This is a genomic window from Flavobacterium seoulense (assembly GCF_000695795.1).
Lineage (GTDB): Bacteria > Bacteroidota > Bacteroidia > Flavobacteriales > Flavobacteriaceae > Flavobacterium > Flavobacterium seoulense.
This window is the reverse complement of the sequence record NZ_JNCA01000016.1, coordinates 173,015-230,685: the sequence shown is the minus strand read 5'-3', so window position 1 is coordinate 230,685 and position 57,671 is coordinate 173,015. Positions and strand designations below refer to the sequence as shown.

Sequence of the window (57,671 nt, the reverse complement as noted above, 5' to 3'; positions counted from 1 at the left end):
TTACAAATGTATTTAATTTCTTCCTTTTTCGTCGAAATATAAATTATTTAATGGTTCACTTTGCCAAAATTCTTTAGTATCAATGTCCATAATCGTTAAAGGTCCTTTAAAGGCGGCTCCAGTGTCAACGTTCCAGATACAGGCTTTTTTTATAGGAACGGTTTCTCCAATACGGGTAACGGGAGTGTGTCCAATGTATATTTCGTTATACAAAGTGAATCTTTTTGGATATAATAAATCAGTAGGAAGCATGTTTGGGTCTAGGGCTAATGCCGTTTCCCAAAGTGTTCTGTCCCAGTAAAATAATCTTGGAAAATATTCGAAATTAATTCCGTTCATATTGGTAAAACCGGCATGAATGAACAATCGCTGTTGATCATCTAAATAATAATCTTTTAAAGATTGCAAAAACAAGATATGACTTTGCTTAGTTGCATCGCTCACTTTTTCATAAGCAATTACGGTTGCTTCGCCACCATGGTTGTACCATAAAAGATTATCGGTGTTGTCTTTTAACCAATGCAATAATAATTCGTCATGATTTCCTCTTATAAAGACACAATCATTCGTGATATTTAATTGTATCAAATAATCGATTACCTCCGGCGACTGACTCCAGCCATCTACATAGTCGCCTAAGAAAATTAGTTTGTCCTTTGAGGTAACTTTGGCTCTTTCTATGATTTGGTGTAAGGCGCGTAAACCTCCATGAATATCACCTATAACTAATGTTCTCATTTTTTGAAATCTGCTTAATATTGATAAAAATAGCTAAAAGAGATTGAAAAAAACAGCAGCTTTCTTTATTTTTTGTTTTTATAATGCGAAAATAGAATTTTTAATAGCAAAGATTATTGCACATCGTATTTCATTTTTCGTAAAACACGCATAGCTTCTTTAAACGATAAATAAACTGATGGAAAAGGTTTTAGATAGTTTTTGGCATCAACTAATTTTTGTTTGGCATCTTCAAAACCATTCAAATAACAAATCATAAAAGTTGAAGGAAGATTTTCTAAATCTTTAAGTTCCCGGGAATCCAATTGAAGTTCTTTTTTGAGTTTGCTTATCAAAGCTTCATTGTTGTTGTAAATGTGATAAAGCATTTTTTTATTGAAAACTGGTGGTTCAAAAAGCATTTTGTTTTCAATTTTATAATAGCCATTTTCGAAAAAACGAATGGTTTGCTGTTCTAAAGGATAGTAACTGGTTTTGTCATTTAAGCCCAGCGGAACATATTCGATAATGGTAAAACTATGCTCGTCATAAGAAATAGTAACTACATCCTGAGCCGAATAAAATAACTTAATATGTTCGTTAATTAACTCAATGTCTACGCGCGATAAAAAGGTTTTGTCTCTAACGGTTTTAGGAATTCCGGCCCAGCAAATAACAAATAATTCTTTGAAGACTTTGTATTTTGGCGCCATGTCTTTGTGCCTAAAATTCATAAAATCAAAAACGCCGTCTAAGGTGTATTTGATGTTGTTTCGGGAGTTGTTTTCAAGGTCAATTACGGTTTCAGTATTTGGGTAATTTTTTTCTATTTTGTCCTCAACAGGTGTAGTGTTACTACCTCGTCTTACAAAAACACTATGAATGGGAATGGTGTAAATTCCTTTTTTGAAGGAGGAAATTTTATTTTTTGGTTTGATTGTTACTAAACCAATTACCTTGTCTTTAGGCAAATTTGGGAAAGGAACATTTTCGTACTGAATTTTAGGCGGATTTTCTAAATAAGCATTAATTAAATTCTGAATGTGACTATCGTCAAAAAAATCGGCTCCTATAATTTCATTGTCTTGATCTTCGACGCCTACAACAATATAAGAGTTATTGGCCGGATTCGAATTAGACAAAGCGCAAATGTGTTTTAAGAACTTGGCTTTGCCTTCTTTACTATGTAAATTCAACTGACGTTTTTTGTCGTAAAAACTATTCTCGTCGTTGTGAGCCAATAAATTTTTTATTAATAGACGTTTGTTAATCATGAAATTAGCTTGATTTATTTACTGTCGAAAAATTTGCCTGTGCGGTACACATGACCACAAGATCGGCAATATTTACATGATATGGTCTCGAAACTACAAAGTGGATAATATCAGCAACATCTTCGGCTTTTAAAGGTGTAAAACCTTTGTAAATATTGGCGGCTCTTTCGTTATCACCTTTAAAACGTACCTGACTAAATTCGGTTTCGACCATGCCGGGATGAATCGCACCTACACGAATTCCATGCGGATTCAAATCGATTCGCATACTTTGATTAATGGCGTCAACGGCATGTTTTGTAGCGCAATACACATTTCCATTGGCATAAACTTCTTTGGCAGCGGTTGAACCAATGTTGATAATATGTCCTGATTTTTGGGCTATCATTGTAGGGATTATCGCTTTAGAAACATATAAAAGTCCTTTTAGATTAATATCAATCATCGCATCCCAATCGTCTGGATCTCCATCCTGAATAGGTTCAAAACCATGTGCGTTTCCGGCATTATTGATTAAAATGTCAATTTTAGAAAAAGCTTCGGGCAAGGAATTTATTTTTTCGAAAACAGCTTTTTTATCTCTCACATCAAATTGAAGACTGCAAACATTCGTATAAACGCTCAATTCTTTTTCGAGTTCGTTTAACCGGTTTTCACGTCGGCCGCAAAGAATAATATTGTAGTTGTTTTGAGCTAAAATTTGAGCAGTTGCTTTTCCTATTCCGCTGGTTGCACCTGTTATTAATGCTGTTTTGTTCATGATTTTCTATGTTGTCTAATCAAAATAAGTGAAAACTTCTTGTAAATCAAATTTTAAAGTTTACTTCCCTGATTTCTAATTTTCGAAATGTACTTTTTTTAATAAACTTTCGTTATTCATAATGTGTTTAATTGGTGTGAATTAGACGCTTATTTAGTGTGTCTTTTTTTAGAAAAAACGTTATGTAAGCAGCTTTTGAAAGTATAATTCTTAAAGTTCTTAAAATTATGGAAATTGTATCATAATTCGACCTTAAAATTGCTTTATCAGCAGAAGTTTTAACCATTTTTTAACATCTTACCGTTAAAAAAAAATTCAATTTGCACTCTTAAAACTAAGGCATTAAATTCAAGGTATTAAAAATAATTTTATGGAAGAGAATACGTCGACTTTAGACATTAGAGCAATCAACGAAAAGATAGAAAGAGAAAGTGCTTTTATAGACCTTCTTACTATGGAAATGAATAAAGTGATTGTAGGTCAAAAGCACATGATTGAACGATTATTGATTGGATTATTAGGGCAGGGTCATATTTTACTGGAAGGTGTTCCCGGACTGGCAAAAACATTAGCTATTAATACGCTTTCTCAGGCAGTTCATGGTTCTTTTAGCCGTATCCAGTTTACACCAGATTTATTACCTGCCGATGTTATAGGGACAATGATTTATAACATTAAAGCAAATGAATTTTCGATAAAAAAAGGACCTATTTTTGCTAATTTCGTTCTAGCCGATGAGATTAACCGTGCTCCGGCAAAGGTGCAATCAGCATTATTAGAAGCCATGCAGGAAAAGCAGGTTACTATTGGGGATACTACTTTTAAATTAGAAAAACCTTTCCTGGTTTTGGCTACACAAAACCCAATTGAGCAGGAAGGAACTTATCAATTACCAGAAGCACAAGTCGATCGTTTTATGCTAAAAACAGTGATTGATTATCCTAAAATGGATGAAGAGCGATTGGTAATTCGTCAAAACTTAAGCGGAAGTTATGACAAGGTAAATCAGGTGGTTTCTATTGAACAAATTTTACGTGCGCAACAAGCCGTTCGTGAAGTGTATATGGACGAAAAAATCGAGAAATACATTCTTGATATTATTTTTGCTACCCGTTACCCAGAGAAATACAAATTAGCTGATTTAAAACCATTAATTAGTTTTGGATCTTCGCCACGTGGAAGTATCAATTTAGCAAATGCTGCTAAATGTTATGCATTTATCAAACGTCGTGGTTATGTAATTCCTGAAGATGTTCGTGCTGTTGTTCATGATGTATTGCGTCATAGAGTGGGAGTAACGTATGAGGCCGAAGCAGAAAATATCACTTCGGTAGATATCATCAATAAAATTATCAACGAAGTAGAAGTACCTTAATCCTCCCCAACCCCTCCAAAGGAGGGGCTTTTGGAGAGTTGAAATTTCTAAGTATATCGACAAATAATTCCTCCCCTTTGGGGAGGTTAGGAGGGGAAAATGGATACAAAAGAGCTTTTAAAAAAAGTACGAAAAATAGAAATCAAAACCCGAAGATTGAGTGATCACATCTTCTCTGGGGAATATCATACTTCTTTCAAAGGGCGTGGAATGACTTTTAGTGAAGTGCGTCAATATCAATATGGAGATGATATTCGAAATATTGACTGGAATGTTACCGCCCGTTATAATGAGGCACACGTAAAAGTTTTTGAAGAAGAACGAGAATTAACCATGATGTTAATGGTTGATATTTCGGGCTCAGAAAGTTTTGGTTCTAAAAATCAATTTAAAAAAGACATTGTAACAGAAATTGCTGCAACGATGGCTTTTTCGGCTACACAAAATAATGATAAAATAGGATTGATTTTATTTTCGGACCAAATCGAATTGTATATTCCGCCAAAAAAAGGAAGGTCGCACGTTTTGCGAATTATTCGTGAATTAATCGAATTTGAACCACAAAGCCATAAAACTGATATTGCTCAGGCATTGAAATTTTTGTCGAGTACTCAAAAAAAGAAAGCGATTGTTTTTGTTATTTCTGATTTTATGTCGGATGATTATGAGCAAACTTTGAAAATCGCTGCTAAAAAACACGATGTAACCGGAATTCGTGTGTATGATATTCGGGAACAAAAAATGCCAAATCTGGGAATGGTTCCTATGCTGGATGCCGAAACAGGAGAAATGCAATTAGTAGATACAGGTTCTAAAGCTGTTCGAATGAATTATGAAAAATACTATCATGATCAATTGAATTATTTTAAAGAAACTTTCAGTAAATCTGGCTCAGGAATTGTAAATACAAGAGTTGACGAAAGTTATGTAACCAAATTATTAGGCTATTTTAAATCGAGATAAAGATTTTAGATTGATGATTAACGATTTAAGATTTTAAATAGGATTCATAAAACATGAAAAAACTAATATTCTTCTTATTATTACTGCTTTCTACGACAATTTTTGCGCAACAAAAAAGAGTAGAAACAAGTATCGATACTACAAAAAACAAAATTGGAGCTGAGTTTAAATTAACTCTAAAAACATCGGTAGATACTTTGTCTAAAGTTGTTTTTCCAAATTTAAAAAACATTGGTGCTCTTGAAGTAATCCAGTCTTATCCTGTTGATACTGTAAAAAACAATGACCGTTATGAGTTAATTAAAAAATACGGATTAACACAATTTGATTCGGGGCGTTATGTGATTCCAAGTATCAAGATTCTGATTAACAATAAACCGTATCAAACCGATTCAATTGCTGTTGAGGTGACTAATGTTCAGGTTGATACTTTAAAACAAAAAATGTATGATATTAAAGATATTCAGCCAGCTCCGGATACTATCGGAAATTGGTGGAAATATCTTTTAGCAGTATTACTAATTTTGGGTATTGGTGCCGGAATTTATTGGTTCTTAAAACACAGACAAAAGAAAAAAATCGAAGAAGAAGTTTATAAAACTCCTATCGAAAAAGCCACAAGTTTGTTGAACAACTTAGAGAAAAAAGAACTTTGGCAAAAAGGAGAAATCAAAGAATATTACAGTGAATTGACTGATATTGCCCGAAATTATATTGAAGAAGCAATAGAAATTCCAGCGATGGAAAGCACAACTTCCGAATTAATTACTGGTTTAAGAGCTGCATCGGTTAAAAAGAAAATGGTGTTGACACCAGAAACTATCGAAAATTTAGAAAGAGTTTTAAAACAAGCCGATTTAGTAAAATTTGCCAAATCAAAACCTTTAGAATTTGAAATTACTGAAGATCGAAATAAAATTCAAAAAGCGATTTTAACCTTAGATAATTCGATTCCGGTTGAGGTTATTAATGAAGAAGATACTTTATTAAATGAAGCGCAGCGACAAAAACAAATTGCGTTACAACTAAAGAAAAAACGCAACAATCGAATTACTATAAGCGTAGCTTCGGTTCTTTTCTTATTGTTGGCAACCACATTTTATTTAATGGCAACCAGAGGATTTGATTATGTAAAAGACAATCTTATTGGTCATCCATCAATGGAATTATTAGAAGGAGAATGGGTAAGAAGTGAATACGGAAATCCTGCTGTAATTATCAATACGCCTAAGGTTTTAAAACGTACTGATTTGACAAAATCATTACCTAAAGAAGGATTAGCATTAGTAAAAGAAATGCAGTCTTTTGTTTATGGAAGTATGATCGATCAGTTCTATTTGATGGTTTCTACTTTGAAATATAAGCAGGAAACGCAAGTTGATTTGAAAAAATCAGTAGAAGTTTATTTGCAAACTTTAGAATCGCAAGGCGCACAAAATATGATTGTGAAGCAAGAAGATTTTGAGACCAAAGAAGGAATTACAGGCGTAAAAGCTTATGGAACTTTTACAAGAGTAAATCCTGAAAATAATGATAGAGACAGAATGTATTACGAAGTATTATTGTTTGCTCAGGAAGGCGGATTACAGCAAATATTGATTCTACATCAGGAAGGTGATAAGTATGCAAATGAAATTTCAGAAAGAGTGTTAAGCTCAGTCGAATTAAAACACGAAGGTAGATAATGGCAAAAATAACTTTTTTAAATCCAGAGTTTTTTTGGTTGTTTCTTTTAATTCCGATTGCCATTTTTTGGTTGGTTTTAAAGAAAAACCAGCAGTCGGCAACCTTAAAAATAAGTTCGATAAAAGGTTTTAAATCAGCACCATCATTTTGGGCAAAATTAAAACCGTATTTAAGTGTACTTCGAATTATCGCTTTGAGTTCTTTAATTATTGCTATGGCTAGACCAAGAACGGTTGACATTAGTAATAAAACCAAGACTACTAAAGGAATTGATATTGTTATGGCAGTAGACGTTTCGGGAAGTATGCTTGCCAAAGATTTAAAGCCTAACCGAATGGAAGCTTTAAAAAGAGTAGCCACTGATTTTGTCGAAGGAAGACCTAATGACCGAATAGGATTAGTCGTTTATGCTTCTGAGGCTTATACTAAAACTCCTGTAACAAGTGATAAAGCGATTATAGAAGAAGCCATTGCGAGTATAAAATACGATAATGTTTTACAAGACGGAACCGGAATTGGGATGGGATTGGCGACAGCCGTAAACCGTTTGAAAGACAGTAAGGCTAAAAGTAAAGTTATTATTTTATTGACTGATGGTGTTAATAATGCAGGATTTATCGAACCAGAAACAGCAGCCGATATCGCTAAACAGTACGGAATCAAAGTCTATACTATCGGAATTGGAACAAATGGAATGGCAGAGTTTCCGTATGCCATAAGTCCAAGCGGACAGTTTTTATTCCAAATGATGAAAGTAGAAATCGATGAGCGACTGATGAAAAGCATTGCTAAAAAAACCGATGGAAAATATTTTAGAGCAACAAGCAATGATAAACTGGCTGAGATTTATGGAGAAATCAACAAGCTGGAAACGACTGAAATTGAGGAATTAAAATTCTATGATTATGACGAGAAATACAGACCTTTTGTTTTACTGGCTGGATTTTTATTACTTGTAGAAATAGGTTTAAGAAACACAGTTTATAGAAGCTTTATTTGATTTTGCAAAAACAAAAAAATCAAATTTTAAAAATTCCAAATTCCAATAGTTGGAATAAATATTTGGAATTTGGAATTTCTAAATTGGAATTTAAAATTTTATGGAATTAGACGAAAAAAAATATTTATACTTACTTTTTATACTACCTGTTGTAGTGTTGCTTTTCCTTATGAATATGTATTGGAAAAGGAAAAAACAAAAGGAATTTGGTGATTTAGACAGCGTAAAAAGACTAAGTCCTGAGCGTTCTGTTTTCAAGCCGGTATTCAAATTGGTTGTTGTTTTGCTAGGTTTATTGGGATTAATTATTGGATTAGTAAATCCTAAAATTGGAACCAAATTAGAAACGGTAAAAAGAGAAGGAATTGATATTGTTTTTGCAATGGACGTTTCTAAAAGTATGCTTGCCGAAGATGTAGCGCCAAATCGATTAGAGAAAAGTAAACAGGTTGTTTCTCAAATTATTAATCAATTAGGAAACGACAGAATAGGAATTGTAGCTTATGCCGGAAGTGCTTTCCCGGTTTTACCTATTACGACAGATTACAGTGTGGCAAAAATGTTTTTACAAAGCATGAATACTGATATTATTTCTTCGCAGGGAACATCATTAGATGAAGCTATAAAATTATCAGCTACTTATTTTGATGAAAAAAGTAAGACGTCTAAGTTGTTGATTCTTCTTTCGGATGGAGAAGATCATTCTGAAGGTGCTCAAGCGGCGGCAGAAGAAGCCAATAAGCAGGGAATGCGCATTATTACGGTAGGAATTGGAACTGAAAAAGGAGGAACGATTCCGTTAAAAATAAATGGTGTTGTTCAGGGTTACCAAAGAGACCGAAATGACGAAGTAGTAGTTACAAAATTGAATCAACCCGATTTAGAAGCGATTGCTAAAGCGACTAAAGGAGGTTATGTAAGCGGAAATAATACAAAAGAAGTTGTAGAATACATCAAGAAAACATTAGATAATATCCAAAAAACAGAATTCGAATCGACTCAAATGGCCGATTTCCAATCGCAATTTCAATGGTTTTTAGGATTTGCTTTTGTGCTTTTATTTATGGATGTATTTCTTTTGGAAAAGAAAACGAATTGGGTGAAGAAGTTAAATTTATTTAACGACGAAAAATAATGTCAATTCCTCTTAGCGAAAGCTAAAAAGGAAGAACATAAAAAAATGAAAATGAAAAATTGTATCAAATACGAATTTACTTTTTTTGCACTCCTGATTTTTGGTTTAGGAGGAACATGGGCACAGGAAAAAGACAAGACTTTGCCTAAAGCGAATGATGAATACAAACAAAGTAATTTTGCAGAAGCAGAAGCAGATTATAGAATATCCAATTCAAAATTCCCAAATCGTTCTGTTTCGCCTTATAATTTAGGAAACGCTATTTATAAACAAAATCAGGCTTCGGAAGCTAAATATGCTTATGCAAAAGCATTAAAAAATGCAAGATCCAGAACTCAAAAACACAAAGCTTATCACAATTTAGGTAATGTGTTCATGAAAGAGAAAGATTATACTCAGGCGGTAGAAGCGTATAAAAATGCGTTAAGAAATAATCCTACTGACGAAGAAACGAGATATAATTTTGCATTAGCAAAAAAGATGTTAAAGGAAAATCCGCCTAAAGACAATAAGGATAAAAACGATAAAAATAAAGATAAGGACAAGGATAAAGACAAGAAAGATCAGGATAAAAAGGATCAGGACAAAGACAAGAAAGACGACAAGGACAAGGATAAAAACGATAAGAAAAAAGACGGCGATCAGGATAAGAAAGACGGCAAGGATAAAAAAGACCAAAATCAGCCGCCACAGCCACAGCCGGGCGGAATTTCTAAAGACCGTTTGCAAAATCTTTTAGATGCCGTTAACAATGAAGAGAAGAAAATTCAGGATAAAGTAAATGCTAAAAAAGCAAAAGGAAAACCTGTTCAAACAGAGAAAGACTGGTAGTACCTAATAATGATAAAAGATAAGGACAGCATAAAAAAATGAAAAGATATTTAGTAGTATTATTGCTAAGTTTTCAGGGACTTTGGGCTCAGGTACAATTTGAGGCTAAAGTAAGTAAAAGCACACTGGGTTTAAACGAAAGACTTCGTGTGGATTTTGTTATGAATATTGATGGGGATAATTTTAATGAACCTTCTTTTGAAGGATTTAGAATTATTGGAGGACCTAATCAACAAGTTAGTCAATCCTGGGTGAATGGAAAAAGTTCGTTTGAAAAAATCTATTCTTATTATTTAGCGCCACTTCATAAAGGAAGTATAGTAATCAAGCAGGCCACGATAGAATATAATGGGCAGGTGTATAAAACTTCGCCCGTAAAAGTCAATGTGACTAATGCTATCGAACAGCCTAAAGATCCTAATGATATTAGTGTTTCAGTAGATGGGAATTTGTATTTAGTAGCTGATATTTCGAAAACAAATCCTTATCTCAACGAACCTATTACGGTGGTGTATAAGTTGTATTTCAACAATATTGGAATCACAAATTCAACCGAAGTTAATAAGCCGAAGTACAATGATTTCTGGAGTCAGAATATTGATATCAAGCAGTTTGTTGTAGAAGAAGGAATGTTTAAAGGACAAAATTACCGTTATATTGTTCTTAAAAAAGTTGTGCTTTATCCTCAAAAATCAGGGAAATTAACCATTGAACCGCTTTCATTAGATATTGATGTGCAATTGCCTACGAATCGTAGAAATGTTTTTGGACAAATGTTAATCAAAGATGATCATAAAAGGGTTTCGGCCGGAGCCAAAACAATTTCGGTAAAAGCATTGCCGGAAGCAGGAAAACCAGATGATTTTTCAGGAGCTGTAGGTACTTTTGATTTTAAAGTGACTCCAAGTAAAACTTCGCTAAAAAATGGTGAAAGTCTGGATTTAGTGGTGAGTGTAGCCGGAAAAGGGAATTTGAAATTATTTACTTTGCCAAAGCCAGTTGTTCCTAATGCTCTGGAAATGTATGATCCTGTTCATAACGAACAAGTGAATACGCCGCTTTCAGGAATGGCAGGAAAAATATCGGATAGTTATACAATTATCCCACAGTACAAAGGTGATTATCCTATAAAAACTATGCGATTTTCTTATTTTGATTTGAGTTCAGGAAGATATAAAACTATAACTTCAGATGAAATTATCATTAAAATGCTTGATGGTCCAACACCAACTGTAGCTAGTGATACAAATGCAGATAAAAACAAGATTGCAGTTAATGAACAATTCAAGTATATTAAATTAAAAACGAATTTAGAGCCTATTGCTCCTAAAGATTTCTTTGGATCTAATTTGTTCTACAGTTTGTTGTTAATTCCTTTTGGATTAGTGCCAATTATTATTTTGGCTAAGAAGAAAAAAGAAGCGATTGATGGAGATATTGTAGGTAACCGAATTAAGAGAAATAATCGTTTGGCTAAGAAATATTTATCAGAAGCTAAAAAGCAAATCAATAACAAAGAACCGTTTTATGTGGCTCTCGAAAAAGCGATGCATAATTTCCTGAAAGCGAAGCTGCATATTGAAACTTCCGAAATGAGTAAGGACAATATTAAGGAAATTTTGTTGTCTAAAAATGCTAATCCGGATTCGGTAAATGAGTTTATTGCATTAACAGAAAACTGTGAAATTGCAAGATATGCACCAGCATCAAGTGCTACAATCCAGAAAGATTATGAAAAAGCAGTACTGATTATTTCTGATTTAGAGAAACAGCTTTCTTAAACACAAAGGACATTAGAAATGAAGAATATACTTTATATATTATTGTTAGTTAGTCCCGTTTTCTTTGCCCAAAGCGGTTTCGAAAAAGGAAATGATTTGTATAAAAACGGCAAATATGAGCAAGCTGTTGATGCTTATAATTCTGTTTTGAGCGAAAAGAAACAATCGGCAGAATTGTATTTTAATTTAGCTAACGCCTATTATAAACTGAACAAAGTAGCGCCAGCAATTTACAATTACGAAAAAGCTTTAGTCTTAAAACCTAATGATGCTGATATTGCAAATAATTTACGATTTGCTCAAAAACGAACTGTAGATGAAATCAAAGTAGTTCCTACAGTAGGTTTTGCAAAATTGCTTCGTGATTTTACCGGAACGTATCATTACAATACCTGGGCTTGGATTTCGGTTAGTTTTTCAGTCTTGTTTTTAATTTCATTTTTAGGTTATTATTTTTCAGCATTATCATTGAATAAGAGACTTTTTTTCTTCGGAATGTTTGTAATGTTCGTGTTGCTTGTAAGCAGTGTTTCTTCGGCTATTTTCGAAAGAAGTTATTTTAAAAATGAAAGACCGGCCATTATTTTTGCTGAAAAAACAGAAGTGAAAAGTGAACCTCAAAACAAAGGAACAAACGTTATTGTTTTACACGAAGGCACCAAAGTTTTTGTAAAAGAAAAAGTAGATAACTGGAAAAAAGTCGAGTTAACTGACGGAACCGAAGGCTGGATTGATAGCGAAGCCATTCAGGAAGTAAAATAAATAGTAATCAGTGTTCAGTGATTAATTTACAGTTTTTTTGCTGACAGAAACTGAACACTAAAAGCTGCTTACTGCTCACTTTTTTTCAAATCGCCGTACCATTTTGTAATTGACGGATACATAAAACCAGCTGTTTTTTGAATTGGATTATAAAAAATCGATTTATCCAGCGTTTCCTGTTTGGCTAAAAAATGATTGTAATTTATTTTTTCGAAAATAGAAAACACAATTCCTAGCAATAATACCGTTTTTAAACAACGAAATAATCCACCGCCTAGTTTATTTGCCCAGCCTAGAAAAGCAAAATCAACCACTCCGGTTAGAACTTTTGCTAAAAAATGAATCCCAATTACTACCAGAATAAAGGTAAGCATAAAAGCAATTATGTGAACGGTGTTAGGATTCCAATGCAGAAAACCAGAAAGAATATCTTTAGTAATTACCGAGAATTTAACGGCAAAATAAACACCGAAAATTAACGAAAGAAAAGAAGCTAATTCAATAAAAAGACCGTTTACAGTTCCTTTATAAAGTGCAAATACTAATAAAGCACCTAAAATAATGTCTAAAAAACTCATAGTAAATAGAGAAAAATAAAAGGGCAAAGATAGAAGAATAAAGAAAATAGAGAAAAGAAAATAGAGAAGTCAAATACACAGTTAGTATCTTTGCTTCAATAATTTTAGATACTTAGAAATAAGAATGCCAACTTCTAACTTCTAACTTCTAACTTCTAACACTCAAAAATGTCAAGAGACACACAACTTAAAGAACGCTGGGAAAAGCTTGTTGATATACTTTCTAATCAATTTTCGCAAGGAGAAGATCTTGATTTAGACTCCATTATTTTTCTAATTGGAGTTCAGGAATTGGGTAAATTACATCGTGAATTCAAGAAAGACGAGAAACTCAATTTAATGCATATTGCTATTTGCCGCCTGTTAGAACCTTATGGTTATTACGAATTTGATTTTGTAGATCAGGAAGGCTGGCCGCATTATAAGGTAAAAGAACAATTACCAGCTTTAAAAGCCGGAGAGCAATCGGTTTTAATGAAAGAAGCTATTGTGAATTATTTTATAGAAAAGGAGCTTATTGATTAGTATTCAGTGTGCAGTAGCAGTAATCAGTTAAGAATTTTAGAAAAACTTCTAACTTCTAACTTCTAACTTCTAACTTTTCCTTAAATTTGCCCACTCAATTATTGGATGAAAATGATAGATAAGATAAAAGAATATATTGGTGAAGCACAAGCTTTTTCAACACAGGATACAGCAGAATTAGAATCATTTAGAATTAAGTTTTTAGGAAGCAAAGGAATTTTAAAAGAGTTTTTTGCCGAATTCAAAAATGTGCCTAATGAACAAAAAAAGGAATTTGGTCAGGTAATTAACCTGCTTAAGACTTCTGCAGAAGAAAAAGTAAAATCAATCCAGGAAGCTTTAGAATCAAAAGAAGAATCTAAAGGAATTTATGGCGATTTAACGCGTACTGCCGAATCACAAATTATAGGTTCGCGTCATCCTATTTCTATTGTAAAAAATCAGATTATCGATATTTTCTCCACCATTGGATTCAACGTTTCCGAAGGTCCGGAAATCGAGGATGATTGGCATAATTTTACTGCTTTGAATCTGCCAGAATACCATCCGGCACGTGATATGCAGGATACATTTTTCATTCAGACCAATCCTGATATTTTATTGCGTACCCATACTTCATCAGTTCAGGTACGTTATATGGAAAACAACAAACCGCCTATTAGAACTATTTCTCCGGGACGTGTTTTCCGTAACGAAGCGGTTTCTTCGCGTTCACATTGTATTTTCCATCAGGTGGAAGGATTGTATATTGACAAAGACGTTTCTTTTGCCGATTTGAAACAAACTTTGTTGTATTTCATTAAAGAAATGTTCGGAAAATCAAAAATCCGTTTGCGTCCTTCTTACTTTCCATTTACGGAGCCAAGTGCCGAAATTGATATTTATTGGGGTTTAAAAACCGAAACTGATTACAGAATTACCAAAGGAACAGGTTGGCTGGAAATTGGTGGTTGCGGAATGGTAGATCCAAATGTTTTGAAAAATTGCGGCATCAATCCTGACGAATACAACGGATTTGCTTTTGGAATGGGAGTAGAGCGTATTGCGATGTTGTTGTACCAAATTGGAGACATCCGTATGTTTTATGAAAACGATGTACGTTTCTTAGAGCAATTTAAATCGATAATATAATTTATTTAAGTCCTTAGTTGCTAGTCCTTAGTCCTTAGTATAGTTTGCTAGGGACTAAGGACTAAACACTAGGGACTTTTTATTCAAACTATGAAAAAAGATATTACAATCCCCGAAGTAGAAAACGTATTTATTGCTGCCGTTCAGGAATGGAGCGATGATTTTATGGAGAAAGTGTGGTATGCTTATTTAGTAAACGACAGCGATTTTGATATAGACAGTGTAATGGTGGTTTCTAAGGCTTTTGGAACTATTGATGGTGAGATGAAGAAAACTTCTATTTTGCGTCATGCTTTTGTACAGCTTCCAGCCGTTTCAGTAGTAAAGATTGAAATGATTGAAAAAAGTCTTTTGGCATTGAATAACGAGTTCATGCTGACTTATTTTATTGGTAATACTTTATACGACAAGAAATTTATCTTTAAAGCCAATGTTATTAACGAAAACAACACTGAAGAAGTGCCTATTCTATTTGTAGAAGGGGTAATTGTGAGATAAGAGCTTTTTCTGAAAAATATTTGAACCGCAAATTCGCAGATTAAAATGTGAATTTGCGGTTTTTTTATTTAATGTTTTGTAAGTATATTTTCTATATTTGAGATGGGTAAAATGTGGTTTCATCCCATACATTTAAGATTTACAGTGATTTTATGAATAAAAACGAAATAAAGAAGATATTTTTAAGTAATACTGATGAGAAATTAAGTATTTATCTCGAGATATTACTTTCAAAATGTAAGGATATTGCTAGGGAAAGCAACGTAATTGCAATATTTATGTTGATTCTTATCTTACTTTTTTATTTGACTGATTTTTCAAAATTAGAAAGTTTGCAAGTTGGTCCAGTTGAAATAAATGATGTAAACTCTATAAAAATTTTTATTCCCTTAGTTTTTGCTTTTTTAGTATTCAGATATATAATTATCAGTGCGCATAAAGCTGAACTTCATAAAATTATTACCGAATTTTCTAGTGAATATTTTGATTATGAGAATTCTATTCCTGTTGATGAATTACATATGGATGATTTTACAAGATCAATTTTACCATTCTCAATATATGGTGAGATTTCAAAATTAGCCCACAAAGGGAAATCTAAGTTTGGATGTTTTGGAGCGTTTTTAATTTTTCCAATAAGTGCTATATCATTTATTCCTTTTGTTCTTGAATATTTTTGGATTAAAGAGTTTGTTTTGCAATTTGAAACTTTAAATTTTTATCAGAAATCGTCAATTGTATTAAGCATTTGGATAATCATAATTTCTATTTATTATTTTATCCACACTATGATTATTAGTGTAAATGAAAATAAATAAAATGCTTGTACCGCTCAGATTTAAAATTATAATCTGCGAATTTGCGGTCTTTTTTTATCTAAAAGAGATAAACTAATCCAGCTTTTCAGTCAGTTTTTTAAATACGGTTCTGGCATTTTTACCTTCATATAAAACCTCATGAACGGCATCTATAATTGGAGTTTTTGCTCCATAACCCTGATTGAGTTTGTAAGCGCTTTTTGCGGCATAATAACCTTCGGCAACCATGCTCATTTCCATCATGGCACTTTTTACAGTATAGCCTTTTCCAATCATGTTTCCAAACATACGGTTTCTTGAAAACACCGAATAACCGGTAACCAATAAATCGCCCAGATAAGCCGAATCATTGATGTTGCGTTTCATTTTGTGTACTTTTCGAATGAATTTCTTCATTTCGCGAATCGCATTACTCATCAAAACCGATTGGAAATTGTCGCCATAGCCTAAACCATGCGCAATTCCGGCTGCAATAGCATAGATGTTTTTAAGCATCGCAGCATATTCAGTACCAATAATATCATCGGTAATTTTAGTTTTGATATAATTTCCAGCTAAATTTTTGGCTACATTTTTAGCTTTTTCGGCATCGCCACAAGCAATTGTCAGATACGATAAACGTTCTAAAGCAACTTCTTCGGCGTGGCAAGGACCCGTAATTACACCAATATTGTAATAGGGAATGTCATATTGAAAATGAAAATGTTCCCCCACAATTAAACTTGTTTCGGGAACAATTCCTTTAATGGCCGAGAAAATGATTTTATCTTTAAGGGAAACCGTCAGTTTTTGTAATTCGGCATCTAAAAAAGCCGAAGGAATAGCAAAAATAAGGTAGTCGGCATAAGCAACTGCCTCGTTAATATCATTAGTCAGTTTTAATTTTTTGATGTCAAACTCTACTGAGCTTATGTAATTTGGGTTGTGTTTGTGCGCTTTTATATGCTCAATTGCCGATTCATTACGCATATACCATGAAACTTCAGAAAGATTGACGCAGAGCATTTTAGTAATGGCTGTTGCCCAGCTTCCACCACCAATTACTGCATATTTTATGTTTTGACTCATCTTTTTATAGTTTAACCAAAAGTACTTAAAAATGTGCTAATGAAGCAAGAGGAATTGTTTCGAATTGAAGTTACGCTTTTTTGAAGAAAAAAATGTTTTTAATTTTTTTTATAGAAATGTACAATAATAAGATGCTGTTTTTCGTTTAAAATTCTATACATGAGTAATTTGTGTTTTTTTTATAATGTTAACATTAGTTAATTTAGTTTTGGTGTTATTAAAAAGGCGTCTAAGAATAGTATTCGAAGACGCCTTTTTTTTGAAAAAAATAATGATTTCTTAATAACTCATTTCAACAATGGATTTCAGTTTTTCCAGAGTTATATTTTGTCTTTCTCCCATAGCTTTCCAGCCTCTTTCGTCAAAACGATTCACGATAAAATCAGCAGTTTTGCTGTAATCATCTGTGTATTGTGATAGTTTGGTATCTATTCCCATAGTATGGAAAAAATCCACGGTTTTGTTGATGGCTTCATTAGCAATTTCGTCATCAGTTCCGGATAAATTAAAGATGCGTTTTCCGTATTGTGCCAGTTTTTCTTTTTTGGTTTCGAATAAAACGCGGTATAAATTAGGTCCAATAATTGCCAATGTTCTCGCATGATCAATTTCGTAAAGTGCTGTTAATTCGTGACCTATCATGTGTGTCGCCCAGTCAGTTGGAACTCCTTTTGCGATTAGTCCGTTTAAAGCCATCGTACAGCTCCACATAAAGTTAGAAGCTAAGGCATAATCAGCAGGATTTTCTACAACTTTGGGCCCCACTTCGATTAGAGTTTGTAAAATTCCTTCTGCAATTCGGTCTTGTAAATAACCTTCATGCGAATAAGTTAAATATTGCTCCATAACGTGCGTAAACGCATCAACAACTCCGTTTTGCAACTGTCTTTTTGGCAAAGACTGAATCACTGTTGGATCACAAATCGAGAATTGCGGAAACAAAGCACTTCCGCCAGAAGCTAACTTTTCCTGAGTTGCTTTAATGGTTACCACATATCCTGAATTCATTTCGCTTCCAGTTGCCGGAAGTGTTAGAATTGTTCCAAATGGCATTGCATTTTCTTTTATGAGAATATGCTTTTGAAGAATATCAATTGGGTTTCCGTCGAAATTTACTGCTGCCGAAATGAATTTTACACCATCTATAACTGATCCGCCACCTACAGCGAGGATGAAGTCAATTTTTTCGGTTTTGATAATTTCAACTGCTCTCATCAAAGTTTCAAAATGCGGATTGGGTTCTATTCCCGAAAATTCTACTATTTCAAATCCTTTTAGATTGTCAATTACTTGCTGGTGGATTCCGTTTTTAAAAATGCTCCCACCGCCATAAGCTAATAGGATTTTAGCACCTTTTGGCACTAATTCAGATAATTTTTCTATTTGTCCTTTTCCAAAAACCAGTTTGGTTGGGTTGTATAATTCGAAGTTTAACATGTTCTTTTATTTAGAGTTTATGAGATACTAAGTTGCTAAGATTCTAAGTTTTTTAATCCTTATTAACTTAGCGACTTAGAATCTTAGATGCTTAGGTTCTTATTTTAATTTTTGCAATAATTTTTGTGCTACCAGTTTTGAGGAAGCGGGATTTTGTCCTGTAATTAATAATCCATCTTCAACAGCATAAGGTTGCCAGTTTTCAGTTTTAGAATAAATTCCTCCATTAGCCTGAAGTACTTCTTCTAATAAAAACGGAACTACATTAGTCAATCCTACAGCAGCTTCTTCGGAATTTGAAAATCCGGTTACTTTTTTCCCTTTTACTAAATACTCATCTTTAATTTTTACGTCTTTTAATACGCCTGGAGCGTGACAAACAAAAGCTACAGGCTTGTTGTTGTTATAAAAAGATTCAATCAATGTAATTGAATTTCGGTCTTTGGCTAAATCCCATAATGGTCCGTGTCCACCAGGATAAAACACCGCATCATAATCCGATTCTTTAACATGATTTAATTTTAGTGTGTGTTTTAGTTTAGCCAATAATTCAGTGTCGGCATCAAATCGTTTTGTGTCTTCAGTTGCCGATGCAGGATCCGCACTTTTTGGATCAATTGGTGGTTGTCCGCCTAGTGGAGTGGCAATGTCAATTTGAATTCCCTGGTCGGATAATTCATAATATGGCGCAGCCAATTCTTCGGTCCAAAATCCGGTTTTTTGTCCTGTGTTACCCAGTTTGTCGTGACTGGTAACTACAAATAATACTTTTTTCATCTTTGCTTTATTTTGTGCTGTTCCTGTAATCGAACAAGCAGTTAAAATTATCATCGTGAGTAATGCTTTTTTCATCTTAATTGTTTTTGTTATTGCGAATTTACGGTAGATATGCTATTAGTAAAAATAATTTAAATTATGTTTGTGATAAATTTATTTATATCATGGTCAATCTGGAATGGTATCGAACGTTTAAATCAGTATATAAAAATGGTAATTTTTCTTTGGCAGCCAAAGAATTATTTATCAGTCAGCCGGCGGTAAGTCAGCAAATTTCAATGTTGGAAGCTCATGTAGGTTACAAATTATTCAATCGAAAATCCAAAGGAGTTGAACCAACAGAATACGCTAAGTTACTCAATAACTTAATCATAGAAGCCTTGGATCGTTTGGAAAATGTGGAAAATGGTTTTCGGTCTAAAGCATTTGATGCCAATCGATTGATTACGGTAGGCATTTCGAAACATTTGTTTAGCAGTATGGCTAGTGTTCTGATTTCCAAATTTGATTATATCGATTTTAGCTTTCATGAAAATGATGCACTTTTCGAATTGGTAAATACTAAAAAGATTGATTTTGCTATTGTTACCAAAAAATACGACACTTTTGATACAATCCAAAAGAAGCTGGGGGAGATCAGGCAAATTATTGTAGGTTCCAAGAATATTGATGCCACAAAATTGCAATCAGAGATTCATAAAAATGATTATAACACCATTGAAAATTGGCTGAATGACCAAAAATGGTACAGCCACGATTCGGGAATTCCTCATGTAAAGTTATTTTGGTTGCATGTTTTCAATAAAAAACGACCTTCGATGGTTTCGAATTATATCATTCCTTCAGAATTTGAAATGTTAAAAGTGCTTTCTCAAAATTCAGGTGTAGCGGTAACCTGGGATATCAATGCTAAGCCTTTTATTCGAAATGAAAAATTGCAGGTATTGTGGGAAACTCAACTGATGCCTGAAACAGCAGCCTATCTTTTGTCAGCTAAAAATACTGGTTTTAATTTAGCCGCTCAGGAAATCGAATCAGAATTGAAAAGGCTTTTGAGCTAATTTATTTTTTATAAAACAAATTATGGTCAATGTATTCCCAAACTTTAGTAGCAACTAAAGGGCGAATATTTTTGCCTAATTTGATGTTTTCCCGAATTGTCGTAGAAGAAATTTCAACAACAGGAGCTTCAATGATATGAATTTTTGGATGGTTTTTTAGCTCCAAATTTTCACTTTCCGTAGAAATACGTGGGTAAACATAAATGTTATGATGCGCCAGAATGGCCTCATAATTTTTCCATTTGTGCAAAGACTTCAGATTGTCTTCGCCCATAATCAGTGAAAATTCATGATTTGGATATTTCTCTTCCAGATGCACTAAGGTATTTACGGTGTAATTAGGCTGCGGTAATTTGAACTCAATATCCGATGGTTTTAGTTTGGGATAATCTTCGGTCGCTAAATAAACCATTTGCAGGCGATGATAATCGTCCAGCAGAGTACTTTTTTTCTTTAAAGGATTGTGAGGCGTAACCACCATCCACACCTGATCTAAATTAGTGTGTTCAGCCATGTGATTAGCAATAATCAAATGCCCAACATGAATGGGGTTAAAAGTGCCGAAATACAGTCCGATTTTCATAATTGAAAGTTAAGGGTTATTTGCTATTAGGTTATGTGTTTCTAATAACTCATAACCCATAACGCATAACTTTTTATTTCACAAAGTTTCTAACAAGCTCTGTCGCCTCTTCCAAAGCTACTTCCAAATCATAATTCTTAATAATCACATCAAATTGCGGAGCGGTTGCCAGTTCTACGTGCGCTTTAGCAATACGCATGTTGATTTTGTCTTCGCTTTCGGTAGAGCGCTCTTTTAAACGTCTTTTCAATTCGTCAACACTTGGTGGTTTTACAAAAACAGCCAGAGTTTCTTCGGGAAATTTATGTTTGATACGCAATCCGCCAGCAACGTCAATGTCAAAAATTACGTTTTTGCCCAAAGCCCAGATGCGTTCTACTTCACTTTTTAAAGTTCCGTAGAAATTGTCTCTGTAAACTTCTTCCCATTCTACGAAATCTTCGTGTTTGATATGGTTTTTAAATTCTTCCAAAGAGATAAAATAGTAATCCTTTCCGTTTACTTCTTCACCTCTGGCTTCACGGGTTGCTGCCGAGATTGAAAACTCTAAATTAAGTTCTTCCTGCTTTAATAAATGTCTAACTATAGTTGTTTTTCCGGAACCTGATGGCGCCGAGAATACGATTAATTTTCCTTTTTTCATCCCCTCCTAGCCTCCCCAAAGGGGAGGAATGTTACGTTAATATTATAATTTATTACCTCCTATTGTTTCCCCTTTGGGGGTTAAGGGGATTTTTTACAACACGTTCAAAACCTGTTCCTTGATTTTTTCCAATTCGTCTTTCATCATCACGACTAATTTTTGCATTTGTGCGTGATTGGATTTCGATCCCATGGTGTTGATTTCACGTCCCATTTCCTGAGTGATGAAACCTAATTTTCTACCATTAGCTTCTGTTCCTTTGATAGTTTCCAGGAAATAATCCAAGTGATTTGTCAAACGAACTTTCTCTTCCGTAATGTCTAATTTCTCTAAATAATAGATTAATTCCTGTTCAAAACGATTTTCGTCAACGTTAACTTTTAATTCATCAATTGCAGTTTGCAAACGGTCTCTGATTGCCTGAACACGTTCCGGATCAAGAGCCAGTGCATCGTTCATATATTGACGAATGTTTCCAATTCTTAATTGGAATTCTTTTTCAAGAGAAACACCTTCGTCTTTTCTAAAAGAAAGAATATTGTTGATACTTTCGTCGATAACCTCTTTTATTTTAGCCCATTCGTTAAGATCAATTTCTTCTCTTTCTACTTTTAAAGTGTCTGGCATACGAACGGCCATTTTCATTAATTCAGTTTCATCAGCATCAGCATAAATTTCTCTTAATTGATTGATGTAGCCTTTTACGATAGGAACATTGACTTTGGTCGAAGTTTGCTCAGCGGTGCTTTCGATAAAAATAGAAAAATCTACTTTTCCTCTTTCTAATTTCGAAGCGATTTGAGTACGAAGACCCAATTCCATTTCGCGGTACAAGGAAGGAATTCGAACATTTAAGTCCAGACCTTTACTGTTTAAAGATTTTACTTCGACTGTTATTTTTTTGGTTGGCAATTGCAAAGTAGCTTTGCCAAAACCGGTCATTGATTGTATCATATCATTTTTTAAAAGGTGGTCAAAGATAAGAAAAAAGTTGGCAGTAGTCAGTTTTCAGATTTTCTACTACGTTCTTATTCGCCCGTTAATGCTTTCATTACCTGATGTATGTTTTGCTGACTGTTGCCAATGTAAATTTTTCCATTAATGATAAAAACAGGACGGCTCAGGAAAGTGTAATGTTCCAGGATGTATTTCTTGAAATCGTCTTCGGTTAGGGATTTATCCTTTAAACCCATCGATTTGTACAGTTGTGCTTTTTTGCTAAAAAGTGCTTCGTAACTTCCCGAAAGTTGGTACATTTCTTCTAAATCTTCCGTAGTAATTGGGTCTTGTTTAATGTCGTGAAAAGTTAAATTATGATCATTTGGTAATGATTTGATGATTTTTCGACAAGTGTCACAAGAAGCCAGATAGTATATTTTATTACTCATAGTTTTATTTCTTTCTGCAAAGAAAAATCATTTAAGATGTAAAAGCTTATTTTTACGTGATTTTTTTAAATTTTATTAGCGTGCAACAAGTATTAGAAACCACGGTGAAATCAAGAAATTTGATTTTAGAACTGCTTCAAAAATTTACATTGGAACAATTAAATAAAATCCCAAAGGGTTTTAATAATAATTTGATTTGGAATGTTGGTCATATTATTGTTGCCCAACAAGTTTTAGTCTATAAATTATCTGGTTTGCCTGTAATGATTGCTGATGAAATGATCGATAAATATAAAAATGGTTCGAGACCTGAACAAGATGTGACTCAGGTGGAATTAGACGAAATCAAAAGCCTGCTTTTTAGCACTATTGATCAAACGATTGTTGATTACAATAATGGGATTTTTAAAAATTATAACCAATACACAACTTCAATAGGGATTAATTTGAAAAATGCCGAGGAAGCTATAGCTTATAATAATTTTCATGAAGGACTTCATATTGGGATTATGATGACTATTAGAAAATTTATTTAAGGCAAAAAAACAGTATTTTTAAGCCAAAATTTACAAATTCAACAACAATGCAAGAGATTTTAGAGATTACAAAGACCAGTAGAAACATGGTTTCTAAATTGATTCAGGGATTTACTTTAGAACAACTAAATAAAGTTCCTGAAGGATTTAAAAATAATTTGATTTGGAATGTAGCGCATATTGTAGTTACACAACAGTTATTGGTTTATAAACTGGCTGGATTGCCTGTGATGGTTTCGGATGAATTGATCGAAAAATATAAAAAAGGAACTAAAACAGAACAGGAAGCTTCTCAGGAAGAAGTGGACGAAATTTTAACTTTATTGCATACAACAATCGCTCAAACTGAAAAAGATATTGAGAATAATTTGTTCCAAAATTTTACCGAATATCCAACATCTACAGGCTTTGTTTTAAAGACAAATCAGGATTCGATGGAGTTCAATAATTTTCACGAAGGAATTCATATAGGTGTTATTTTGGCTATTCGAAAATTAGTATAATCATTCGAAAGGAAATATAAGATATTGAAAAAGCCTCCGTTTTTTGGAGGCTTTTTTATGCTATTTATGAATTAGATTAGTTCAATGATTGTTTCGCAAAGATTCACAGAGGAGGTTATGCAGAGGTATATTTAAGTTAATTTAAAATCTTTGTGAATCTCCGTGTAAGCTTTGCGTGTCTTTGTGTAACAACTATTATCGTTCATCAATTTGAATCAGTAATAAGGTTGGTTTTAAATATAATGGATGTTATTTTGTAATCAGATAGTCATTTGCTTCTTCATACTTAATCAGCAAATCTCTGGAACCATCAACATAAGCTGCAATTTCATAAGGATTGTAGTGTAATACGATACCTTCATTAGTGAAAAAGATGTTTTGTGCCACCTGAAATACATCATCTTCAAAAAACAGTCCAGTGCTGTTGATGGGTTGATCTCTTGGAATTTTGTATTTGTCTCTAAATTTGGTTTCGGCAAAAACTTTAAAGATTTCCCAGTTTTTAAATAACTTTTTATTTTCAATTCGTTTTCCCGTTTTTGGGTCAAAAATTAACGAACGCAAGCCAGCATAACCGTGTGCACCGCCTGTAAAAGTGTAATGATTGATTTCGATGTTTAAAATAGATTCCGAGCTGTATTTTATTTTTCCATCGATTTTTCCTTCCCAGCCAAAATGATCCTGAGGGAAATCTTTTTTAAGTTTTTCATACGCCTGAATGAAAAAATTGGCTAATTCTTCATAATTAGTAGACTTATTAGGTCTTTCTCCAAAATCGACTATTGATTTAACTGTATTAAAAACGGTCTTATTAATACTGTCGGAAATAATATCTGCATTTTGAGCAACAGGGATTTTTATTTCAATTTTTGGACAGTTTTTGGTGCAATCTACAGTTGTTGTTTTTTCGAAAGATTGCTCTTCAAAAGTCAGTTCTTTAGAACAACTAATGAATAATACAAGTGCCAGAGAAGATATAATATATTTCATTTTGTTTTTTATTTGGATAAACAAGGTTTTATTTTTGTAAGGCTTTTTATTGGTTAAAATAATATAGCCTTGGTTTAAAGATAAAGGTTTATCGCTAAAAATAAAAATCAAAAAATGGATTTAGTGATTATTGCAGGTAATAAATGTAGCCAACGTTGAACCAAACCAGCCAGTCATTGGCTTTGTTTTCTTTATAAAGATCTGGATTTGGTTTCAAACCATCTACCCAGTCTGAGAAGTAATATTGAAATCGTAAATCGACCATTAAATCACTCAATGGCGATAGTTTATAACGCGTTCCTACACTGGTTACAATCGACCAAACGCTGCCGCTTTCTGTAGAAAATCCATGTGGGCGATCATCTGTTGGTGTAAGATATTTTGGAAAAGTAGTTAATGGAGTTCCTAAAGGGCCCATGGTTGAACTTGCTTCGGTATTGTAATAACTAAACTGTCCGCCAAGACTAACAAAAGGTCCAAAACTGCCTATTGTAGCAGTAAAGTCACGAATACTTAAAGGGAAATATTCGAGTTGCACACCTAAGTTGGTTACAGCGCTGCTTCCGGTCATGGCACGAAGCTGATCGGCACCAAGAGAAGTTCGCTCAGGTTTTACCCATTCGCCATGGTGTTTGAACTTAGTTTTATTATATGATAATTCGGTTCTTAGCTTAAAGTGGTCATTAAAATAAGTTTCGGGAGTGTAGCAGTTACATTCTGCTTTGTATGAGAAATTTAGATAATGGATAATTCCTATTCCAATTCCTGAATTTTTAATATTGGTGCTCAAATCATAGCGTTCTCCATAATCAGACTGAAAAGCGACAGGCCCGGCAATTACTCCCACTTCATGGGACAAACCAAACTGCGCATTTATTTTACCTGATAATCCAAGTAAAATAAAAAGAGTGAATAAGCTTAGCCAATTATTTCTGAGCATTTTAATACTATTTCGAGTCCTGACAAAGATATAAAAAACATTATTGAAGCCTTGTAATAATGAAAAACTTATTAGTAAAGAATCCTATGTTTTTTCTTCATATAAAATAAGACAATTCTTTCTTTAGTTTCGTTAAATTTAAAACAAATTTGAGTCCTAAAATGTATATTTGTAATAGTAGTAAACATTTTTAATACTAAAAATCCAAAATATTATGTCTCAATCTATTACAGATTTTATAAATGGGGTTTCTTTAAAAAACCCTAATGAACCAGAGTTTTTGCAAGCGGTTTTAGAAGTTGCCGAAACGGTAATTCCTTTTATTGAACAAAATAAGAAATACCAAAACCAAATGCTTTTAGAGCGAATGGTTGAAGCAGACAGGATTGTGATGTTTAGGGTTGCCTGGATTGATGATAAAGGACAAACGCAGGTAAACAGAGGCTATCGTATTCAAATGAACTCGGCTATTGGACCTTATAAAGGTGGACTTCGTTTTCATCCGACGGTGAATTTGAGTGTTTTAAAATTTTTAGCTTTCGAACAGACTTTTAAAAATAGTTTAACCACTTTGCCTATGGGTGGAGGAAAAGGAGGTTCTGATTTTGATCCTAAAGGAAAGTCAGATATTGAGGTAATGCGTTTTTGCCAGGCCTTTATGACTGAATTGAGTAAACATATTGGAGCTGATACGGACGTTCCTGCGGGAGATATTGGTGTTGGAGCGAGAGAAGTGGGATACATGTTTGGACAATATAAAAAAATCAGGAATGAATTTACAGGTGTTTTAACCGGTAAAGGAATTTCTTTTGGAGGTTCGTTAATTCGACCTGAGGCTACCGGATATGGAACAGTTTATTTTGCCCAAAGCATGCTGGCGACTAAAGGTGACAGCTTAAGAGATAAAATTGTAGTTGTTTCGGGTTCAGGAAATGTAGCGCAATATGCGGTTGAAAAAGCGACTCAATTAGGGGCTAAAGTGGTTACATTGTCTGATTCTAATGGATACATTTATGATGCTGATGGAATTGATGCCGAAAAATTAGCTCATGTAATGTATTTGAAAAATGAACTGCGAAGCCGAATTAGCGATTATGTTGAAAAATATCCTGATGCAAAATACATTGCCGGAGAAAAACCATGGAGTGTGAAATGTGATATTGCTTTGCCTTGTGCTACTCAAAATGAATTGGACGCTAAAGACGCTAAAACTTTAGTGAATAACGGTTGTTTTTGTGTTGCCGAAGGAGCCAATATGCCTTCCACTTACGAAGCAGTAGTAGTTTTTCATGATGCTAAAATTTTGTTTGCTCCGGGAAAAGCTTCTAATGCAGGTGGTGTTGCTACTTCAGGATTAGAAATGTCGCAGAATTCCTTGCGATTAAGCTGGACTTCAGAAGAAGTAGATGAGAAATTAAAACAAATTATGCTAAATATTCACGCAGCCTGTGTGCAATATGGTGCCGATGGAAATGGTTATGTTGATTATGTAAAAGGTGCCAATATTGCCGGATTTGTAAAAGTAGCCGATGCCATGCTGGCCCAGGGAGTGGTTTAGTTTTTTTTAGTTCTTAGTACATAGTTCCTAGTCCTTAGTGCTTAGTATTTGTTTGTTTCTAGTTTTTTAGCTAAGGACTAACTACTAAGGACTAGGGACTTTTTTTATAAAGCTAGGGACTCACTATCTAATGACTAAGGACTCTTTTTTACTATTTTTGCCATTCACTTTTTTACTACATCCATGCAAGTTAAAACCAAAGCAATTGTTATTTCGGCTTTAAAATATCAGGAAAAAAGCCTGATTGTAAAGTGTTTTACGTTGTCGCATGGATTAAAATCCTATTTCGTTCGTGATGCTTTTTCGAATAAAAAAAGTAATCAAAAAATGGCCTATTTTCAGCCAATGACTATTCTCGAAATAGAAGCTACTCACAAGAATAAAGGAACGCTGGAGCATTTTAAGGAAATTAAAATTGCAGCGCCCTTTCAATCCTTGCATTCGGATATTTACAAGAGTACTATTGTGCTATTTCTTTCCGAAATTTTGCATCATTCTATACATGAAGAAGAAAAAAACGAAATGCTTTTTACTTTTTTAGAAACCGCACTACAATGGTTAGACGAGCATAATGAAATTGCTAATTTTCATTTAATTTTAATGCTCGAAATGACCAAATATCTTGGTTTTTATCCTGATGTTTCTGATGCTGATATGCCTTTTTTCGAAATGAATGAAGGTGTTTTTACTCCGTTTCATGCCATTGGTTCTTTGACGGAACATGAAACTAATTTGTTGAAAAAACTTATTGGTTTAAAATTCGAAAATGATCAAAAAGTATTTCATGTTATCAAAAGACAATTACTTTTGAAAATTCTTATCGATTATTATTCGTATCATTTAGACGGTTTTAAAAAGCCGAAATCTCTGGAGGTTTTGAAAGAGGTTTTCTCTTGATTTTTTAATGAGTGTGTTGCTTTTTTTTTAAAAACTGGAAATCCAGCTCGAAACCTTAAGAGAAATGATACAGAAGTAGTAATTTTGTAAGAATTATTTATATATTAGCGGAAAAAATAAAACTCAACTACAGCTTAGCCATCTATCCTAAAACGATGTATTAGCTCAATAAGTGAGTAAAAATCTGAGTGTATAAATAAGTTGGAAACAAGCTAAAATAGATACAGAATGCAAGGAGCAGTATTAGTAATAGGTTCTCTTCTTTGGGAAAATGAAAAAAACACTTTGGATTCAAAGCAAGGAAAGCTTCGAGACAATTGGAGAAAAGATTTAGACTTAGAGAAAAAGATTGCGATTGAAGTGCCAATTAGATACGGAAGAAAGTCAACATCTAAAAGATGTACTTATACAATGGTTATTTCTAATTCTGTTACTAATCTAGGGATAGCATATATAATTCCTTTTAAAAAAGAGATAGAAAACTTTGAAGAGTTGAAGAATCAAGCATTAGAACTCTCAGAGGCAGAAGGTATATCAACGACAAAATATCCCAAAAGACTAATTGCTTCATGGGGAGCTGTTGGAATAACTTTCAATGAAGCTGAAGAAAAACAATTCCAAGAAATAAAAAATAAGTGGCATCAGGAATTCGCTTCCTTTGAAAACACAGACTACAAAATTGGAAACGAGCAACCGTCAATACGAGAAAATGGTGAGCTGAATTTTGAATTTAAAGTACCAGAATACATTGATTATGTATTCGCTACACCTGTAAAACCCAACATTTCAGAATACCCAACAACAGACAGAATAGTTGAGGCTATTATTGAATCAAGTCCAAGGTATGATATATATGTGAAAGAGAATTTTAACAATGGAATAAGGGTGCATGGAGATGAAGAAATAATGAAAAAAATATAAAAAAGTCCCGAAGTTTCGCGATGGAATCAGTAATAATTAAAATTATATGAAAAAAATAAAAACATTATTGAGTGTAATTATCATTTTTTTGTTTTTTGCATGCGATCACAAATCTTCAAAAAGTGAAAGTAATTTGTTGGAAGGAACTTACCAAGTTACACAAAGTGGAACCATACCTGAAATCGGTGTATGGGTATTTTCTAAAGATGAAATTTCTATTTTGTTAACTGATAAATTGGAAAATACTTTTGCTAATTTAGGTTTGAAAGCAGTTCAAAAGTATTATATAAAAGATGATTGCATATACACATGTCTTTGTACCGCTTCGGATTGTTTGAATAAAGAAAACTATGAGAAACTTTGGAAAATTGAATCGGTAAGTCAAACTAATGTCAAGAGGACGGTTATACTTACAAATGTTTATAATGCTTCACTGAAAGTAAAATTAGAGAAGGATAAATCGATTGGTTTAGATGTTAAAGATTGGGAATAATTGTTTGATAATAAATTGCCCGATAGGCGGATTTGTAATCCGTGCCAAAAAAGAGGAGCAACTTTGTGGAGTTTCTTGAGATTGCTCCGCCAGTTCGCTATCGCTCGTGTCTTCCTTCGTCAGGATGACAAGTTTGTGGTAAAAGTAAGAGCAACAAAGTCCAGATGTACGTAAATCAGCTCTGCGAAGTCTTCCGACTTTGTAATACCGCTAATAAAGTGTAATCAAATTGAAATACGGTTCTCTCCCGAAATATCGGGAAGCTCGAACTGACAATAGGGCATTTTATTTTTATAAATGCAATAACTCCTATCATACAAAAACTCATCACTCATGACCCATAATTGATAACTATTTCTTATTTTCGCACCTCGTTTAAGAAAAGGATAAAATGAGTACAAAATTTACTGAATACAAAGGACTTGACTTGCCAACGGTAGCGTCGGAAGTTCTGGATTTTTGGAAGAAAGAAAATATATTTGAAAAAAGTGTAACTACGCGTGAAGGGAATGCTCCTTACGTATTTTTTGAAGGCCCGCCTTCGGCAAATGGATTGCCGGGAATTCACCACGTAATGGCTCGTGCTATTAAGGATATTTTTTGCAGATATAAAACCCAAAAAGGATTTCAGGTAAAGCGTAAAGCAGGTTGGGATACTCATGGATTACCAGTAGAATTAGGTACTGAGAAAGAATTAGGAATTACTAAAGAAGATATTGGGAAAAGCATTTCGGTAGAAGATTATAACGAAGCCTGTAAAAAAACAGTAATGCGTTATACGGATGTATGGAATGATTTGACCGAAAAAATGGGTTATTGGGTAGATATGGAAGATCCGTATGTGACTTATAAACCCAAATATATGGAAACGGTTTGGTGGCTTTTGAAACAAATTTACAACAAGGATTTGATGTACAAAGGTTATACTATTCAGCCGTATTCTCCAAAAGCAGGAACAGGATTGTCATCGCATGAGGTGAATCAGCCGGGTTCTTACCGCGATGTGACTGATACTACGATTGTAGCTCAGTTTAAAGTCCTATCCCCAGCCCTTTCCAAAGGAAAGGGAGTTGAAAACTCTATAGAAAAAGCATTTCGTCTTGCCTCCCCTCCTTCGGAGGGGTCGGGGGAGGATTTTTATATCTTAGCCTGGACGACTACTCCCTGGACTTTGCCTTCAAACACAGCTTTGACTGTAGGTCCAAAAATAGATTATGTTTTAGTAAAAACGTTTAATCAATATACTTTTGAGCCAATCAATGTTGTTTTGGCTAAGAATTTAGTTGGAAAACAATTTGGTAAAGGATTTTTCTTAAGCGAAGATGCTGCTGATTTTGAAAATTACAAAGCAGGAGATAAAAAGATTCCGTACCAAATTTTAACCGAAGCAAAAGGAGCTGATTTAGTAGGTATTCGCTACGAACAATTATTGCCTTGGACATTGCCATATCAAAATCCGGAAAATGCTTTTAGAGTAATTTCTGGGGATTTCGTTACTACCGAGGATGGAACGGGAATTGTACACACGGCGCCAACTTTTGGTGCTGATGATGCTAAAGTAGCGAAAGAAGCTACACCTGAGGTTCCGCCAATGTTAGTTTTGGACGAAAACGGTACTGCGGTTCCATTAGTAGATTTACAAGGAAAATTTACTTCTCATGTAGGCGGTGAATTTGCCGGAAAATATGTGAAGAACGAATATTACGATGCTGATCAGGCACCAGAGCGTTCGGTTGATGTTGAGATTGCTATTCGATTAAAAGAAGAAAATAAAGCGTTCAAAGTAGAAAAATACGTGCACAGTTACCCACATTGCTGGAGAACCGATAAGCCTATTTTGTACTATCCTTTGGATTCGTGGTTTATCAAAATCACTGAAGTGAGAGACAGAATGTTTGATTTGAACGAATCAATCAACTGGAAACCAAAAGCAACCGGAGAAGGACGTTTTGGTAATTGGTTGAAAAATGCGAACGACTGGAATTTATCGCGTTCCAGATATTGGGGAATTCCATTGCCAATTTGGAGAACCGATGATAAACAGGAAGAAATCCTGATTGGCTCGGTGGAAGAGTTGTACAACGAAATTGAGAAATCAATCGCAGCAGGTTTCCAAAAAGAAAATCCATTCAAAGGATTTGAAATTGGAAACATGAGCGAAAGTAACTATGATTTAGTTGACCTGCATAAAAATGTAGTGGACGGAATTACATTAGTTTCGGCTTCAGGAAAACCAATGAAACGTGAAAGCGATTTGATTGACGTTTGGTTCGATTCAGGAGCTATGCCTTATGCGCAATGGCATTATCCTTTTGAAAACAAAGAATTAATTGATAATAACCAATCGTTCCCGGCTGATTTCATTGCCGAAGGTGTGGATCAAACCCGTGGATGGTTTTATACTTTGCATGCTATCGGAACTTTGGTTTTTGATAATGTTGCTTATAAAAATGTAGTTTCTAACGGATTGGTGTTGGACAAAAACGGACAAAAAATGTCTAAGCGTCTAGGAAATGCTGTTGATCCATTTACCACTTTGGCTGAATATGGTCCTGATGCTACGCGTTGGTACATGATTGCTAATGCAAATCCTTGGGATAACTTAAAATTTGATATCGAAGGTGTGGCTGAGGTAAGAAGAAAATTCTTTGGAACACTTTACAATACATATTCATTCTTTAGTTTGTATGCTAATATTGATGGTTTCAAATTTGATGAGGCGGAAGTTCCATTGAATGAAAGACCGGAAATTGACCGTTGGATTTTATCAGAATTACATACCTTAATCAAATTAGTTGATGAGGCTTATGCTGATTATGAGCCTACAAGAGCTGCCCGTGCTATTTCTGATTTCGTTCAGGAAAATTTAAGTAACTGGTACGTTCGTTTGTGTCGTCGTCGTTTCTGGAAAGGGGAATATGCTCAGGATAAAATTGCAGCTTATCAAACGCTTTATACTTGTTTGTTAACGGTAAGTAAACTGAGTGCACCTATTGCGCCATTCTTTATGGATAAGCTTTACAGAGACTTAACTTTGGCTACACAAACAGAAAATTTCGATAGTGTACATTTGGCGGAATTTCCAAAATACGTTGAAAACTTTGTTGATAAATCGCTTGAGAGCAAAATGCAGAAAGCACAGACCATTTCATCACTGGTTTTATCACTGCGTAAGAAGGAGATGATCAAGGTACGTCAACCGTTGCAAAAGGTAATGATTCCAGTACTTGACGAGAAACAGAAGGCTGAAATTGAAGCGGTTTCTGACCTGATAAAAGCAGAGGTAAACGTGAAAGAAGTGGAGCTTTTAGACGATGCATCAGGAGTATTGGTAAAACAAATTAAGCCTAATTTTAAAGCACTTGGACCACGTTTTGGAAAAGATATGGGGTTGATTTCTAAAGAGATACAAAATTTTTCTCCAGAGCAAATCAATCAGTTGGATAAAGAAGGAAGCTTAAGTATTGTTATTGCAGGAAAAGACGTAACTTTATCATTAGAGGATGTTGAAATTACCTCTCAGGATATCGAGGGTTGGCTGGTTGCTAATTCAAACGGAATCACCGTTGCGCTTGATATCACAATTTCGGAAGAATTGAGAAAAGAAGGAATTGCAAGAGAGTTAGTGAACAGAATCCAGAACATCAGAAAAGATTCAGGATTTGAAGTGACTGATAAAATTAAAGTGTATTTGCAAAGCAATGCTGTTTTAGAAGTAGCTGTTAATGAAAATAATGGTTACATTAAATCAGAGACATTAACTGAAGAGTTGGTTTTTAAAACGAGTATTGAGAATGGCACAGAAATTGAATTTGATGACATTAAAACTAAAATAACGATTACTAAATAACATAGATTATGGTAGATGAAGCAACACGATACTCAGACGCCGATTTGGCAGAGTTCAAAGAGATAATCCAAAAGAAAATTGAGAAAGCACAAGCCGATTTAGATTTGATAAAAAGTGCTTATATGAATGATTTGAACAATGGTACTGATGATACATCACCAACATTCAAAGCTTTTGAAGAAGGCAGTGAAACAATGTCTAAAGAAGCGAATTCTCAATTAGCAATTCGTCAGGAGAAATTCATACGCGATTTAAAGAACGCTTTATTCCGTGTAGAGAACAAAACTTACGGTATTTGCAAAGTAACTGGTAAATTAATCAGTAAAGAAAGATTGAAAATTGTTCCTCACGCTACAATGAGTATTGAGGCTAAAAATTTACAACGATAGTCAAACTTTACTATAAAATATTTAACGCTCCAAACGGAGCGTTTTTTTTGATAAAATTATTACTTTTACGCACTTAAAATTTTAAAAATGTCATTAGCCAAAGCGTATCTGCTTATCTTTCTTGTACTGTTAGTTGATCAGATTTCTAAAATATATGTAAAAACTAATTTTATATTAGGAGAAGAAGTTGCCGTTTTCGATTGGTTTAAAATTCATTTTATCGAAAATGAAGGAATGGCCTGGGGAACTCAAATTCCAGGAACTTACGGAAAATTGTTTCTTACTTTGTTTCGATTAGTTGCCGTTGGAGCCATTGGATATTGGTTGTGGGATTCGATAGAAAAGAAACGCAGTAGCAATTATTTAATTGTAGCCATTGCTTTAATTTTGGCTGGAGCTTTTGGAAATATTATTGACTCTGTTTTTTACGGAGTAATCTTTGACGATAGTACTACGCAGTTAGCGACTTTATTTTCAGATCAGCCTTATGGCAAATATTTTCATGGAAAAGTAGTCGATATGTTTTACTTTCCTATTTGGCACGGAAATCTTCCGGCATGGTTGCCAGTTTGGGGCGGAAGAGATTTTACTTTCTTCAATGCCATTTTTAATGTTGCCGATATGGCAATTTCTACAGGAGTTGGAATTTTGATTGTTTTTAATAAAAAGGCATTTCATCATAATTAAGAGTCTTTCAAACATAGAAAAAAGAGCTGTTTCATTACGAAACAGCTCTTTTTTTATCATTTGTTTTGTCCTGGTGCATAGCGTTTAGCACTTTTTTCACCTGTAATTTTTTTGGCTTGTCCAGGAGGAAGTGGTTTTGATTTAACAGAATTTGTTCTAACACCAACGGAGCAATTGGAGAGAGAAATAGAGAATAGTGCAATTAAAATAATTGCAAAAAATCTTGAGTTTTTAAGTGGTTTCATAATTATAGTTTCTTTTTTGTTTATAAAGTTACTACAGAATTTAAAAAGAAGATAATTAAAAACGATAAATTTCATTTGGTGTCACACAATAATCTAATTGCATATCGCCTTCGTGAACATCATCTATTATTTCTTCGGCTTCAAAGAATGAAAGGCCTATTTTAATGGTTTCAGATGTGCATTCTTTTAAAAATTTATCATAAAAGCCTTTGCCGTAACCCACACGATGTCCTTTTTTGTCGAAAGCTAAAAGCGGAATAAAAACAACTTCAATTTTTTTAGATGGTACTTCAATACCGTCAACAGGTTCGGGGATATTGTATTGATTTTTTTTGATTTTAGTAGTATCTGTTAAAACAAAATGAGTCATTTCGCGGGTTTCGAAATCTGATTTCGAAATCAGAATATTTTTGTCTTTTCCTGAAAGCAGGTGTAAAATCAACTCAGTATCTATTTCTCTGTGTTCTTCGATAGGCAGAAAAACATGGAAATAGTTTTTGTCCCAAATATTAAGTTTCAGCAATTGGTTAGCAATAGTCAGACTCATTTCTTCGATGTCGTTTTCAGAAAGCTGTTTGCGCAGTGATTTGTATTTGGAACGTAATTCTTTTTTATTGTTTTGCATTTTGATTTTCTACTGTGGAATTAAAAACTAAAAGTAGAAATAATTTATTTGGTATAAAAGAATGCTGGTTTTTTAAAAGTTACTGATTATTTCAAACTCCTTAGTTTTATCTTTTTTATCAGCAACTGAATTGATAAACAATTCTAATTCTTTAGTCAGTGGCAATTGATTTTGATTGCTCCAAAAACTTTTAGAATAAGGGAATTTGGCTTTAAAAATATCGTTATGAATTAAAAAATTGGAGTTTATTTTTTCGTTTGTAGGGCTATTTGTGGCAAAGAAATCCATAGTGAAATCATAGTAAATCTTTTTATTGGCTAGTATTTCTACCTGATTGTCAATTTTTATATTGCTTGGATAATATCTGTTGGATTTTTCATCTTTAGTAAATTGGGTAAACTTTGTCCATTTGGTTGTTCTGTATTCCTGTTTTGACAGTAGTATTTTTTTATAAGGAATTTTTTCAGGATCGTCAATTAATGTAAGGCTGTATTCGACTACAGCATAATCTTTACGGTTTACAATAAAATAACCGGTCCAGATTTGTCCAGATTTGACTTTTTCATTGGTTCTAAATGCTATTTTCTTAAAAGCATTATCATTAAATGGTGTTTCCATGAAATTGCATTTTTCAATTTGAGGAACGATGACATGGAATAAACCATCAAAATCAGGAAATTGAAAATTGATTTTATCCTTTTTTTCAAAAAGACTGGTCTTTCTCATATTGAGAATTTCAATAGTTAAATTGTTTTTTGGGTTCTGGTTTTTGTTTTTTCGGGCATAAATATCTTGTAAAAGAATGTTGATTTTGTCTTTTTTAAATACGTTTCTTAGAAAAAAGTTTAAAGTATAATTTTGAAGAAGGTTATCTTGAAATTTATCATATACCTTTTTCATAAAAGCTTCGGTATTATTTATTACTACTTCTTGCAATTCAAAGGTTTTGATTTCCATAAAAATAGTGTCCTTTTCATTCTTCAATTTGTCAAAAGTAGTTTTGATTTTATGATATCCTAATAGATTTAAATTGATTTCATTTTGTTGAGAAACAAAAACAAATTTACCTTCGGCATTTGTGATTGAGATATCATTTTCATTAGAAATAATTACGTTTTCTAGTGGAGCTTTGGTATTCTTATCAAGAATTATTTTACTAATTTGAAAGTTTTGTGCGTATGAAAAAGAGCAGATAAAAATAAATTGCAGTGCTATTATAAGTTTCATATTCTTGTTATTAGTATTGAGAATAATTTTTAAGCCTTGCTAATTTAGAAATATTTCCTGTTAAAAAATTGAATTTATTTACGATTTGTTGTGTCAGATAATTTTTAAGGAGATTAATTTGGCTCAATTTTATTAAATCAGTATGAGAGAACGCACGGTATTATTTGTAAATTTGATAAAAAGAAGAATTAGGGTTTATTTACTTCAATAGACTGATTTTTAGAAGAATTTTTAGAATGATTAAATCAAATGTAGCGCTGCAAATACAAACCCTACCTGATAATCCGGGTGTTTATCAATATTATGATAAGGAAGGGAAGATTTTGTATGTGGGTAAGGCTAAGAATTTAAAAAAACGGGTTTCATCTTATTTTAATAAAATTCATGATACGGCTAAAACCAATGTGTTAGTCAAGAAAATTGTAACTATTAAACATATCGTAGTTCCCACCGAAACTGATGCACTTTTACTGGAAAATAATCTGATAAAAACACTTCAGCCGCGCTATAACGTTTTGTTGCGTGATGATAAAAGTTATCCCTGGATTTGTATCAAAAAAGAACCTTTTTCAAGAATATTTTCTACCAGACGAATGGTCAAAGACGGTTCGGAATATTTTGGTCCATATACCAGTTTTAAGACCGTACACACCATTTTAGATTTAATAAAAGAACTGTATCCGCTGCGAACCTGCAATTATGATTTAAGTGAATCGAATATTGAAAGCGGAAAATTTAAGGTTTGTCTCGAATTTCATATTGGCAACTGCAAAGGACCTTGTGAAGGCTATGAATCATTAGAAGAATATCAGAAACAAGTTAATGCTATTCGCGAAATTTTGAAAGGAAATTTCAAGGATAGTATGAAAGATTTCAAGAAACTAATGATGGATTTAGCGCAGCAAATGAAATTTGAGGAAGCGCAAAAAATCAAAGAAAAAATAGAAATTTTAGAGAACTATCAATCGCGTTCTACAATTGTAAATCCTAAAATTACCAATATTGATGTTTTTTCGATTGTTTCAGACGAAAGTGCGGCTTATGTCAATTTTTTACAAATTTCGCATGGTTCGATTATTCGTTCACATACTTTGGAAATGAAGAAAAAATTAGAAGAAACAGATGAAGAATTACTGGAGTTAGCCATTGTAGAACTTAGAGAACGATTCGAATTGTTATCAAAAGAAGTCATTGTTCCATTTGCAGTTGATTTGGGCGAAAAAATTAAAGTGACCGTTCCACAATTAGGCGATAAAAAGCAAATTTTAGATTTGTCTATTCGAAATGCTAAATTTTATAGAATCGAACAATTAAAGCAATTACAAATTGTAGATCCGGACCGACATACAAACCGAATTATGGCGCAAATGCAAAAAGACTTGCGTTTGCCTGTAGAACCGCGGCATATTGAATGTTTTGATAACTCGAATATTCAGGGAACAAACCCGGTTTCGGCATGTGTAGTTTTTAAAGATGGAAAACCCAGCAAGAAAGATTACCGTCATTTTAATATAAAAACAGTCGAAGGTCCTAATGATTTTGCTTCGATGGAAGAAGTGGTATATCGCCGTTACAAACGTTTGCTTGATGAGAAAGAACCTTTGCCGCAGTTGATAATTATTGACGGAGGAAAAGGACAATTATCATCGGCTTTGAAAAGTATTGACGATTTAGGTTTGCGAGGAAAAATAAGTATTATTGGTATTGCTAAAAGACTGGAAGAGTTGTTTTATCCAGGCGATCCGGTGCCGTTGTATTTAGATAAAAAATCAGAAACCCTGAAAGTAATTCAGCAACTGCGAAACGAAGCGCATCGTTTTGGGATTACTCATCATCGTGATAAAAGGAGTAAAGCAGCTTTAAATTCTTCTATAGAATCCATTCCGGGAATAGGCGAAAAAACAATGTTGACATTAATTCAGCACTTTAAAAGTGTTAAAAGATTGAAAATGGCAACAGAAAAAGAAATTTCAGACGTTGTAGGAGTATCAAAAGCCAAAAAAATTACCGATTTTTACAAAACCGCAACGCAATGATTTGGTTAAAAGCCTTTAATGATAAAAAATGAAGACCGTTTTATGAAAAAATATATTGTTTTCTTGCTTATTCTTTTTAATGGCTTGACTGTGTTTGCGCAAAAAAAAGACCGACCAAAAATAGGATTAGTACTAAGCGGTGGTGGGGCAAAAGGATTTGCTCATATTGGTGTTCTTAAAGTTATAGAAGAAGCCGGAATTAAGGTTGATTATATAGGAGGAACGAGTATGGGAGCCGTGGTAGGCGGTTTGTATGCTTCGGGTTACAATGCTTCACAACTGGATTCGATTTTTAACACTACTGATTTTGACGAACTATTAAGTGATTATATTCCAAGAGAAACAAAGAATTTTTACGAAAAAAGAAACGACGAAGTCTATGCACTCGTTTTGCCTTTTAATAAATATAAAATAGGAATTCCCGATGCGCTTTCTAAAGGTTTGTACAATTTTAATCTGCTCAGCAGAATTACCGGAAACGTTAAGCATGTAAGGGATTTTAGTAAACTTCCAATTCCGTTTTTATGTATAGGAACTGATATTGAAACCGGAGAACAGGTTGTTTTAAATAAAGGAAACCTGGCTCGGGCAATGATTGCCAGTTCGGCTTTTCCTTCGTTGTTTTCGCCTGTAGAATATGATGATAAATTTCTCGTTGATGGTGGTGTGGTAAATAATTATCCAATAGATGAAATTAGAAAATTAGGTGCTGATATCATTATAGGTGTTGATGTTCAGAATGATTTATTGGATCGAAAAGGACTAAATGATGCCACAAAAATTTTGGTACAAATTACCAATCTTCATTCTATCGATAAGATGAAGGAGAATATTTTAAAAACCGATATTTACATTCGGCCGGATATTAAAAATTATGGTGTAATGTCTTTTGATAGCGGAAAAGATATTATTGCTAAAGGCGAAGAGGCCGCTTTTTCGGTTTTCGAACGTTTGAAACAATTGGGAGCAAAAGCCGGAAATTATAAAAATCCAAAACTGAAAAATGAGATTGATAGCTTGCAAATTGTAAACATCAATTGCAATGAACTAAAAAATTATACCAAAGAATACATTTACGGAAAGTTACGATTCAAGCCGGGTTCTAAAATTACGTATGCCCAATTACAAACCGGAATTAATAATTTGAATGCAACTGAAAATTTCAGTGCTATTGATTATTGTTTTGAAGATAATAATGGAGGTGAAGATTTGAATTTAATTTTAAAAGAAAATCCTGTTGATACTTATTTAAAATTTGGTTTGCATTATGACGGACTTTATAAAAGTGCGGTTTTGGTCAATATGACTCATAAAAAAAACATTTTTAAAAATGATGTAGCTTCTCTTGATGTTATTTTAGGAGATAATTTCAGGTATAATTTTGATTATTACATTGAGAATGGATACAATATTAGTCTTGGTTTTAAATCCTATTTAAATAAATTCAACCGAAATGTTCAGGGGCAGATAACTAATTTTGATTTTGATGAGTTAGGCGTGAAAACCTTAAATGTAGATTTGTTTGATTTAACCAATGAGCTTTATTTTCAAACGCTGTTTGCACATCGGTTTCTTATAGGAGCTGGTATCGAATATAAATACCTTAATATTAAGTCGAGTACTTTGGCTAATACTGATCCTATAATTGAGAAAAGTAATTACACCAGCATTTTTGCCCGATTGAATTATGATTCTATGGATGATAAATTCTTTCCTAAAAAAGGATGGCGTTTTTCAGGGGATATTCATTCGTATCTCTATTCTTCTGATTTTACGAATGAGTTTGAGCCTTTTTCTATTGCTAAGGCTAATTTTGGTATAGCATTCGAATTGTTTAATAGAGCTACCATGAAATTTCAGTCAGAAGCTGGTTTTGCAATTGGCGAAAAAAGTGTTTCGTTTTTTAATTTTATTCTGGGAGGTTTTGGATATGCTACATCCAATAATTTCAGTCATTTTTATGGGTATGACTTTTTAAGTTTAGGAGGTAACAGTTATATAAAATCGACAGTTAATTTTGATTATGAGGTTTTCAAAAAGCATCATATTAACTTTACGGCTAATTATGCTAATATTGGAGACAATATTTTTGATACAGTCGATTGGATTTCTATTCCTAAAATTTCGGGTTATGCAATAGGTTATGGTTTAGAAACGGTTATTGGTCCTATCGAAATAAAACGTAGTTGGTCTCCTGAAACAAATAGTAATTATACCTGGTTTAGTGTTGGCTTTCCTTTTTAGGATTTTTAAAGAAAAAAAAGATTCAAAAACCGTCTTGTTTAGCGAAAACAAGACGGTTTTTATGTTAAAAAAATGTTTTCATTCTTAAATGAGCTAGTTTTTCAAATCTTGGATGAAAACTAAAATTATCACTTTAATTTTTTATTCCTGTTTTTTTTATGATATCTAAAAAAAAAGTCTAATCCTTCCGAATCTTGTTTTAAAATTTTGTTAAACTGTATTTTTGCTGTAGAAATCGCATTTTCTTGCCTTATCTTTGTCATATCAAAACAAAAGGGGTGGTTTCCTTTTGGTTTATATAAATTTAATAATTTATAATTTTTTGGTTGGTTAATAGCATAAAAACTCAGTCATTATTTGACTGAGTTTTTTTGTTTTAATATATTTGGAATAAAATTTGCAATTTGAATCAATAAAACAATTAAAGTAAATTATGAAAAAAATAATCCTACTATTATTATTGATTTTAACCGTAAGTTTTGATGCTGTTCAGGAAGACGCTTATGATGTGGGTGAATGGTTTAAATTTCGTATTCATTACGGAATTGTAAATGCCGGATATGCCACACTCGAAGTTAAAGATGCTACTCTAAATAATAAAAAAGTTTTTCATGTTGTGGGTAAAGGATACACAACAGGTGTTTCCCGCTTTTTCTTTAAAGTGGTAGATGTTTATGAAAGCTACATTGATAAAACTACTGGAAATCCATATCGTTTTATTCGTAATATTAACGAAGGTGGCTACACTAAAAATCAGGAAGGTTTTATTGATCAATCAGCAAACAGAGTTACGGTAAAAGATTATAAAAATAAAACTGAAAAAACTTTTGTTATACCAAAAAACACTCAAGACATTCTTTCTACTTTTTATTATCTCCGTAATCATCCCAGAATAGATAAAATTAATCCGGGAGAGTCCATAGAGATAGATATGTTTTTTGATGATGAAACCACAAAATTTAAGTTAAAGTTTATAGGTCGTCAGGATATTACAACTAAATTTGGGGTCATTTCATCAATGGTTTTTAAACCACTGGTACAATCGGGTCGTGTTTTTAAAGAACAGGAGAGTTTAACAGTTTGGGTTTCAGATGATGAGAATAGATTACCAATACGTATTAAAGCAGATTTAGCTGTAGGTTCACTCAAAGCAGATTTAGATGCTTTTAAAGGATTGAAAGGTCCGTTTAAAATAAAAAAGAAATGAGCATTAATGAAAATACAGCAGGTATTTTAAAAGAAATTGAACAAAAATACGAATCCATTAATCAAAAAACCGATACGCAGCTTGAAGGTTTGCTTTGGTCAAAACCTGCCACTTATTGGGATTACATTCAAACCGATGTATTGTTGAATTTGCAAGTGCAACGAACGGTTTTTCCAGATGAAATGGTGTTTATTCTTTACCATCAAACCAATGAGTTGATTTTTAAAATGATACTTTGGGAGATGGAGCAGATTGCAAATGCTCAGAATATTCAGGCTGATTTTTTTACCGAGAGGTTAACACGTATTAGCCGTTATTTTGATATGCTTACTACTTCGTTTGCTATTATGGAAAATGGTATGGATATAGAGCAGTATATGAAATTTAGAAATACACTTACACCGGCTTCCGGATTTCAAAGTGCTCAATATCGTTTGATTGAATTTTGCGCTACTGATTTAGTTAATTTGATAGATAATCGCTTCAGAAAAACATTTGATAATACTATTTCGAATGAAAATGCGTTTGAAATTTTGTATTGGCAAGCAGCAGGAAAAGATTATCAGACCGGAAAAAAATCATATACCTTAGAAGTTTTCGAAAAAAAATACAAAGCGACTTTTTTAGATTATATAGAAAAGTACAAGCCTATAAATATTTGGCAAAAATACAAACAGCTTTCTGTAGAAGAACAGGAATCGGGTGTTTTGAGAGAAGCAATGCGTCATTTTGATTACACAGTAAATATTACCTGGGTAATGCAGCATCTCAATGTTGCTATCAAGTATATTGATCAAAGTGGTATGGGTGATGGTGAGGCAACTGGTGGAAGTGATTGGAGAAAATACATGCATCCTAAATACCAAAGGAGAATATTTTTTCCAGAATTATGGAGCGAAACTGAATTGGCTAATTGGGGACAAGAACAATAATAATAAGTAGAATTGAAAAAATAAACACAGTTTGAAATACCTTCTAACATTTATAATTGCATTAATAGTAGTAGTTTCGTGTAAAAAGTCAGATGCTAATACTGATGAAAAAGCTATCGTTGAAAAAGTAAAACCAAAACAAGAGAATTCTGATTTCGGATTTAATTTTGCTGATTATAATGTTGTTCAGGATACAGTTAAAAAAGGAGATACTTTTGGTACAATTATAAATAAACAGAATATTGGAGACCGAAAAATCCATGAAATTGTAACCAGTATCAGAGATACTTTTGATGTACGTGTTATTAGACCTAATAAGGCTTACACTATGTTGCGTTCTAAAGATAAAACAAATAAGCTACAGGTTTTTATTTATCAGCCCGATGATTTAAGTTATTATATTTTTGATCTTCGAGACTCGGCAGTAGTTGCTCATAAAAAGGTAAGACCGGTAACTTATAAACGAAGGCTGATTACAGGTGTTTTAAAAGGTTCTTTATCAGAAACCTTAACAAATGCAGGTGTTGCGGCAAGTTTAGCAACTCAAATCACTAAAATTTATTCCTGGTCTATTGATTTTTTTAAATTGAAAAAAGGCGACCGATTCGGAATTGCTTTTAACGAACGCTATATCAACGATTCTATTTATAATGGTGTGAGTGATATTGAAGGTGCTTTTTTCGAATACAAAGGCAAAATCATGTATGCTTTTCCGTTTGTGCAAAATGAAGCTTCGGGAAAAGTTGATTATTATGACGAAGATGGAAAAACAATGAAAAACCTTTTTCTGAAATCGCCTATTAAGTTTAGCCGAATTACTTCGAGATTTACCATGAGCAGATTTCATCCTGTACAACACCGTTGGAAAGCACATAAAGGAACCGATTATGCAGCGCCTACAGGAACGCCTATCATGACAACTGCAGCAGGAGTTGTAGAAACTACAGGTTACACGGCAGGTAACGGAAACTTTGTAAAAGTTAAGCACAATGGTACTTATTCTACTCAATATTTACACATGTCAAAAATATTAGTAAGACGCGGTCAGCGTGTGAATCAGGGAGATGTTATTGGTAGAGTAGGAAGTACAGGATTAGCATCGGGACCACATGTATGCTACCGTTTTTGGAAAAATGGTGTACAAGTAGATGCATTACGATTGAAACTGCCTACAGGAACACCGATGGAAAGCAAAAACAAAGCCCGATTTGCTAAAGCTATCGAACCTTTAAAACGCGAATTAGATAGCATTGGGAATTTATAATCTAAAGACAAATTAAGTTGAATAAAAAAACAGGAGAAGTAGTTGTAGTCCAATTGCTTCTCCTGTTTTTTTTATTCAGATATAACTTAAATCGCTTCGGCATTTACAACTAATTTCAGTATTTTTACGACCAAATCTAAAAACACTAAACAAAAATATTACATGGCTTTAAGTACTCTAAACCCAACAAAAACAGCTTCATGGAAAAAGCTTGAAAAGCATTTTGAAGAATTGAAAAACGTTTCTATGCAGGAAATGTTTAAACAAGATGCTACAAGAGCAGAAAAATTCAGTATCCTTTGGAATGATTTTTTAATTGATTATTCTAAAAATATTATCAATAAAGAAACGATTGCTTTGTTGCTTGAATTGGCTAATGAAATGGGTCTTAAAAGTGGAATTGAAGATTATTTTGGAGGAGGAATTATCAATCAAACTGAAAATAGAGCCGTACTTCATACAGCATTAAGAGCAAAAGAATCAGAAGTAATCAACGTAAACGGAGTAAATGTAATTCCGGAAGTTTATGAAGTAAAAAACAAAATTAAGGCTTTTACTAACGAAGTTACTTCGGGAAAAAGAACAGGTTATACAGGAAAAGCATTTACAGATGTGGTGAATATCGGTATTGGTGGTTCAGATTTAGGACCAGCAATGGTGGTAGAAGCGTTGCAATATTATAAAAATGATTTGAATGTTCATTTTGTTTCCAATGTTGATGGCGATCATGTGAACGAAATTATCAAGAAACTAAATCCGGAAACAACACTTTTTGTAATTGTTTCTAAAACTTTTACAACTCAGGAAACTTTAACTAATTCGGAAACGATTAGAAAATGGTTTTTACAATCAGCTTCTCAGGAAGATGTAGCCAAGCATTTTGTGGCAGTTTCTACTAATTTGCAAAAAGTAACTGAATTCGGAATTAATCCAGACAATGTTTTCCCAATGTGGGACTGGGTTGGAGGACGTTTCTCTCTTTGGAGTGCCGTAGGTTTGTCTATCAGTTTAGCAGTAGGTTTTGATAATTTTGAAGAATTATTAAACGGAGCAAATGAAATGGACGAACATTTTAAAACGGCTGATTTTGATCGAAACATTCCGGTAGTTTTAGCTTTATTAAGTGTTTGGTATAATAATTTCTTTGGAGCAGAGAGCGAAGCTTTAATTCCGTATACGCAATATTTACAAAAACTGGCACCTTATTTACAACAAGGAACAATGGAAAGTAATGGTAAAAGTGTTGGTCGCGATGGTAAAGAAGTCGATTATCAAACAGGAACTATTATTTGGGGAGAGCCAGGAACGAATGCACAGCATGCCTTTTTTCAATTAATTCACCAGGGAACAAAGTTAATCCCTACTGATTTTATTGGTTATGTACAACCGTTATATGGTGATAACAATCATCATGATAAATTGATGTCTAACTTTTTTGCACAAACTGAAGCTTTGTTAAACGGAAAAGAAGAAGCAAAAGTTCAGGCAGAATTTGATAAGAAAGGACTTTCGGCTGAAGCAGCTGCGTTTCTTTTGCCATTTAAAGTATTTGCCGGAAACAAACCTACCAATACTTTCCTGATTCAAAAATTGACACCTAAATCTTTGGGGTCGTTAATTTCTTTATATGAACATAAGATTTTTGTACAAGGATTCATCTGGAATATTTTTAGTTATGATCAATGGGGAGTGGAATTAGGAAAGCAATTAGCTAATTCTATTTTAGACGAAATCAATTCGAATGAAGTAAAAAATCATGATAGTTCTACAGCTTCCTTATTGAGTCATTTTTTAAGAAATAAATAACACTTAGTGGCTTTTTTTATAAGTATTTGATTTTCAGGTAAAATTAAAAACGATATTGATTCTAAATTACGAAAACCTCTGTTGCAGTTAGCATTAGGAGGTTTTTTTTATATCTTTTTTGTTTATATTTGTTAAAAAAAATACCAAAAAATCATGTATTCATTTATTCAAAAATTCCATTCTGGCTGGGCTTATTTAGCTCTTTTATTATTAGTAATTGCAGTAGTAAACGCCTTTATAGGTTTAGCATCAAAAAAAGAGTTTACTCCTAAAGATAGAAAGATTGCCCTTTTTGGATTAATAGGAATACACACTCAATTATTAATTGGTTTGATTTTATATTTTGTTTCTCCAATGGGGTTGAGTTCTTTGGGACAAATGTCAGACAAATTATTAAGATTAACTTCATTAGAACATCCTCTAATTAATCTTATTGCCATCACATTAATTACAATTGGATGGTCTAAGCATAAAAAATTAACCACAAGCGAATCAAAATTTAAAACTTTTTCTATTTTCTACGGATTAGGGCTATTACTTATACTAAGTAGAATTCCTTGGTCGTTATGGTTTCAATAAAAAACTTAAAAAGTCCTTTTTAGGACTTTTTTTATCTGGTTTTTGTTTAATAGAATAGATTCGAACTAAAAAGTTAATATGAAAAAATCAATAACACTACTTTTTTTATTTATTACTGTTTTTGTTGCTAATGCTCAGAATAAAAATTCAGCGAAGCAAAATACGAACGTTTCAAAAACAAATCCTAAAACTACTGTGCTTTTAGATACAGTAAAACCTTTTGCTTTTGTTGCTAAAAATAATGTGGTAAGAGACACCATTCATGATGAGATAATAGGCAAGTTAAAAGTCTATAAAAAAAGTGTTCACGCATCTTATTACGCTAATAAGTTTAACGGGAAGCGTACAGCTAGTGGGATAAGATTTAATAATAATGATTACACTGCCGCACATAAAAAATTTCCTTTTGGCACTAAATTGAGAATTACTAATGAAGCAAATGGAAAATCAGTTATTGTTGAGGTGATAGACAGAGGACCATTTGTTCGATCAAGAGAAATTGATTTGACTAAAAGAGCTTTTATGGAAATTGCTAAAAACAAAGGAGCAGGTTCCATGATTGTGACTATCGAAGAAATAGTACAATAATAATTACCAGTTCTTGAACGGATTCCTACTTAAATACGAATTGTAATATCGTTCATCATTAGTCACTTCTGCACCTAACCACTCTGGTTTTTCAAACAATTCAGCTTCCGATTGTAGTTCAATTTCGGCCATTTCCAATCCTTCATTTTCGCCGTAAAATTCATCCACTTCATAAGTGTGATTGCCCGCTTTGACCTCAAAACGTGTTTTGTCAATTACTCCCTTTTCACAAAGCAGCAATAAGTTTTTAGCTTCATCAACTGGGATTTCTTTTTCCCATTCAAAACGAGACATTCCGCTCGCATTAGAACTTCCTTTTATGGTTAAATAAGCCTTGTTTTCTTTAATTCGAATGCGAACTGTACGTTCAGGATTTGAGCTTAAATAACCTTGAATAATTCGTTTTTTCGAAAAAGCTTCTTTTTTATAAGCATCTGAAGTGACTAAAAACTTTCTTTCTATTTCTAACATCTTTTGTAAATTAATGTGGCGCTTTTTCTTTCAGGGCTGTCTGGACTAAGTTTTTGGACTTCAAATGTATTAAATATTTTAAGGGTATTTGATTTCATTTTGACAAATTGACTATAAATTTGTAACATGCCTGAAATGAATCCAAATAGAAAAATAATACACATCGACATGGATGCTTTTTATGCTTCTGTGGAGCAAATGGATAATCCCGAGTTACGTGGAAAACCCATTGCTGTAGGCGGATCAGAAATGCGTGGTGTGGTATCGGCTGCGAGTTATGAGGCTAGAAAATTTGGAGTTCGCTCAGCAATAAGTGGTGTTTTGGCAAAGAAATATTGTCCGGAACTTATTTTTGTACCACCCCGATTTGATCGTTACAAAGAGATTTCGGCACAAATTCATAAAATTTTTCGTGATTATACTGATTTGGTTGAGCCGCTTTCGCTTGATGAAGCTTATCTTGATGTAACCCAAAATAAAAAAGGAAATCCGAGTGCGAGTTTATTGGCACAGGAAATTAGAAATCGTATTTTTAATGAAGTAGGTTTGACGGCTTCGGCTGGAATTTCTGTGAATAAATTTGTTGCTAAAATTGCCAGTGATTTTAATAAACCTAATGGGCAAAAAACGGTTACTCCCGAAGAAATTATTCCTTTTTTGGAAGTTTTACCTATTCGAAAGTTTTATGGAGTTGGTAAAGTAACTACCGAAAAAATGTATCAGCTGGGTATTTTTACAGGATTGGAATTAAAAAATAAATCGCTGGAGTTTCTAGAAAAACATTTTGGAAAATCCGGAAATTACTATTACCATGTAGTTCGCGGCATTCATAATAGTGAAGTAAAATCGAGTCGTATAGCAAAATCAGTAGCTGCCGAACATACTTTTGAAGTCAATCTTTCTTCGGAAATTTTTATGTTGGAACAATTGGAACTTATTGCAAATAGTTTGGAACGAAGGCTTAAAAGATATAATGTTTCGGGAAAAACGGTAACTTTAAAAATTAAATATAGCGATTTTAGCCAACAGACCCGAAGTAAAACTTTGCCTTATTTTATTGATGATAAAGGATTAATTTTAGAGAACGTAAAGGAATTATTGTTTCAGGAAAAAATGAAGGATTCTGTCCGATTACTAGGAATTTCGATGAGTAATTTAAATACCGAAGTGAAGAAAGCAGTAGTTGTTCAGTTGAAATTTGATTTTTAAAAAGAAACCGCAAATTTGCAGATTATAATCATATGCAAATTTGCGGTTCAATATTTTATAAAAAATAACTCTCTTTATTAATCTTTGCTTGAAAGTTTAGATAACAATCTTAAAAATTCGATATATAACCAAACTAAAGTAATCATTAATCCCATTGCGCCAAACCATTCCATGTATTTTGGCATTCTTTGTTGTACACCTTGTTCGATACGATCAAAATCTAAGAATAAGTTTAGAGCTGCAATGATAATTACAAAAACACTGATACCAATACTCATCATTGAGTTTCCGTGATGAACAGGAACAAAACTGGTAAACATAGAAAATAACCATGAAATTAAATAATAAGTTGCAATGGCTAATGTTGCAGCGATTACAACTGATTTAAATTGTTCGGTTACTTTTACAATTTGGTATTTATATAATCCTAAACAAACGGCAAAGGTTACAAACGTTGCTCCAACAGCCTGAATAACAATTCCAGGATAACGTGCTTCAAAAATAGCCGAAATTCCTCCAATAAATAAACCTTCAAATAAGGCATATCCAGGTGCTAAATAACCAGAATATTGCGGTTTAAAAGCAGATATTACAACCAAAATTAATCCTATAATTGCACCACCAATTGCGGGAACTATTGGGTTTAATCCATTAAAGGCTAACCACCAGATAACCATTGCTGATGCGGTAAGTAATAAAAATAATAAAAGCGTTTTGTTGATTGTGCCTGAAAGTGTCATGTTTTGGTCGTAACCAATTACAGTGGCTTCATGAACTTGCTCTGCTCTGGATGTTGGCGAAAAGCTTTTATTGTTTAAAAATGGGTTTTTGGATTGAAAATTCATAATTTGAACGATTTTTATTGCATCAAATATAAAAGATATTTTTCAAGATAGCTGTTTAATTCTTCTTAATTTTTCAAAAAGCAGTTTTTTAGATGGATTTATAAGTAACCATAAAACAAAATGTTTTTTGTTTTGAAATAATTTTCTTCTTAACTATTAATTAGATACTTAGCTAGAGAATAAATATGAAAATTAAACATAAATAAGTTTGAAATGTTCTCTTAATTTGTACATTTACCCATTGATTTTTTTTAATAAATTTTAATGTTTCAATTTTTACTGATTGACCCCAAAACTGTTTTCCAACTTTATTTTTTAGGGAACTTATTTGTTTGCATTCTTATTTTTAGTTATTCGTTTTCGTATGCCACTAGTGATAGTAAGAAGATCTTAAATTGGTTTGGCTATGGAAAATTATTATTGACAATTGGCTGGATATTTCTTTTTTTAAGAAATATAATTCCTGATTTTATTTCGATAAATATTGCTAATTCGATTGTTTTTTCTTCTTGCTGTTATGAAACTATGGCAGTGTTGTCGATGTTAAAAACGAAATCGAAGCAATCAATCAAGATTCAAATAGGAATCACAATTACTGCGATTATAGCTTTTAACATAGCAACATTTTTAGAAAGTACTATTAATACAAGAGTTTTGATAGCTGCAATAGGTTTGTTTGCTATTTATTTACGACCAACGATTAAATATTTTACTGAAAGAGGGCATAATTTCTTCAGGTTTTTTTACGGGTTTTGTTTCGCTGCTTTTGAAATTTTGCTTGTACTTCGTGTAGTTTTTAATTATTTCAATCCTCAAAAGAGCTTTTTTGCACATGGTATTTTTGATGGTTTTTATAACATTAGTTTGTTTTTATTATCGTTAACAAGTACAGTTGGTTTTTTGTTATTAATAAAAGAAAAGCAAGATCTTAAAATCAAAAAACTTTTAAAAGACAGAAATCAGTTTTTTTCTATCATTGCTCATGATTTAAGAGGGCCTTTGGGAGGTTCAGTGGGACTTTCGGAAATTTTAGCCGAGAATTTTGATGAATACAGTAATGAGGAAATTAAGGAGATTAGCCAAATGCTTCATCAGTCGAGTAAGAATAGCTACAAGTTGCTTGAAAATCTTTTAGACTGGTCTCAGGTTCAAACGGGAATGATTGAGTTTAGTCCGAGAAAAATTGGTTTAAATGCATTAATTAAAGAGAATGTAGAGTTCAATAAGAATGCGGCATTAAATAAAAATATAACGCTTTTATTTGAATCGGCTGAATTTATTGAAGTTCAGGCAGATAAAAATATGATTGATACCATTGTTCGAAATTTACTAACTAATGCTATTAAATTTACTAAAAAAGATGGAGAAGTAACTGTAAGAATGGAAAAGCAAACTCAAAGAGCTGTTGTATCTATTACAGATACAGGTGTTGGGATTTCAGATGAAATTAAAGCTAAACTATTTAAAATAAATGGAAAAGTAACGCAAAGAGGAACAGAAGATGAAATAGGAACAGGACTCGGATTGTTACTTTGTAGCGAATTTGTAAAAAAACATGATGGTGAAATTTGGGCCGAAAGTGAGCTAGGAAAAGGAAGTACTTTTAAATTTACATTGCCACTGTGATAAAAGTTTAACCGGAAGTTTTTCAGAAACAAAAAAATCCGTCTCGAATAATCGGGACGGATTTTTTATATTCAATGAAATAGGATTAGCTAATTTCAGAAACTCTCATGGTGTTTACCATTCCTTTTTCAGAAATTGGCATAGAAGCTAAGTTGATGATATAATCACCTGTAACAACATGTCCTTTTTCTTTTGCTATTCTGTTGATATCAATAACTGTATTGTCGGTGCTTTCTTCGCTATCGTAGAAATAAGTTCTAACTCCCCAAAGTAAACTTAATTGAGTAAGAATTCTTTTGTTTGAAGTAAAAACTAAAATCTCAGCAGTACTAGGTCTCCAAGCTGATAATTGGAAAGCAGTATAACCACTATTAGTCATTGTAGAGATGGCTTTTGCTTCAATAGAGTTAGCCATAATTGCTGCCTGACGACAAATAGTTTTAGTAATAAAACGTTTAGTTTTGATTTGTGGTGTGTTTTGTGGAACCTGAATTAATTCAGAGTTTTCTACAGCCTCACAAATTTGTGTCATTTTTTGGATTACCTGAACTGGGTAATTTCCAGCAGCAGTTTCTCCAGAAAGCATTACTGCATCGGCACCGTCCATTACAGAGTTAGCTACGTCATTTACTTCGGCTCTTGTAGGAGTCAAACTGTTGATCATCGTCTCCATCATTTGTGTAGCAACAATAACAGGAATTCTTGCTGTTTTAGCTCTGCGAATCAAGTCTTTTTGAACCAATGGTACTTCGTGAGCAGGAAGTTCTACTCCTAGATCTCCACGGGCTACCATTAATGCATCACAATAAGCTACAATTTTGTCCATGTTTTCTAATGCTTCTGGCATTTCGATTTTGGCAACAATTGGAATTTTATTTTCAGCGTGCTCAGCAATTAATTCTTGTAAGTCTTGTAAATCACGTGGAGTTTTTACAAATGAAAGTGCAATCCAGTCTACTTTTTGACCAATAGCAAAAATAGCATCAGCAATATCTTTTTCAGTCAAAGCCGGAAGAGAGATTTTAGTATTAGGAAGGTTAACACCTTTTTTAGATTTTAATTCTCCACCTTGAATTACTTTAGCAACCACTTCTGATTTTTTGTCAGTAGATACAATTTCGAAAATTAATTTTCCGTCATCTAATAAAATTCTTTCCCCTGGATTTACATCGTTAGGAAAGTTTTGGTATTTCATGAAAACTCTTTCGGCAGTACCTATAATGTCTTCGGCAGTTGTGAATGTGATTAAATCACCATCATTAACAAAAACACCATCATTCATTACACCAACACGAAGTTTAGGGCCTTGTAAGTCGGCAAGGATAGCTGTTGTGTAGCCAAATTCTTCATTAAGATCACGAATAATTTGAATTCTGTTTTCTACATCAGTATAATCAGCATGTGAGAAGTTAATTCTAAATACGTTTACACCAGCTTCAACCATGTCCTTTATGATTTCTCTTGTGCCGCAAGCAGGCCCAAGGGTAGCCACAATTTTAGTTTTCTTGTTTGTTGTAATCATTTGCATTAAAAAATTAGATTGTTTTTAGATTTTATTTGTCTTGTTTCAACAGTATATACTGTTGTTATATTGTCTATTGTATTTAATATCATTTTTATTTGATTGACATCAATGCTGTCATCAGTATTGTCTATTTTTAAAAAATAGTCGGCTTTTTTAAATTCCGGCAATAAATATACTTTTGTCGAAATACCTTCGGTTGAATTTGAAAATAAATCCTGTACTTGATTGTTTTGTTCTTGATAGACCTCGTTTCTATTTTGAACTAAATTCCAGGCTACTGTATTTTCTTCGTCATAAAAGTAAAACCTTGAAAATTTTGTTTCTCCTTCTTTGATATTTATTTGAACTTCATCAGCGCTCTTCGCCAGATTTACAGGAAGTTTTTGATTGATAAAATATGCCAATCGGTAATCTTCTAAAGAAGTGTGAATTGCAATAAGATTGTAATCAATCTCATCAAATTCGTCAAGACTTAATTTATGAACAGCCATCTTCATTAAAAATAAAGATGTAAATATACTATTTCTGTCGAAGTTTAAGTGTTGAAAATATAATCATTTCGTTAAATTTAAAACGAAAACGTTATAGTTTTGAGGAATTTAGTCTTATTTTTTGTCCATTTTTTCCTGAAAAGCAAAATAGGCACGCTGAGAAGCTTTTTCTTCGGCTTTCTTTTTAGAAGTTGCTCTCGCTTTTGCAACTACTTTTCCGTCAATGCTTAGTTTTACTCCAAATAAGCGTTGTCCGTCTATGGCATTGTCCTCAAAAATATCATAATGAAATAGCTTTTTCTCTTTTTGACACCATTCAATAATCAAACTTTTATAGCTAATTACCTTACCTTCCAGTCTTGAGATATCAACATACGGAATGATTACTTTTTGATGAATAAATTTTTCGCAAAAAGGATAACCTTTGTCTAAATAAATGGCGCCAATGAGTGATTCGAAAATATTTCCGTGTATGTTTTCACCAAAATGCTGTACCGGAACTTTGCTCTCTACAAACCGAATTAAGTCCAGATCTTTTCCTAATTCATTCAAATGTTCTCTACTCACAATTTTAGAGCGCATTTTAGTAAGATAACCTTCGTCTCCAAAAGGGGCTTCGTTAAATAAATGTGCTGCAATTACTGAGCTTAACATCGCATCACCTAAAAATTCTAAACGCTCATAACTTACAGGATTTCCTGTGGAATCTAGTTTTCCGGAGGAACGATGCGTGAATGCTTTTTGGTAATGAATTAACTCATTAGGAGGGAAGCCAAGTATTTTTTGGATAGCATCAAAAAAAATCCCGTCTTCTTGAGAACGGGATTTCTTGAATATTTTTTTGAATATACTCATAGTATCAAATTAGAATCCTAATTTTTTTACTAATACACAAGCATTATGACCTCCAAAACCAAAAGTATTACTCATAACAACATTCATATCTCTTTTTTGAGCTTTGTTGAAAGTGAAGTTTAACTTAGAGTCAATTTTTTCATCATCTGTAAAATGATTAATTGTAGGAGGAACGATTCCGTGTTTTATAGAAAGAATTGCCGAAATTGTTTCAATTGCTCCTGCAGCACCTAATAAGTGACCTGTCATAGATTTTGTTGAATTCAAATTCATGGAATAAGCATGTTCTCCAAAAACTTGTTCAATTGCTTTACTTTCTGCCATGTCTCCAAGAGGAGTTGAAGTTCCGTGCATGTTTACTCCGTCAACGTCAGTTGGTTTTAAACCAGCATCTCTTAAACAGTTTAGCATTACATTTTTCGCGCCTAATCCTTCTGGGTGTGGAGCTGTGATATGATGTGCATCAGCTGACATACCACCACCACCTATTTCGCAATAGATTTTAGCACCACGTGCAACAGCGTGCTCGTATTCTTCAAGAATAATTGCTCCTGCTCCTTCTCCTAGTACAAATCCGTCACGGTCTTTATCCATTGGTCTTGAAGCTGTTTTTGGATCATCGTTTCTTGTAGATAAAGCGTGCATTGCATTAAATCCTCCCATACCTGCAATAGTTACCGCAGCTTCAGAACCTCCAGTTACAATAATGTCAGCATGACCTAAACGGATGTAGTTGAATGCGTCGATTAATGCATTTGTTGAAGATGCACAAGCAGAAACTGTTGTAAAGTTAGGACCTCTGAAGCCGTATTTTATCGAAATATGTCCGCCGGCAATATCAGCGATCATTTTTGGGATAAAGAAAGGATTGAATCGAGGTGATCCGTCACCAGCAGAAAAATTAAGAACTTCTATTTGAAAAGTTTCTAATCCGCCAATTCCTGAACCCCAAATTACTCCTGCACGGTCTTTGTCAATTGTATCAAGATCAAAATTAGCATCTTTCATTGCTTCGTCAGAAGAAACAATGGCATATTGTGCATAACGATCCATTTTTCGGGCTTCTTTACGGTCTATGAAATCTTCAACATTGAAGTTTTTAAGTTCGCAGGCAAATTGGGTTCTAAATTTTGAAGCATCAAAATAAGTTATTGGTGCAGCCCCACTAACTCCGTTAATTAGACCATTCCAATACTCTTCAATATTGTTTCCAATAGGAGTAAGAGCACCTAAACCTGTTACAACAACTCGTTTTAATACCATATATTCTGTATTTTATTATCTTTAAACAAACAAAACCCACGCTTTCTTTTGTGTTTTAAAAACCTAAGAGCCATGGGTGTTTTTTATGTGTAATTGATTGAAATTCAATCGGATTTTTGATTTTTAAAAAAAATAATAACACCCGATATTTAAAAATTAAATTTTAAAACCGGGTGTGAGTTTATTATTTTTTAGCTTCTTCGATGTAAGAAATAGCTTGACCAACAGTAGCAATGTTTTCAGCTTGATCGTCTGGAATTTGAATGTCAAATTCTTTTTCGAACTCCATAATAAGCTCAACAGTGTCTAATGAGTCAGCTCCTAAATCATTAGTGAAGCTTGCTTCTGTTACAACTTCGTTTTCGTCAACGCCTAATTTGTCTACGATAATCGCTTTTACTCTTGATGCAATGTCTGACATAATCTTTAATTTTAGAATTTAATTTGGGGCAAAAATAAAAAACTTTATTTTAAAACAATCATTTAGTTGATAAATGTGACATCTAAAATAAAAAATAATTTTGAACAAAGACTTCTCAATGTTATTTAATTTCGTTTTTTATTCTTTTTTTTGTGTGACTAAAACGAGATGAATTATGAAAAAAATAGTTGTTTTTGCTTCTGGATCTGGGACAAATGCTGAAAATATTATAAAACATTTTAAAGGAGGTGCTATTGGAGAAGTGGTTAGTGTTTTTACTAATAATGCCAAAGCCGGAGTGATAGAAAGAGCTAAAAATAATGCTGTTCCGGTTGAGATTTTTACAAAAGCGGATCTTAATGAAAGTGCTTTAATACAAAAAGTAAAAGATATTCAGCCTGATTTAATTGTTTTAGCAGGGTTTTTATTGAAGTTTCCTGACGAACTTGTTGCAACTTATCCAGATAGTATTATTAATATTCATCCGGCTTTGTTGCCTAAATATGGCGGAAAAGGAATGTATGGAATGCATGTACACAGAGCAATTGTTGAAAATAAAGAGAAAGAAACAGGTATAACTATTCATTATGTTAATGAGAATTATGATGAAGGAGCTATTATTTTTCAAAAACAAGTAACAGTTTTAGGAACTGATACACCAGAAGTTGTAGCTGAAAAAATCCATGAATTAGAACAGAGATATTTTCCGGGTGTTGTTGAGGACGTGTTAAAAGCTAAATCATAAGTTTGGATTATCAAGTACATATATATACTGATGGCGCTGCAAAGGGAAATCCCGGACCTGGAGGTTATGGTGTAGTTATGGAATTAGTAGGAACTTCGCATAAAAAAGAATTTTATGAAGGTTTCAGGCATACTACTAATAACAGGATGGAATTACTGGCTGTAATTGTGGGACTCGAAAAACTGAAAAATCCCAATATGAAAGTTTTGGTGATTTCAGATTCAAAATATGTAGTAGATTCAGTGGTTAAGAAATGGGTTTTAGGTTGGGAAAAGAAAGGCTTTGCAGCTAGAAAAAATCCCGATTTATGGAAACGGTTTCTGGTAGTTTATAGAAAGCATCAGGTTGATTTCAAGTGGATAAAAGGACATAATAATCATCCCCAAAACGAGCGTTGCGATGCTTTAGCGGTTTTTGCGTCAAACCAAAAAGCCTTGTCAATAGATGCTTTTTATGAGAATGAAGAGGGTAGAATTTTGTGATAATTTTGTCGATTTTAACTTTTGCAAGATTGTAACTTATGAACTATCTTTGCACTTTAATTCGAAATTCATCAAATGAATAAATTATTGATTGTTGGAACAGTTGCTTTCGACGCAATTGAAACCCCATTCGGAAAAACCGATAAGATTTTGGGTGGAGCTGGAACTTATATCGGACTTTCAGCGGCTTTTTTTAACTTACAATCAGCTATCGTCTCAGTGGTAGGCGATGATTTTCCTCAAGAATATTTAGATTTATTTACTGAAAGAAATATTGATATTTCCGGACTTGAAGTAGTAAAAGGAGGGAAAACTTTCTTTTGGAGCGGTCGTTACCATAATGATTTGAATTCAAGAGATACTTTAGTAACTGAATTAAATACATTGGCAGATTTTCAGCCAAAAGTTCCTGAAAATTATAAAAATGCCG

Annotated in this window: 58 protein-coding genes (1 of these 58 cut by a window edge); 35 read left to right on the top strand and 23 right to left on the bottom strand. The window is 33.2% G+C overall.

What is annotated here, in order from left to right; translation table 11 throughout:
* Positions 1–12: 12 nt before the first annotated feature.
* The 3 genes from FEM21_RS09020 to FEM21_RS09010 form a co-directional block, all read right to left on the bottom strand.
* On the bottom strand, positions 13–738 hold the full coding sequence (locus tag FEM21_RS09020; RefSeq protein ID WP_035659668.1) for a metallophosphoesterase family protein: 726 nt from the start codon (positions 736–738) through the stop codon (positions 13–15).
* Positions 739–851: 113 nt separating this feature from the next.
* Positions 852–1,991: an ATP-binding protein gene (locus FEM21_RS09015; RefSeq protein ID WP_035659666.1), complete on the bottom strand. Its 1,140-nt coding sequence runs from the start codon at positions 1,989–1,991 to the stop codon at positions 852–854.
* Positions 1,992–1,995: 4 nt separating this feature from the next.
* Positions 1,996–2,751, bottom strand: coding sequence for an SDR family NAD(P)-dependent oxidoreductase (locus FEM21_RS09010; RefSeq protein WP_035659665.1), 756 nt, complete (start codon positions 2,749–2,751; stop codon positions 1,996–1,998).
* Between the two features lie 370 nt (positions 2,752–3,121).
* Between FEM21_RS09010 and FEM21_RS09005 the strand changes: the two genes are divergently transcribed.
* From FEM21_RS09005 to FEM21_RS08970, 8 genes are all read left to right on the top strand, one after another.
* On the top strand, positions 3,122–4,126 hold the full coding sequence (locus FEM21_RS09005) for an AAA family ATPase (protein ID WP_035659663.1): 1,005 nt from the start codon (positions 3,122–3,124) through the stop codon (positions 4,124–4,126).
* A 99-nt stretch (positions 4,127–4,225) separates the two neighbouring features.
* Positions 4,226–5,089, top strand: coding sequence for a DUF58 domain-containing protein (locus FEM21_RS09000; RefSeq protein WP_035659661.1), 864 nt, complete (start codon positions 4,226–4,228; stop codon positions 5,087–5,089).
* 53 nt (positions 5,090–5,142) lie between these two features.
* Positions 5,143–6,774: a hypothetical protein gene (locus tag FEM21_RS08995; RefSeq protein ID WP_035659659.1), complete on the top strand. Its 1,632-nt coding sequence runs from the start codon at positions 5,143–5,145 to the stop codon at positions 6,772–6,774.
* Entirely contained in the window at positions 6,774–7,775 is a 1,002-nt protein-coding gene (locus tag FEM21_RS08990) for a vWA domain-containing protein (RefSeq protein ID WP_035659657.1), read from the top strand. The genes FEM21_RS08995 and FEM21_RS08990 overlap by 1 nt, the downstream gene beginning before the upstream one ends.
* A 100-nt stretch (positions 7,776–7,875) precedes the next feature.
* Positions 7,876–8,910 (top strand): VWA domain-containing protein, encoded by a 1,035-nt coding sequence (locus tag FEM21_RS08985; protein WP_035659655.1) that lies wholly within the window; start codon positions 7,876–7,878, stop codon positions 8,908–8,910.
* A 51-nt stretch (positions 8,911–8,961) separates the two neighbouring features.
* On the top strand, positions 8,962–9,741 hold the full coding sequence (locus FEM21_RS08980) for a tetratricopeptide repeat protein (protein ID WP_035659769.1): 780 nt from the start codon (positions 8,962–8,964) through the stop codon (positions 9,739–9,741).
* 38 nt (positions 9,742–9,779) lie between these two features.
* The gene (locus tag FEM21_RS08975; protein WP_035659654.1) at positions 9,780–11,522 is read left to right on the top strand and encodes a BatD family protein; all 1,743 of its coding nucleotides are present in this window, start codon (positions 9,780–9,782) and stop codon (positions 11,520–11,522) included.
* Positions 11,523–11,540: 18 nt separating this feature from the next.
* A complete protein-coding gene (locus FEM21_RS08970) occupies positions 11,541–12,284 on the top strand; it encodes a tetratricopeptide repeat protein (protein WP_035659652.1) in 744 nt (247 codons plus the stop codon).
* A 68-nt stretch (positions 12,285–12,352) separates the two neighbouring features.
* Here the strand turns inward: FEM21_RS08970 and FEM21_RS08965 are convergent, their stop codons facing one another.
* The gene (locus tag FEM21_RS08965) at positions 12,353–12,862 is read right to left on the bottom strand and encodes a CvpA family protein (RefSeq protein ID WP_035659651.1); all 510 of its coding nucleotides are present in this window, start codon (positions 12,860–12,862) and stop codon (positions 12,353–12,355) included.
* 168 nt (positions 12,863–13,030) lie between these two features.
* Here FEM21_RS08965 and FEM21_RS08960 point away from each other — a divergent pair, with 168 nt between their 5' ends.
* The 4 genes from FEM21_RS08960 (at position 13,031) to FEM21_RS08945 (ending at position 15,834) form a co-directional block, all read left to right on the top strand.
* Positions 13,031–13,387 (top strand): hypothetical protein, encoded by a 357-nt coding sequence (locus FEM21_RS08960; protein WP_035659650.1) that lies wholly within the window; start codon positions 13,031–13,033, stop codon positions 13,385–13,387.
* 111 nt (positions 13,388–13,498) lie between these two features.
* Positions 13,499–14,518, top strand: coding sequence for a phenylalanine--tRNA ligase subunit alpha (gene pheS, locus FEM21_RS08955; RefSeq protein WP_035659767.1), 1,020 nt, complete (start codon positions 13,499–13,501; stop codon positions 14,516–14,518).
* Positions 14,519–14,608: 90 nt separating this feature from the next.
* Positions 14,609–15,016 carry a hypothetical protein gene (locus tag FEM21_RS08950; RefSeq protein WP_035659649.1) on the top strand — a complete coding sequence of 136 codons (408 nt, stop codon included), beginning with the start codon at positions 14,609–14,611 and terminating at the stop codon, positions 15,014–15,016.
* A gap of 152 nt (positions 15,017–15,168) precedes the next feature.
* Positions 15,169–15,834: a hypothetical protein gene (locus FEM21_RS08945; protein ID WP_152547385.1), complete on the top strand. Its 666-nt coding sequence runs from the start codon at positions 15,169–15,171 to the stop codon at positions 15,832–15,834.
* 72 nt (positions 15,835–15,906) lie between these two features.
* On the opposite strand, the gene FEM21_RS08940 is transcribed toward FEM21_RS08945, so the two are convergent.
* The 3 genes from FEM21_RS08940 to FEM21_RS08930 form a co-directional block, all read right to left on the bottom strand.
* Positions 15,907–16,902 (bottom strand): NAD(P)H-dependent glycerol-3-phosphate dehydrogenase, encoded by a 996-nt coding sequence (locus tag FEM21_RS08940; protein ID WP_035659645.1) that lies wholly within the window; start codon positions 16,900–16,902, stop codon positions 15,907–15,909.
* A gap of 279 nt (positions 16,903–17,181) precedes the next feature.
* Positions 17,182–18,339 (bottom strand): iron-containing alcohol dehydrogenase, encoded by a 1,158-nt coding sequence (locus FEM21_RS08935; RefSeq protein ID WP_035659644.1) that lies wholly within the window; start codon positions 18,337–18,339, stop codon positions 17,182–17,184.
* A gap of 99 nt (positions 18,340–18,438) precedes the next feature.
* Positions 18,439–19,191, bottom strand: coding sequence for a type 1 glutamine amidotransferase domain-containing protein (locus tag FEM21_RS08930; RefSeq protein WP_035659643.1), 753 nt, complete (start codon positions 19,189–19,191; stop codon positions 18,439–18,441).
* An 11-nt stretch (positions 19,192–19,202) separates the two neighbouring features.
* Between FEM21_RS08930 and FEM21_RS08925 the strand changes: the two genes are divergently transcribed.
* Positions 19,203–20,177: a LysR family transcriptional regulator gene (locus FEM21_RS08925; RefSeq protein WP_236353589.1), complete on the top strand. Its 975-nt coding sequence runs from the start codon at positions 19,203–19,205 to the stop codon at positions 20,175–20,177.
* Between the two features lies 1 nt (position 20,178).
* Here the strand turns inward: FEM21_RS08925 and nadD are convergent, their stop codons facing one another.
* The 4 genes from nadD to FEM21_RS08905 form a co-directional block, all read right to left on the bottom strand.
* Positions 20,179–20,760 (bottom strand): nicotinate (nicotinamide) nucleotide adenylyltransferase, encoded by a 582-nt coding sequence (gene nadD, locus FEM21_RS08920; protein ID WP_035659641.1) that lies wholly within the window; start codon positions 20,758–20,760, stop codon positions 20,179–20,181.
* Between the two features lie 73 nt (positions 20,761–20,833).
* On the bottom strand, positions 20,834–21,403 hold the full coding sequence (gmk, locus tag FEM21_RS08915; protein ID WP_035659640.1) for a guanylate kinase: 570 nt from the start codon (positions 21,401–21,403) through the stop codon (positions 20,834–20,836).
* 93 nt (positions 21,404–21,496) lie between these two features.
* Positions 21,497–22,357, bottom strand: a complete 861-nt coding sequence (locus tag FEM21_RS08910) for a YicC/YloC family endoribonuclease (protein ID WP_035659638.1) — start codon at positions 22,355–22,357, stop codon at positions 21,497–21,499.
* A 74-nt stretch (positions 22,358–22,431) separates the two neighbouring features.
* Positions 22,432–22,791: an arsenate reductase family protein gene (locus tag FEM21_RS08905; protein ID WP_035659637.1), complete on the bottom strand. Its 360-nt coding sequence runs from the start codon at positions 22,789–22,791 to the stop codon at positions 22,432–22,434.
* Between the two features lie 80 nt (positions 22,792–22,871).
* Between FEM21_RS08905 and FEM21_RS08900 the strand changes: the two genes are divergently transcribed.
* Both FEM21_RS08900 and FEM21_RS08895 read left to right on the top strand, forming a co-directional pair.
* Positions 22,872–23,327 carry a DinB family protein gene (locus FEM21_RS08900; RefSeq protein WP_035659765.1) on the top strand — a complete coding sequence of 152 codons (456 nt, stop codon included), beginning with the start codon at positions 22,872–22,874 and terminating at the stop codon, positions 23,325–23,327.
* A gap of 47 nt (positions 23,328–23,374) precedes the next feature.
* Positions 23,375–23,830: a DinB family protein gene (locus tag FEM21_RS08895; RefSeq protein ID WP_035659634.1), complete on the top strand. Its 456-nt coding sequence runs from the start codon at positions 23,375–23,377 to the stop codon at positions 23,828–23,830.
* Between the two features lie 249 nt (positions 23,831–24,079).
* On the opposite strand, the gene FEM21_RS08890 is transcribed toward FEM21_RS08895, so the two are convergent.
* Both FEM21_RS08890 and FEM21_RS08885 read right to left on the bottom strand, forming a co-directional pair.
* A complete protein-coding gene (locus FEM21_RS08890; RefSeq protein WP_035659763.1) occupies positions 24,080–24,820 on the bottom strand; it encodes a DUF3298 and DUF4163 domain-containing protein in 741 nt (246 codons plus the stop codon).
* 127 nt (positions 24,821–24,947) lie between these two features.
* Positions 24,948–25,760, bottom strand: coding sequence for a THC0290_0291 family protein (locus FEM21_RS08885; protein ID WP_035659633.1), 813 nt, complete (start codon positions 25,758–25,760; stop codon positions 24,948–24,950).
* A gap of 214 nt (positions 25,761–25,974) precedes the next feature.
* On the opposite strand from FEM21_RS08885, the gene gdhA reads away from it, so the two are divergent.
* The 7 genes from gdhA (at position 25,975) to FEM21_RS08850 (ending at position 34,555) form a co-directional block, all read left to right on the top strand.
* The gene (gene gdhA, locus FEM21_RS08880) at positions 25,975–27,318 is read left to right on the top strand and encodes an NADP-specific glutamate dehydrogenase (protein WP_035659631.1); all 1,344 of its coding nucleotides are present in this window, start codon (positions 25,975–25,977) and stop codon (positions 27,316–27,318) included.
* A gap of 183 nt (positions 27,319–27,501) precedes the next feature.
* Positions 27,502–28,215: a DNA repair protein RecO gene (recO, locus tag FEM21_RS08875; RefSeq protein ID WP_035659630.1), complete on the top strand. Its 714-nt coding sequence runs from the start codon at positions 27,502–27,504 to the stop codon at positions 28,213–28,215.
* A gap of 228 nt (positions 28,216–28,443) precedes the next feature.
* The gene (locus FEM21_RS08870; protein ID WP_035659629.1) at positions 28,444–29,136 is read left to right on the top strand and encodes a hypothetical protein; all 693 of its coding nucleotides are present in this window, start codon (positions 28,444–28,446) and stop codon (positions 29,134–29,136) included.
* A gap of 46 nt (positions 29,137–29,182) precedes the next feature.
* The gene (locus FEM21_RS08865) at positions 29,183–29,629 is read left to right on the top strand and encodes a hypothetical protein (protein ID WP_035659628.1); all 447 of its coding nucleotides are present in this window, start codon (positions 29,183–29,185) and stop codon (positions 29,627–29,629) included.
* 391 nt (positions 29,630–30,020) lie between these two features.
* A complete protein-coding gene (gene ileS, locus FEM21_RS08860) occupies positions 30,021–33,479 on the top strand; it encodes an isoleucine--tRNA ligase (RefSeq protein WP_035659627.1) in 3,459 nt (1,152 codons plus the stop codon).
* 8 nt (positions 33,480–33,487) lie between these two features.
* On the top strand, positions 33,488–33,868 hold the full coding sequence (locus tag FEM21_RS08855; protein WP_035659626.1) for a TraR/DksA family transcriptional regulator: 381 nt from the start codon (positions 33,488–33,490) through the stop codon (positions 33,866–33,868).
* Positions 33,869–33,955: 87 nt separating this feature from the next.
* Positions 33,956–34,555, top strand: a complete 600-nt coding sequence (locus FEM21_RS08850; RefSeq protein WP_035659625.1) for a lipoprotein signal peptidase — start codon at positions 33,956–33,958, stop codon at positions 34,553–34,555.
* 56 nt (positions 34,556–34,611) lie between these two features.
* Here the strand turns inward: FEM21_RS08850 and FEM21_RS08845 are convergent, their stop codons facing one another.
* From FEM21_RS08845 to FEM21_RS08835, 3 genes are all read right to left on the bottom strand, one after another.
* Complete coding sequence (locus tag FEM21_RS08845) at positions 34,612–34,800, bottom strand: hypothetical protein (protein WP_035659760.1); 189 nt, start codon at positions 34,798–34,800, stop codon at positions 34,612–34,614.
* A 55-nt stretch (positions 34,801–34,855) separates the two neighbouring features.
* A complete protein-coding gene (locus FEM21_RS08840; RefSeq protein ID WP_035659623.1) occupies positions 34,856–35,425 on the bottom strand; it encodes a 5-formyltetrahydrofolate cyclo-ligase in 570 nt (189 codons plus the stop codon).
* A 72-nt stretch (positions 35,426–35,497) separates the two neighbouring features.
* Positions 35,498–36,652, bottom strand: a complete 1,155-nt coding sequence (locus FEM21_RS08835) for a hypothetical protein (protein WP_035659622.1) — start codon at positions 36,650–36,652, stop codon at positions 35,498–35,500.
* A gap of 236 nt (positions 36,653–36,888) precedes the next feature.
* Between FEM21_RS08835 and uvrC the strand changes: the two genes are divergently transcribed.
* The 8 genes from uvrC to FEM21_RS08795 all read left to right on the top strand — a co-directional run bounded on the left by uvrC (position 36,889) and on the right by FEM21_RS08795 (position 47,308).
* A complete protein-coding gene (uvrC, locus tag FEM21_RS08830) occupies positions 36,889–38,688 on the top strand; it encodes an excinuclease ABC subunit UvrC (RefSeq protein ID WP_035659621.1) in 1,800 nt (599 codons plus the stop codon).
* Between the two features lie 42 nt (positions 38,689–38,730).
* Complete coding sequence (locus FEM21_RS08825; protein ID WP_035659759.1) at positions 38,731–40,932, top strand: patatin-like phospholipase family protein; 2,202 nt, start codon at positions 38,731–38,733, stop codon at positions 40,930–40,932.
* Positions 40,933–41,365: 433 nt separating this feature from the next.
* Complete coding sequence (locus tag FEM21_RS08820) at positions 41,366–42,139, top strand: DUF3108 domain-containing protein (protein ID WP_035659619.1); 774 nt, start codon at positions 41,366–41,368, stop codon at positions 42,137–42,139.
* Positions 42,136–43,071 (top strand): tryptophan 2,3-dioxygenase family protein, encoded by a 936-nt coding sequence (locus tag FEM21_RS08815; RefSeq protein WP_035659618.1) that lies wholly within the window; start codon positions 42,136–42,138, stop codon positions 43,069–43,071. The genes FEM21_RS08820 and FEM21_RS08815 overlap by 4 nt, the downstream gene beginning before the upstream one ends.
* Before the next feature lie 31 nt (positions 43,072–43,102).
* Positions 43,103–44,335, top strand: a complete 1,233-nt coding sequence (locus tag FEM21_RS08810; RefSeq protein WP_035659617.1) for a peptidoglycan DD-metalloendopeptidase family protein — start codon at positions 43,103–43,105, stop codon at positions 44,333–44,335.
* A gap of 162 nt (positions 44,336–44,497) precedes the next feature.
* Complete coding sequence (pgi, locus tag FEM21_RS08805; protein WP_035659615.1) at positions 44,498–46,141, top strand: glucose-6-phosphate isomerase; 1,644 nt, start codon at positions 44,498–44,500, stop codon at positions 46,139–46,141.
* Between the two features lie 153 nt (positions 46,142–46,294).
* Complete coding sequence (locus tag FEM21_RS08800) at positions 46,295–46,720, top strand: hypothetical protein (protein WP_035659614.1); 426 nt, start codon at positions 46,295–46,297, stop codon at positions 46,718–46,720.
* Between the two features lie 78 nt (positions 46,721–46,798).
* Positions 46,799–47,308, top strand: a complete 510-nt coding sequence (locus tag FEM21_RS08795; RefSeq protein WP_035659612.1) for a septal ring lytic transglycosylase RlpA family protein — start codon at positions 46,799–46,801, stop codon at positions 47,306–47,308.
* A gap of 3 nt (positions 47,309–47,311) precedes the next feature.
* Here FEM21_RS08795 and FEM21_RS08790 read toward each other — a convergent pair whose 3' ends face one another.
* Positions 47,312–47,779 (bottom strand): CYTH domain-containing protein, encoded by a 468-nt coding sequence (locus tag FEM21_RS08790; RefSeq protein ID WP_035659610.1) that lies wholly within the window; start codon positions 47,777–47,779, stop codon positions 47,312–47,314.
* Between the two features lie 126 nt (positions 47,780–47,905).
* Here FEM21_RS08790 and dinB point away from each other — a divergent pair, with 126 nt between their 5' ends.
* Entirely contained in the window at positions 47,906–48,988 is a 1,083-nt protein-coding gene (gene dinB, locus FEM21_RS08785; RefSeq protein ID WP_035659608.1) for a DNA polymerase IV, read from the top strand.
* Positions 48,989–49,065: 77 nt separating this feature from the next.
* Here the strand turns inward: dinB and FEM21_RS08780 are convergent, their stop codons facing one another.
* Entirely contained in the window at positions 49,066–49,833 is a 768-nt protein-coding gene (locus FEM21_RS08780; protein ID WP_035659605.1) for a Bax inhibitor-1/YccA family protein, read from the bottom strand.
* Positions 49,834–50,097: 264 nt separating this feature from the next.
* Here FEM21_RS08780 and FEM21_RS16210 point away from each other — a divergent pair, with 264 nt between their 5' ends.
* Positions 50,098–51,459 (top strand): sensor histidine kinase, encoded by a 1,362-nt coding sequence (locus FEM21_RS16210; protein WP_051627540.1) that lies wholly within the window; start codon positions 50,098–50,100, stop codon positions 51,457–51,459.
* An 85-nt stretch (positions 51,460–51,544) separates the two neighbouring features.
* On the opposite strand, the gene pyk is transcribed toward FEM21_RS16210, so the two are convergent.
* The 5 genes from pyk to FEM21_RS08750 all read right to left on the bottom strand — a co-directional run bounded on the left by pyk (position 51,545) and on the right by FEM21_RS08750 (position 56,014).
* Entirely contained in the window at positions 51,545–52,978 is a 1,434-nt protein-coding gene (pyk, locus tag FEM21_RS08770; RefSeq protein ID WP_035659756.1) for a pyruvate kinase, read from the bottom strand.
* An 8-nt stretch (positions 52,979–52,986) separates the two neighbouring features.
* Positions 52,987–53,475, bottom strand: a complete 489-nt coding sequence (locus FEM21_RS08765) for an IPExxxVDY family protein (protein WP_035659603.1) — start codon at positions 53,473–53,475, stop codon at positions 52,987–52,989.
* A 114-nt stretch (positions 53,476–53,589) separates the two neighbouring features.
* Positions 53,590–54,330, bottom strand: coding sequence for a ribonuclease III family protein (locus tag FEM21_RS08760; RefSeq protein ID WP_035659601.1), 741 nt, complete (start codon positions 54,328–54,330; stop codon positions 53,590–53,592).
* Between the two features lie 9 nt (positions 54,331–54,339).
* Positions 54,340–55,593, bottom strand: coding sequence for a beta-ketoacyl-ACP synthase II (gene fabF, locus FEM21_RS08755; RefSeq protein WP_035659598.1), 1,254 nt, complete (start codon positions 55,591–55,593; stop codon positions 54,340–54,342).
* Between the two features lie 184 nt (positions 55,594–55,777).
* Positions 55,778–56,014: an acyl carrier protein gene (locus FEM21_RS08750; protein ID WP_007137004.1), complete on the bottom strand. Its 237-nt coding sequence runs from the start codon at positions 56,012–56,014 to the stop codon at positions 55,778–55,780.
* A gap of 175 nt (positions 56,015–56,189) precedes the next feature.
* On the opposite strand from FEM21_RS08750, the gene purN reads away from it, so the two are divergent.
* The 3 genes from purN to FEM21_RS08735 all read left to right on the top strand — a co-directional run.
* Complete coding sequence (purN, locus tag FEM21_RS08745; RefSeq protein WP_035659596.1) at positions 56,190–56,759, top strand: phosphoribosylglycinamide formyltransferase; 570 nt, start codon at positions 56,190–56,192, stop codon at positions 56,757–56,759.
* A gap of 2 nt (positions 56,760–56,761) precedes the next feature.
* Positions 56,762–57,241, top strand: coding sequence for a ribonuclease HI (gene rnhA, locus FEM21_RS08740; protein ID WP_035659594.1), 480 nt, complete (start codon positions 56,762–56,764; stop codon positions 57,239–57,241).
* 75 nt (positions 57,242–57,316) lie between these two features.
* A protein-coding gene (locus FEM21_RS08735) for a PfkB family carbohydrate kinase (protein ID WP_035659593.1) crosses the window boundary here: on the top strand, positions 57,317–57,671 show its 5' end (the start). It continues 569 nt past the right edge of the window; only the first 355 of its 924 coding nucleotides appear in the window; its start codon is at positions 57,317–57,319; its stop codon lies off the right edge, out of view.

Coding starts and splice junctions, on each gene's coding strand:
- gdhA (WP_035659631.1), top strand. CDS start 25,975: ATGTCTCAATCTATTACAGATTTTATAAATGGGGTTTCTTTAAAAAAC.
- FEM21_RS08980 (WP_035659769.1), top strand. CDS start 8,962: ATGAAAAATTGTATCAAATACGAATTTACTTTTTTTGCACTCCTGATT.
- FEM21_RS08870 (WP_035659629.1), top strand. CDS start 28,444: ATGCAAGGAGCAGTATTAGTAATAGGTTCTCTTCTTTGGGAAAATGAA.
- FEM21_RS08795 (WP_035659612.1), top strand. CDS start 46,799: ATGAAAAAATCAATAACACTACTTTTTTTATTTATTACTGTTTTTGTT.
- FEM21_RS08765 (WP_035659603.1), bottom strand. CDS start 53,475: ATGGCTGTTCATAAATTAAGTCTTGACGAATTTGATGAGATTGATTAC.
- ileS (WP_035659627.1), top strand. CDS start 30,021: ATGAGTACAAAATTTACTGAATACAAAGGACTTGACTTGCCAACGGTA.
- fabF (WP_035659598.1), bottom strand. CDS start 55,593: ATGGTATTAAAACGAGTTGTTGTAACAGGTTTAGGTGCTCTTACTCCT.
- FEM21_RS08800 (WP_035659614.1), top strand. CDS start 46,295: ATGTATTCATTTATTCAAAAATTCCATTCTGGCTGGGCTTATTTAGCT.
- pheS (WP_035659767.1), top strand. CDS start 13,499: ATGATAGATAAGATAAAAGAATATATTGGTGAAGCACAAGCTTTTTCA.
- FEM21_RS08960 (WP_035659650.1), top strand. CDS start 13,031: ATGTCAAGAGACACACAACTTAAAGAACGCTGGGAAAAGCTTGTTGAT.
- FEM21_RS08790 (WP_035659610.1), bottom strand. CDS start 47,779: ATGTTAGAAATAGAAAGAAAGTTTTTAGTCACTTCAGATGCTTATAAA.
- FEM21_RS08840 (WP_035659623.1), bottom strand. CDS start 35,425: ATGCAAAACAATAAAAAAGAATTACGTTCCAAATACAAATCACTGCGC.
- FEM21_RS08890 (WP_035659763.1), bottom strand. CDS start 24,820: ATGAAATATATTATATCTTCTCTGGCACTTGTATTATTCATTAGTTGT.
- FEM21_RS08845 (WP_035659760.1), bottom strand. CDS start 34,800: ATGAAACCACTTAAAAACTCAAGATTTTTTGCAATTATTTTAATTGCA.
- FEM21_RS08780 (WP_035659605.1), bottom strand. CDS start 49,833: ATGAATTTTCAATCCAAAAACCCATTTTTAAACAATAAAAGCTTTTCG.
- FEM21_RS08815 (WP_035659618.1), top strand. CDS start 42,136: ATGAGCATTAATGAAAATACAGCAGGTATTTTAAAAGAAATTGAACAA.
- FEM21_RS08905 (WP_035659637.1), bottom strand. CDS start 22,791: ATGAGTAATAAAATATACTATCTGGCTTCTTGTGACACTTGTCGAAAA.
- FEM21_RS08895 (WP_035659634.1), top strand. CDS start 23,375: ATGCAAGAGATTTTAGAGATTACAAAGACCAGTAGAAACATGGTTTCT.
- FEM21_RS08930 (WP_035659643.1), bottom strand. CDS start 19,191: ATGAAAAAAGCATTACTCACGATGATAATTTTAACTGCTTGTTCGATT.
- FEM21_RS16210 (WP_051627540.1), top strand. CDS start 50,098: ATGTTTCAATTTTTACTGATTGACCCCAAAACTGTTTTCCAACTTTAT.
- FEM21_RS08820 (WP_035659619.1), top strand. CDS start 41,366: ATGAAAAAAATAATCCTACTATTATTATTGATTTTAACCGTAAGTTTT.
- FEM21_RS09000 (WP_035659661.1), top strand. CDS start 4,226: ATGGATACAAAAGAGCTTTTAAAAAAAGTACGAAAAATAGAAATCAAA.
- FEM21_RS08985 (WP_035659655.1), top strand. CDS start 7,876: ATGGAATTAGACGAAAAAAAATATTTATACTTACTTTTTATACTACCT.
- purN (WP_035659596.1), top strand. CDS start 56,190: ATGAAAAAAATAGTTGTTTTTGCTTCTGGATCTGGGACAAATGCTGAA.
- FEM21_RS08760 (WP_035659601.1), bottom strand. CDS start 54,330: ATGAGTATATTCAAAAAAATATTCAAGAAATCCCGTTCTCAAGAAGAC.
- FEM21_RS09010 (WP_035659665.1), bottom strand. CDS start 2,751: ATGAACAAAACAGCATTAATAACAGGTGCAACCAGCGGAATAGGAAAA.
- FEM21_RS08975 (WP_035659654.1), top strand. CDS start 9,780: ATGAAAAGATATTTAGTAGTATTATTGCTAAGTTTTCAGGGACTTTGG.
- FEM21_RS08970 (WP_035659652.1), top strand. CDS start 11,541: ATGAAGAATATACTTTATATATTATTGTTAGTTAGTCCCGTTTTCTTT.
- FEM21_RS08995 (WP_035659659.1), top strand. CDS start 5,143: ATGAAAAAACTAATATTCTTCTTATTATTACTGCTTTCTACGACAATT.
- FEM21_RS08935 (WP_035659644.1), bottom strand. CDS start 18,339: ATGTTAAACTTCGAATTATACAACCCAACCAAACTGGTTTTTGGAAAA.
- FEM21_RS08750 (WP_007137004.1), bottom strand. CDS start 56,014: ATGTCAGACATTGCATCAAGAGTAAAAGCGATTATCGTAGACAAATTA.
- FEM21_RS08940 (WP_035659645.1), bottom strand. CDS start 16,902: ATGAGTCAAAACATAAAATATGCAGTAATTGGTGGTGGAAGCTGGGCA.
- FEM21_RS08990 (WP_035659657.1), top strand. CDS start 6,774: ATGGCAAAAATAACTTTTTTAAATCCAGAGTTTTTTTGGTTGTTTCTT.
- pgi (WP_035659615.1), top strand. CDS start 44,498: ATGGCTTTAAGTACTCTAAACCCAACAAAAACAGCTTCATGGAAAAAG.
- gmk (WP_035659640.1), bottom strand. CDS start 21,403: ATGAAAAAAGGAAAATTAATCGTATTCTCGGCGCCATCAGGTTCCGGA.
- FEM21_RS09015 (WP_035659666.1), bottom strand. CDS start 1,991: ATGATTAACAAACGTCTATTAATAAAAAATTTATTGGCTCACAACGAC.
- recO (WP_035659630.1), top strand. CDS start 27,502: ATGCAAGTTAAAACCAAAGCAATTGTTATTTCGGCTTTAAAATATCAG.
- FEM21_RS08945 (WP_152547385.1), top strand. CDS start 15,169: ATGAATAAAAACGAAATAAAGAAGATATTTTTAAGTAATACTGATGAG.
- FEM21_RS09005 (WP_035659663.1), top strand. CDS start 3,122: ATGGAAGAGAATACGTCGACTTTAGACATTAGAGCAATCAACGAAAAG.
- uvrC (WP_035659621.1), top strand. CDS start 36,889: ATGATTAAATCAAATGTAGCGCTGCAAATACAAACCCTACCTGATAAT.
- FEM21_RS08825 (WP_035659759.1), top strand. CDS start 38,731: ATGAAAAAATATATTGTTTTCTTGCTTATTCTTTTTAATGGCTTGACT.
- nadD (WP_035659641.1), bottom strand. CDS start 20,760: ATGAAAATCGGACTGTATTTCGGCACTTTTAACCCCATTCATGTTGGG.
- dinB (WP_035659608.1), top strand. CDS start 47,906: ATGCCTGAAATGAATCCAAATAGAAAAATAATACACATCGACATGGAT.
- FEM21_RS08910 (WP_035659638.1), bottom strand. CDS start 22,357: ATGATACAATCAATGACCGGTTTTGGCAAAGCTACTTTGCAATTGCCA.
- FEM21_RS08965 (WP_035659651.1), bottom strand. CDS start 12,862: ATGAGTTTTTTAGACATTATTTTAGGTGCTTTATTAGTATTTGCACTT.
- FEM21_RS08950 (WP_035659649.1), top strand. CDS start 14,609: ATGAAAAAAGATATTACAATCCCCGAAGTAGAAAACGTATTTATTGCT.
- FEM21_RS08855 (WP_035659626.1), top strand. CDS start 33,488: ATGGTAGATGAAGCAACACGATACTCAGACGCCGATTTGGCAGAGTTC.
- FEM21_RS09020 (WP_035659668.1), bottom strand. CDS start 738: ATGAGAACATTAGTTATAGGTGATATTCATGGAGGTTTACGCGCCTTA.
- FEM21_RS08885 (WP_035659633.1), bottom strand. CDS start 25,760: ATGCTCAGAAATAATTGGCTAAGCTTATTCACTCTTTTTATTTTACTT.
- FEM21_RS08865 (WP_035659628.1), top strand. CDS start 29,183: ATGAAAAAAATAAAAACATTATTGAGTGTAATTATCATTTTTTTGTTT.
- FEM21_RS08835 (WP_035659622.1), bottom strand. CDS start 36,652: ATGAAACTTATAATAGCACTGCAATTTATTTTTATCTGCTCTTTTTCA.
- FEM21_RS08850 (WP_035659625.1), top strand. CDS start 33,956: ATGTCATTAGCCAAAGCGTATCTGCTTATCTTTCTTGTACTGTTAGTT.